We start from the raw sequence: 43,366 nt of genomic DNA on the forward strand, positions 1-43,366 counted from the left end.
CGGGCTCGAGAAGCTCATCGCCGCCGGCAAGGCCGACCCGAAAGTCATCAAGACGCTGAAGTGCAAGACGGTGGCCGAGGGTCGCTTCCGTCATGCGAACTACATCCGCAACCTTGCCCCCTACATCGTGGACGAGCCCCCGGGACTGCTCGGCGACGACACTGCGCCGAACCCGTCCGAGGCCTCCCTCGCTGCGTTGGGCTCCTGCCTCGCGGTGGGTCTGCACGCCAATGCGGTGCATCGCGGCTGGACCGTGCGCAAGCTGGAACTCCAGCTGGAAGGGGATCTCAACATCACCGCGGTGTGGGGCACGGGCGATGTCAGCGAGAAGCCGGTGGGCTTCACCGACGTGCGCGTGAAGGTCGAAATGGAGTGCGACGGCGTGCCGAAGGAAGACGTGGACGCCCTCATCTCCCACGTCACCAAGTGGTCGCCGGTGGCCAACACCTTCGTGCGCCCGGTCAACCTCGAGGTGGCGCTGGCCTGATCCGGCCTGCGCCATCTCCACGGCATGCCCGGTTGATCCGGGCGTGCCCCACCTTCCGCCTTCCGGGACCTGAGGATTGCCATGTCGCTGACCGCCGTGACCGCCTTGTCGCCGCATGATCTGTCCGCATCCGAGCTCGATCCGGGGGCGGCCCTCGCCGAGATCGGCAAGATCGCGGTGACCGACCTGTCCGCCTGGGTCCGCGCCATCGACGAGGGCACCTATCCGGCCACCCTGCTGCACCGCTTCGCCGATTCCGGTGCCTTCCGCCTGCATCTCGCCGAGGGGCATCAGCTCGGTGCGGCTATCGAGGGCATGAGCCGCATCTCCGAGGTGTGCACCTCTTCCGCCTTCATGGCGTGGTGCCAGAACACCCTGGTCTGGTACCTGATCAATTCAGAGAACACGGTCGCCAAGTCCAAGTATCTGGCCGCCGCCGCCACCGGCCATGTGCTGGGCGGCACGGCGCTGTCCAATCCCATGAAGTCCTTCTTCGGCATCGAGACGCTGAAGCTGAAGGGCACCCGCGTGGATGGCGGCTACAAGGTGAAGGGCATCCTGCCGTGGGTGTCGAACCTCGGCCCGGACCATTTCTTCGGCGCCATCTTCGCGCTGGAGGGCGGCGAGCCAGTGATGGCGCTCATCGATTGCGCCGATCCTGCGGTGACGCTGAAGCCCTGCGAGCCCTTCCTCTCCATGGATGGCACCGGCACCTACGGCGTGCAGGTCCGCGACCTGTTCGTGCCCGACGACATGGTGCTGGCGCACGAGGCCATGCCTTTCGTGAAGAAGATGCGCGCCGGCTTCATCCTGTTGCAGGCGGGCATGGCCATCGGCCTCATCCGCGACTGCATCGCCATGATGCGCGAGGTGGAAGGCCCGCTGGGCCACGTCAACCGCTTCCTCGACGTGCAGCCGGACGCCATGGCCGAGACCTTGGCCGCCATGGAGGCGGAGGTGAACGCGCTGGCGCAGACCCCCTTCGACGCCAGCCCGGACTATTGGCGGCGCGTGGTGGCGGCCCGTCTTCTCGCCGGCGAGAAGAGCGTGGAGGCGGCGCACAATGCGATGCTCCATTGCGGCGCTCGCGGCTATGTGCGGGCCAGCCGCTGCCAGCGCCGCCTGCGCGAGGCCTATTTCGTCGCCATCGTCACGCCGGCCACCAAGCAGTTGAAGCTGATGCTGGACCAGATGCCAGCCTAGCGCCTTCAGCACGTTAGTGCCCGCCGGCGCGATGAAAGACGCGGCGGCCGGTGCCAAGCCTCCATTTCAGAACACGCGAGGGGCGCAAAGCCTCCGACACCTTCCGGTTTTCTCGTCGTCCACCCTGCGAGAGGGGATCACCATGAGTGCCATTCTGATTTCGCCGTCCGACCTGTCCACGCTGATCCTGTCCGAGCCCACCGTCGTCATCGACACGCGCAACCCGGAGAGCTACGCGGCGGGGCACGTTCCCAGCGCGGTGAACCTCCACGAGATCTTCACCTTCCTCGCAACCTCGACCCCCGAGGGCTATGCGGAACTGCGCGCCAAGTTCGCCGACGCCTTCGGCAAGGCCGGCCTCTCCGGCAAGGAGACGGCGGTGCTTTACGAGCAGTCCATGAATTCGGGCTTCGGCCAGTCCTGCCGCGGCTATTTTCTGCTCACCTTCCTCGGCTATCCCAAGATCAAGGTGCTGCACGGCGGCTTTGCCGCCTGGGAGGCCGCCGGCCTGCCCGTCACCACCGCCGTGCCCGAGCCGAAGGCCGCCGCCTTCCCGGTGGATGAGGCGGCGGGCGAGGTGATCATCGACGCCGCCGCCATGCTCGCGGCGGTGGAGGACCCTGCCGTCGCGAAGCTCGACGTGCGCGACGTGGACGAGTGGATCGGCGAAAGCTCCTCGCCCTATGGCAAGGACTTCTGCCCGCGCAAGGGCCGCATCCCCGGCGCCAAGTGGATCGAGTGGTACCGCATGATGAAGCCCACGGCCGAAGGCCCGCGCTTCAAGTCCGCCCCCGAGATCCTCGCCGAGTGCGCCACGGTGGGCATTTCACCTGAAACCCCTGTCTATCTCTACTGCTTCAAAGGGGCGCGGGCGTCCAACACCTTCCTCGCGCTGAAAGAAGCGGGGGTGAAGGACGTGAAGATGTATTTTGGCTCCTGGAACGAGTGGTCGCGCGACCCGGCGCTCCCCATTGAGGAGGGGCATCCGGCGACGGCCACGGCCTGAACCGAAGGAGCTATGAGCGTGCCCGAGATCACCTGCTATTTCAGCCCTCAATCGGGCTATGCCTATCTGGGGCACCCCCGCCTCGTCGCCATCGCGCGCGAGCACGGCGCCAGCATTCTCTGGCGGCCCGTGGACATATTGAAAGTCTTCGCCGAGGGCGGCTCCACCGCCCCGGCCAAGCAATCTCCCGTGCGCAATGCCTACCGCAAGAAGGACATCGTGCGCTGGGCGAAGCTGCGCGGCATTCCCATCTCCACCGAGCCGGCGTTCTGGCCCACGGACACGCTGCCCGCCTGCCGGCTGATTGCCGCCGCGCAAGGCGAGGGGATCGACCCCGAAGCCCTCATCTTCGCCTGCCTCAGTGCGGTGTGGGCACGGGACATCCAGATTTCCGACCGCGCCAACCTGATCCGCCTCGCCGACGAGGTGGGGCTTGATGGCGCGCACCTCGTGGAACTGTCCGACAGCGTGGCCGCCGCCGAGCAGGTCCAGCGCAACACGGTGGCCGCCATCGAGGCCGGCGTGTTCGGCTCGCCCACCTATGTGGTGAATGGCGAACTCTTCTTCGGCCAGGACCGGCTGGATTTCGTCGCGGCAGCACTGGTGGCCGAAGCGTCGGGGGCGCCGCGATGAGCGCCCCCGTCGTCATCGTTGGGGCGGGGCAGGCGGCGGCGCAGGCCGTCACCTCCCTGAAGGCCGAGGGGTATGCCGGCGATATCATCGTGATCGGCGACGAGCCCTATCTGCCCTATCAGCGCCCGCCGCTCTCCAAGGCCTATCTCGGCGACGAGATGACCGAGGACCGGCTCGAATTGAAGGCGCCCAAGTTCTATGCGGATGCCGGCGTTGACCTGCGCCTCGGCACCCGCGTCCCCCGCCTGCTGCCGGCCGAGAAAACGGTGGAATTGGCGGACGGCTCCCGCCTTGCCTACAGCGCCCTTTTGATCGCCACCGGCACCCGCGCCCGCGCGCTGCCGGTGCCGGGGGCGGAGCTTTCCGGCGTCTTCTCCATCCGCTCCATTGATGACGTGAAGCACTTCCGCGCCGCCGCGGTGCCGGGGGCAAAGCTCGTCATCATCGGCGGCGGCTATATCGGCCTCGAGGTGGCGGCCAAGGCGAAAAAGCTCGGCCTCGACGTGACCGTGGTGGAAGGCCAGCCGCGCCTGCTCGCCCGCGTCGCCTGCGCCACCATCTCCGATTTCACCCGCACCCTGCACGAGGGCAACGGCGTCACCATCCTCACCGGCGTGGGCGTGGCCCGGCTGGTGGGCCCGGAGCGGGTGACGGGGGTGGAACTGGCCGACGGCCGGGTGCTGCCGGCCGATCTTGTGCTCGCCGCCGTGGGCGCGGTGCCAAATGCGGAACTGGCGGCCGAGGCCGGGCTGGTGCTGGAAAACGGCATCCGCGTGGACGAGGCGACGCGTACCAGCGTGCCGGACATCCATGCCGTCGGCGATGTCGCCTCTTTTCCGAGCAGGCTCTATGGCCGGCGGGTTCGCCTTGAATCCGTGCAGAATGCCATCGATCAGGCCAAGGCTGCCGCGAAAGCGATCACTGGTGGTGCTGTTGCATACGATCCAATCCCCTGGTTCTGGTCCGATCAATACGATGTGAAGCTCCAGATCGCCGGCCTCCTCGACGGCTTCGAGCGCACCGAAACCGAGGGCGACGTGGCCGCCGGACGCTTCTGCGTGCGGTATTTCGCGGGGGATCGTCTGCTGGCGGCCTGCTCGGTCAACGATCCCAAAAGCCACATGCTGGCGCGCAAGGCGCTGGCCATTCCGCCGCCGGTGCCCGTACCCGGCTAGGCCGTGGCACGGGCATTGCCATCACGAGGCGTCACCTACCCAGCGTCATCTGCCCGCCCAACCTTTGCAACCCGCCCTCCTGGAGAGCCCTGATGTCGATGTTCTCGAACCCGTTCTCGCTGAAGTCGAAGCTCGGCCGCTGCCTGTGCGGGCGCCATGCGACGCCGGAAGAGCACGCATCGGCGGAGCGGGCGGCGGGGCTCGGCGACGAGGCGCGCTATCGTGATGTGGTGGCCTCGGGCCTCATGCGCGCGCTGTTTCCCAACGACATGAAGCGCCGCGCCTTCCTGAAGGCGGTGGGCGCCTCCACCGCCGCGGCGGCGCTCGCCACCTTCTTCCCGCTGGACGCCGCGACCGAGGCGTTCGCCGCCACCGGCAAGCCGGAGAAGACCGACCTGAAGGTGGGCTTCATCCCCATCACCTGCGCCACCCCCATCATCATGGCGCACCCCATGGGCTTCTATACGAAGCACGGCCTGAACGTGGAGGTGGTGAAGACCGCCGGCTGGGCGGTGATCCGCGACAAGACCATCAACAAGGAATACGACGCCGCCCACATGCTGGCGCCCATGCCGCTGGCCATCTCCCAGGGCCTCGGCTCCAACCCGATCCCCTTCGTCACCGCCGCTATCGAAAACATCAATGGCCAATCCTTCACCCTTGGCATCAAGCACAAGGACAAGATGGACGTGAAGTCGTGGAAGGGGCTGAAGTTCGCCATTCCCTACGACTTCTCCATGCACAATTACCTGCTGCGCTACCTGCTGGCGGAGAACGGCATCGATCCCGACACCGATGTGCAACTGCGCGTGGTGCCGCCGCCGGAGATGGTGGCCAACCTGCGAGCCGAGAACATCGACGGCTTCCTTGCCCCCGACAATATCGCCCAGCGCGCGGTGTTCGACGGCGTGGGCTTCATCCACTCTTTGTCCAAGACCATGTGGGACGGCCACCCCTGCTGCGCCTTCGCGGCGAGCCGGGAATTCATCACCACCATGCCCAACACCTATGCGGCGCTGCTGCGGGCCATCATCGATGCCACCGGCTATGCCTCCAAGGCCGAGAACCGCAAGGCCATCGCCGAGGCCATCGCCCCGCCGGCCTATCTCAACGCGCCGGTGACGGTGTTGGAGCAGGTGCTGGTAGGCAAGTTCGCGGACGGCCTCGGCAACATCAAGGATGACCCCAGGCGCATCGATTTCGATCCGTTCCCGTGGGAGAGCTTCGCGGTGTGGATGCTGACCCAGATGAAGCGCTGGGGCCAGATCAAGGGCGAGGTGGACTACGCCTCCGTCGCCAACCAGGTGTTCCTCGCCACCGACGCCGCCAAGGTAATGACGGAGATGGGGCTGACCCCGCCGGCCACCACCTCCAAGTCGTTCTCGGTGATGGGCAAGGTGTTCGATCCGGCGAAGCCCGCCGAATACGTCGCCTCCTTCGCCATCAAGCGGAGCTGAGCGATGAAGAGCCTCGGCGTGCGCGCCGGCCTGCTTTCGGTGCTGCTGTTCGTCGCCTTCTGCGCGCTCTGGCAGATCGCCGTCACCCCGAGCGCGAGCACGGGGCCGGCGCTCGATCCGGAATATGCCAAGCTCATGGGCATCTCCACCGTAGGGGCGAAGTCGGCCATGCCGGGGCCGCTCGACGTGGCGGCCAAGCTCTGGGACAACCTGAAGCGGCCGTTCTACGACAACGGGCCGAATGACAAGGGACTGGGCCTCCAGCTTCTCTATTCCATTGGGCGCGTGTTCATCGGCTATGGCCTGGCGGTGCTGGTGGCGGTGCCGGTGGGCTTTCTCATCGGCATGTCGCCGCTCGCATACCGCGCGCTCGACCCCTTCATCCAGGTGCTGAAACCCATCTCGCCCCTCGCCTGGATGCCGCTTGCGCTCTACACCATCAAGGATTCCGCACTCTCGGCCATCTTCGTCATCTTCATCTGCTCGGTGTGGCCCATGCTGCTCAACACCGCCTTCGGGGTTGGGGCGGTGCGCAAGGAGTGGCTGAACGTCGCCCGCACGCTGGAGGTCGGCCCATGGCGGCGGGCCTTCACGGTGATCCTGCCGGCGGCGGCGCCCACCATTCTCACCGGCATGCGTATCTCCATCGGCATCGCCTGGCTCGTCATCGTGGCGGCGGAGATGCTCGTGGGCGGCACCGGCATCGGCTACTTCGTCTGGAACGAATGGAACAACCTTTCCATCGCCAATGTCATCGTGGGCATCCTGCTCATCGGCGTCGTGGGCATGGTGCTCGACCTGATCCTGGCGCGCTTGCAGAAGCGCGTGACCTTTCCGGAGTGAGCGTCATGACCAGGACATCAGCCGAGACGGTGAATGCCGATCGCTTCATCTCCATCGAGGGCATCGCCCGGCGCTATCCGGCGGCGGGAGGCGGCTCCACCACCATCTTCGAGGACCTTTGGCTGCAGGTGCCGCGGGGTGAGTTCGTCTGCATCATCGGTCATTCGGGATGCGGCAAGACCTCCGTGCTCAACATCCTCGCCGGGCTGGAGACCCCGTCCGACGGGGTGGTGGTGGTGGATGGGCAGGCCATCGACGGGCCGAGCCTCGACCGCGCCGTCATCTTCCAGGGCCATGCCCTGCTGCCGTGGCGCAGCGTGCTCGGCAATGTCGCCTATGCGGTCTCCTCGCGCTGGCGCAAGGCGGGACGGACCGAGGTGGAGGAGCGGGCGAAGCGCTTCATCGACCTCGTGGGCCTCAAGGGCAACGAGGCCAAGAAGCCGGCGGAGCTCTCCGGCGGCATGCGCCAGCGCGTGGGCATCGCCCGGGCGCTGTCCATCGAGCCCAAGATCATGCTGATGGATGAGCCGTTCTCGGCGCTGGACGCGCTCACCCGCGGCACGTTGCAGGACGAGGTGCGTCGCATCTGCAAGTCCACCGGCCAGACCGTGGTGATGATCACCCACGACGTGGACGAGGCCATCTACCTCGCCGACAAGATCGTGCTCATGACCAACGGCCCGGAGGCCATGGTGGCCGAGGTGGTGGAGAACCCGCTGCCGGCCGACCGCCGCCGCGACAGCATCCACCACGAGCCGGATTTCTACACGGTGCGCAACCACCTGGTGGATTTCTTGGTGTCCCGCAGCCGCACCTTCAGGGACGAGAAGCCGGCGGGCTACGACCCGCGCCATCCGCCCCTGGTGCGCCTGGGCGTGCCGCCGGAGCCGCCGCCCGCCAACACCATTCCCTTTCCCGCCGTTGCCAAGGCCCGCGACTGACCGCGCGGCGCCGGCCCGACAAAACCAAGAGTGGAGAGCAAGACCCATGAAGCGCGAGCAACTCACCGAGAAGATCCTCGACATCAAGCGCGAGAAGGGCTGGACCTGGAAATACATCTGCGAGGAAATCGGCGGCATGTCGCCTTTTCTCGTGGTTGGCGCGCTGCTGGGCCAGATGAAGCTGGTGAAGCCGCTGGCGAAGAAGGCAGCCGAGCTGTTCGGCCTCTCCGAGGTGGAAGAGCGCATGCTGAACGAGGTGCCCATGCGCGGCGCCGGCACGCCCATGCCCCCCACCGACCCCCTCATCTACCGCTTCTACGAGCTGGTGATGGTGAACGGTCCGGCCTGGAAGGCGCTCATCGAGGAGGAGTTCGGCGACGGCATCATGTCCGCCATCGACTTCAACATGGAGATGGTGCGCGAACCCAATCCCAAGGGCGACAGGGTGCAAATCACCATGTCCGGTAAGTTCCTGCCCTACAAATACTATGGCAACGAGCAGGGCATCCCCGACTACGGCTTCAAGGAAAGCTGAGGGGCGTTCGCGCGGCCATCGCCGGCGCCGTCAAGGTGCCGTCAAGGTACCGCGAGGGTGCCGCGAAGGTGCTTGGCCCAAAACGAAAAACCCCGCCGGGCGACCGGCGGGGTTTTGCATTCCAGGGCCGCTGCAACGGCAGTTTCAGTCGTTGAAGAGCGCGGGCTGCTCGGGGGCCGGGGCCTCGCCTGCCGCCTGCTCGGTGGCGCCCTCGGCGCGAGTGCGGAAGCGACGGCGACGGCCGCGGCGGGCATCCGTGCCCTCGGCGGCCTCTGCGGCGACTTCGGGGGCCTCGACCGCCGCCGGCTCGCGGGCCGGCTCCGATGCGGGCTCGGCGCGGACGGGTTCAGGGCGGGGCGGCTCGGCGCGGGCGACTTCGCGAGCGGGCTCCGCACGAGGAGCTTCCGCACGAGGAGCTTCGGCACGAAGAGCTTCGGCACGTGGAGCCTCTGCCCGGGGCGCCTCAGCGCGGGGTTCGGCGCGTTCCTTGGCTATGGCGGGGGAGCCGGTGATGAAGGAGGGCAAGCCAAGATCCTGCTCCTCCACGCGCGGGGCGCGGGGCGGACGAGGGGCCTCGGCCTCCTCGCTGCGGGGGACGCGGGCAGCACGTGGCGTGAAGCCTTCGCCGGTCTCGTCGCGGTTGCGGCGGCGGAACTCGCGTGGCGCGCGATCCTCCCGGGGGGCGCGCTCCTCGCGCGGGGCGCGCTCTTCGCGGGGTGCCCGGTCTTCACGGGGCTCGCGCTGCTCGCGGGAATCCCGCTGCTCAATGGGCGCGCGATCGTCGCGCGGTTCACGCTGCTCACGGAAGTCGCGCTGCTCGCGGGGGGCCCGCTGCTCACGCGGTTCGCGCTGGTCCCGCTGCTCGCGGGCCTCGCGCTGCTCGCGGGGCTGGTAGCTTTCGCCACCCTCTTCGTCCCGGTTGCGGCGGTAATTGCCCTGACGGTTATCGCGCTGGCCGCGATCATCCCCACGATTGTCGCGATTGTCGCCACGGGTGTCGCGGTTCTCCCGCGCCTCGCGGGGCTGATAGGGCTGCTCGCCGCGGTTGAAGGGCGGCTGCGGCGCGTCGAGCGCGCCCACATCGTCCATATCCTCGTCGTCCATCTCGTCGTCGCGACCGAAGCCGGGCGGCGGTGCGAACTGGCCCTGGAGCGAGGCGATGAGACGCAGATAATGCTCGGCGTGCTGGAAATAATTCTCAGCGGCTACGTGATCACCGGACGACTGGGCGTCGCGAGCCAGCTGCTGATATTTTTCCGCGATGTGGTGGGCTGTTCCGCGCACCTTCGTGTCCGGGCCGTTCGATTCGTAGACCCGTGTCAGAGGGTTCGAGCTGCGCCGGTTGCCGTTGTTGTTGTTGTTGTTCCGGCCGCGCATGCGCTGCTTCTGCTGACCATTTCTCATGTGGATCAATCTCTACTCGCTCGGCGTTCACGCCGCCGTCTGCGCCCGGTCGCCATGCGCCGGTGAACTTTCGCAACACGCCCGACATAGGTTCCGGGCGGCGCACGCCAGGATGCGCGCTGTTCCGCTTTCGCAGGCCATGAACGTCAGCTTCGCGAGCCGCCTGCGCCGGCATTCGCGCTGGTCTGAAAGTGCGATCGTTCGTTAAGTCCGGATCTGTCCGATCATCGAGCCCCGTCCCGTGCCCCCCAGCACGGCCGCCGTTACACGATACGCTGCCGAGCCATGAGGCCCGCGCGCGCTCAACACCGTGAAACGATCTCACCGCCGGATGCTGGAGTGTGCGCAGCATGCGCGCGCATCATCCCACCGCATCCATAGCGCCCGAAACATCTGCTTGAGATTTCGGAAGCCCGCATCAGCCCCTTGGGCCAACGCATCGGTTCGATTCCTGAAATAGACACTAGCCATTTCCCTCCAAGGTTCCAAGCGGTTTTTTCTCAGTTTGCGCGATGCCGACCTTGGAGTGCTGCCAAAGTACGAGCCCGGAAACTCAGTCCCCGCTACGGAACTTACCGGCGGATGGCGACGAGAGCCCTGGGGATGCCCGCAAGATCGCGCCGTGCGGGGCCTGCCACTTCAAGTCCCGCCGCCGCAACCCGTTCCGAAACCGCCTGCTCCTGCCCCGCGCCCAGTTCCAGCACAGCGATGCCGCCGGGACGCACGAGGCGCGGCAAATCGGCGGCGATGGCGCGGTAGGCGAGGAGGCCGTCAGCCCCGGCCTCCAGCGCCAGGTGCGGGTCATGCAGGCGGACCTCGTCGGGCAGTTCCAGCATGGCGGAGGAGGTGATGTAGGGCGGGTTCGAGACCACGAGGTCGAAGCCGCCGGCCAGCGCCGTTCCCCAGTCGCCCACCACCACATGGGCGCGCGCGGCGAGGCCGTTGAGCGCGAGGTTGGCGCGCGCGGTCAGGGCCGCGCCCTCGGAGCGGTCCACGGCGGTGCCGGTGGCGTTTGGACACTCCACCAGCAGGGCGGCGAGGATCGCGCCTGTGCCCGTGCCCAGATCGAGGATGGTGAGGGGCGCGTTTCGGTCGGGCAGCGCGGCAAGGGCCGCCTCTACCAGCGTCTCGGTGTCGGGGCGCGGCACCAGGGTTTCGGGGGAAAGGTGAAGGTCGAGGCTCCAGAACTCCCGCCGGCCGCGGATGCGCGCCACTGGCTCGCCGCCCGCCCGCCGTTCGGTAAAGGCGCGGGCCTTCGTCTCCGCCTCGGGCGGCACGGTTGCATCGGCGCGCAGGAGAAGATCGCTCGGCGCGCAGCCAAGCGCCTGCGCCAGCAGCAGGCGGGCGTCGAGGTCCGGCGTCTCCACGCCGGCTGCGGCGAGGGCCGCCGCCATCTGCCGGCGCAGGGCGCCGATGGTCAGGGCTTCAGCCACAAACGATGCCCCAAGCCCACGCCTCTCCTGCCCACGCCTCTCCTGCCCACGGCTCAGGCCTCCTCGGCGGCGGCGAGCAAAGCGGCCTGGTGCTCGGTGAGCAGCGGGTCGATGATCTCGTCCAGCGCCGTGCCGGCGATCACCTCGTCCAGCTTGTAGAGGGTGAGGTTGATGCGGTGGTCGGTGACGCGCCCCTGCGGGAAATTATAGGTGCGGATACGCTCCGAGCGGTCGCCGGAGCCCACCTGGCCCTTGCGCTCGGCAGCGCGGCCGGCCTCCTTCTTCTGGCGCTCGTCGTCGAGCAGGCGCGCGCGCAGGAGCGCCATGGCCCGGGCCTTGTTGCGGTGCTGGGAGCGCTCGTCCTGCACCGCCACCACTGTGTTGGTGGGCAGATGGGTGATGCGCACGGCGCTTTCCGTCTTGTTCACGTGCTGGCCACCGGCGCCCTGGGCGCGGTACACGTCGATGCGCAGGTCCGCCTCGTTGATGTCCACGTCCACGTCCTCCGCCTCAGGCAGCACCGCGACGGTGGCGGCGGAGGTGTGGATGCGTCCGCTGGTCTCGGTGGCCGGCACCCGCTGGACCCGGTGGACCCCGCTCTCGAACTTCAGGCGCGCATAGGCGCCGCGGCCGTGGAGAGCGGCGACGATTTCCTTATAGCCGCCCATGGTCCCCTCGCTCTCGGAGAGGATTTCCACGCTCCAGCCCTTCTCGGCGGCATAACGCGTGTACATCCGGTAGAGGTCGCCGGCGAACAAAGCGGCCTCGTCGCCGCCGGTGCCGGCGCGCACCTCAAGGATGATGCCGCGCTCGTCCATGGCGTCCTTGGGCAGGAGCGCGAGACGCACGGCGGTGGCTAGAGCCTCGATGCGGTCTTCAAGGCGCTCCACCTCCGCCTCGGCCATCTCCCGCATCTCAGGGTCGGCGGCGGATTCGGCCAGAAGCTCGCGCGCGCCCTCCAGGTCCCGCTCGGCGTCCTTCAGGGCACGCACCTGCTCCACCACGGGCGACAGGTCGGAAAACTCGCGGCCGAGGCGCACATATTCCTCACCCTCCGCGCCGCGGGAGAGGGCGGCCTCGATCTCGGCATGGCGCGCGACCAACTGGTCGAGCTTGGCGGTGGGCAGGGAGGTCATGGGTCTCAGGCGTTTTCCGCAAGGGTGAAGCCGGTTTGCGTCCAGAAAACGCAGTGGGGGCGGCCGTTTGGACGCGCCCTAAATGGGCAGCCCGCTCGCCTTGGCGAAAGCTGCGAGCGCGGCGCGCGGATCGGCCATGCCGCTCTTGTCCTCCAGCAGGGGCAGCAGCACCTTGCGGGCGGCGGAGACATCCAGCTCCAGCATCATGGCCTTCACCGGGCCGATGGAGGCCGGCGACACCGACAGTGCCCGGTAGCCCAGTGCGGCGAGGGCCACCGCCTCCAGCGGCCGCGATGCCAGCTCCCCGCACAGGGTCACCGGCTTGCCGTGGCGCTGGCCGGCCTCCGCCACCAGGCGGAAGGCCCGCAGGGCCGGTGGCGACAGCGGATCGAAGCGGTCCGCCACCCGCACATTGGAGCGGTCCGCCGCATAAAGGAACTGGACCAGATCGTTGGAGCCCACCGAAAGGAAGTCGGCGCGCGAAAGGATCTCGTCCAGCTGGAACAGCAGGGACGGCACCTCCACCATGGCGCCGATATAGACCTTCTCGGGCAGGCCGTGGCCGTGCTTGCGCAGATGGGTCAACTCGCGCTCGACGATGGCGCGGGCGCGGTCGAATTCCTCCACCGCCGCAACCATGGGGAACATGATGCGCAATTCGCGCCCCGCGCCGGCCCGCAGCAGGGCGCGCAACTGGCTGCGCAGCAGCCCCGGCCGGTCGAGCCCCAGGCGGATGGCGCGCCAGCCCAGCGCCGGGTTCTCTTCCTCGACAGTCCGCATATAGGGCAGCACCTTGTCGCCGCCGATGTCGAGGGTGCGGAAGGTGACGGGGCGCTCACCGGCGGCATCCAGCACCGCGCGATAGAGCTTCAACTGCTCCGAGATGCGCGGGAAGGCCGAGGCGATCATGAACTGAAGCTCGGTGCGGAACAGGCCGATGCCCGCCGCGCCGGTTTCCGTCACATGGGGCAGGTCCACCAACAGGCCGGCATTCAGGTGCAATTCGATATGCACCCCGTCCTTGGTGACCGAGGGGCGGGTGCGCAGCGCGGCATACTGGGCCTGGCGGCGGGCGCGGAAGCGCACCTTCTCCGCATAGGCTTCCTCGACATCGCCGGGCGGGCGCAGATGCACCTCGCCGGCCTGCCCGTCCACGATGACGGGGTCGCCGGGATCGGCAAGGCCGGCCGCATTCTCCACCTGGCCTACGGCGGCGATGCCGAGCGCACGGGCGACGATGGTGACGTGGCTGGTGGTGCCGCCTTCCTCCAGCACGAGGCCGCGGATGCGCGATCGGTCGTAGTCCAGCAGCGCCGCCGGGCTCATGTTGCGGGCGACGAGGATGGCGTTTTCCGGCAGCGCCTCGCGCTCCGAGCTGCGATTGCGGCCGGTCAGCTCGCGCAACAGGCGGTTGGCGAGGTCGTCGAGGTCGTGCAGGCGCTCGCGCAGATAGGGGTCGGAGGCGCGCATCATGCGGGCACGGGTATCCGATTGCACCCGCTCCACCGCGCCCTCGGCGGTGAGGCCGGAGAGCACGGCCTCGCGCATCTTGTGCATCCAGCCCCGGTCGTGGGCGAACATGCGGTAGGCTTCGAGAATGTCGCGGTGCTCGCCAGCCTTGGCGAGGCCGTCGTCCTCCAGCATCAGGTCGATGGAGTGCCTGAGCTTGCCGATGGCGGCGTCGAGGCGGGCGGTCTCCTTCACCACGTCGTCGGCGATGACGTTGGTGACCTTGATGCGCGGCTCGTGCAGCACCACGTGGCCGAGCCCGAGGCCATCCGCCAGCGCCACGCCCTTCAGATGCAGGGGCCGGCGCACCGCCGGCTCGGCACCGGGCTTGGCCAGCGCGGTCAGTTCCCCGGAGGCGATCATCTCCGCCAGCACCATGGCGGTGGTCTGGAGCGCCTCGATCTCCTCTTCCGTGTAGGTGCGGCGGGCGCGGTTCTGCACCACCAGCACACCCAGCGTGTTGCCGGCCCGCAGGATCGGCACGCCGAGGAAGGAGTTGTAGACCTCCTCGCCGGTTTCCGGGCGGTAGGAGAATTCCGGGTGGGCGTGGGCGTCCGACAGCGCGAGGGATTCCGCCTCGCGCGCCACATGGCCGACCAGGCCCTCGTCCACGCGCATGACGGTGAGGTGAACCGCGTCCCGGTTCAGGCCTTCGGTTGCGTAGAGTTCCAGCGTCTGGTCGACGCGGAGCACATAGACCGAGCAGACTTCTGCCACCATGTTGGCGGCAATCAGCACCACGATCTTGTCGAGACGGTCCTGCGCGCTGACCGGCTCCGCCATCACCTCACGGAGGCGGCGGAGCAATACGCGCGGACCGCCGAGCGCGCCACGCATCGGCCGCATCCTTAAATGTGGGCGGGTTTCAGGTGCCCGCGGGGCTCTGCGTTGAACGGCGTGCCCCCGCGGGTCCGTCCATCAGCTGTCCAGCCCGTATAGCGAATGGAGAGTCCGAACCGCAAGTTCGGTATAGGCCGCATCAATCAGGAAGGAGATCTTGATCTCCGAGGTGGTGATGGCCCGGATGTTGATTCCCTTGCCCGCCAGCGCCTGGAACGCCTGCGCCGCCACGCCCGCGTGAGAGCGCATGCCGATGCCGATGACCGACACCTTGGTGACGTCGGCGGCACCCTCCACCACCTGGTGGGCGATGGTGTCCCGCGCCTTCTCGATCACCGCCTTGGCGCGCTCGAAATCGGCGGTGGGGACGGTGAAGGTGATGTCGGTGAAGCCATCGGCCGACACGTTCTGCACGATCATGTCCACATTGATGTGGGCGTCGGCCAGCGGGCCGAACACGGCGGCGGCGATGCCCGGCTTGTCGGCGACCCGGCGGATGGAGACCTGGGCCTCGTCCTTGGAGAAGGCGATGCCGGTGACCACCTGCGATTCCATCTGGTTTGCCACGATCTCCTCCTCGTCGCAGATGAGCGTACCGGCCTTTTCCACGTTCGCCGTCTCGGGGGCGTCGGGATCCACAAGGCTTGAGCGCACGAAGGTGCGTACATTATGCACCATGGCAAGCTCCACCGAGCGCACCTGCAGCACCTTGGCCCCCAGCGAGGCCATTTCCAGCATCTCCTCGAAGGCGATGCGGTCGAGGCGCCGCGCCTTGGGCACCACGCGCGGGTCGGTGGTGTAGACCCCGTCCACGTCGGTGTAGATGTCGCAGCGCTCGGCCTTCAGCGCCGCGGCCACCGCCACCGCCGAGGTGTCCGAACCGCCGCGCCCCAGGGTGGTGAGACGGCCCGTGGGCAGGTGAATGCCCTGGAAACCGGCGATCACCGCCACCTCGCCGCCGTCGATGGCGGCGCCGAGCTTGTCGCTGTCGATGTCGAGGATACGGGCGGAGCCATGGGCGTCGTCGGTGGAGATAGGCAGCTGCCAGCCCTGCCAGGAGCGAGCGGAGAGGCCCATTTCCTGAAGCACGATGGCCAGCAGTCCGCTGGTGACCTGCTCGCCCGAGGCGACCACCGCGTCATATTCACGCGGGTCGTAGAGGGCGGAGGCATCCTTGCACCAGCCGACCAGTTCGTTGGTCTTGCCCGACATGGCGGAGACCACCACGGCCACCTGGTAGCCGGCCTCGACCTCGCGCTTCACATGGCGCGCCACATTGCGGATGCGCTCGATATTGGCGACCGAGGTGCCGCCGAACTTCATCACCAGCCGAGCCATCGCTCGTGCCTTTCTTCGCCTGGAAAACGGATGGGAGACGTCTCTGGGCGGCCCGCGATGCGGCGGGCCGGGGTCAGGGATGCGTCATTTTCGCAGGCACGCCATGCCGAGGCGCCGACGGGCGCGCGGGTCGAGGCGGATCAGATGGGCCGAGCGAAACATCCCGAAAGTCCTTCCGCGCGGGTTCGATCAAGGGCGCGCGGTGATTGCGCGCCTCCATAGCGGCAAGTGCGGGCGGGGGCAACCATCCCTGATCACGGCGCGGCCCGGTGACGCCGGCCGTCCCGGTGTCCGCGCGCATCGGTGGAAGGCTGGGACGGGGGCACAGGGTCTGCAACCTCCGGGAAGGGATTGGTGTCCGATGCGGCTAAAGGTCGAGCTTGTGCGGCTTCGCATCTCGCGTCATCAAGCCTGATCCCCAGGGAGCCGTTTCATGAGCCAGCACCACGCTTTTCGCCTCGATCCTCGCCTCGAGGCCGATGGACCGGCCGTTGGCGACCTTCCGCTGTGCCATGTTCGCCTTGTGGACGATGCGCGCTTCTTCTGGGTGGTGTTGGTTCCGCGCAGGGCCGAGATGGTGGAGATCATCGACCTGCCTTTCGCCGATCGGCTCCACCTCATGGAGGAGATCGCGGTCGTGTCGGCGGCGGTCAAGACAAGCTCCGACTGCGCCAAGTTGAACGTGGCGGCGCTCGGCAACGTGGTGCCGCAGCTTCATTTGCATGTGGTGGGCCGCAAACCGGGTGATGCCGCCTGGCCGGGACCCGTGTTCGGCGTCGGAGTCCGCGAGCCGCTTTCGGCGTCGGCGCGGGACGAACGTCTAGCGGCCCTGCGCACCAGCCTCGCCATCCTCTAGAATAGGTATGGCGCCGGCTCTGGGACGTCCGACCCTGACCTCTTCTTCGCGTGGGAGGTGCGACCTTGCCTCCGGGCCGCGTGCATGCGACGGTCGCCGCCGGCCGCACAGGCGGCTGTCCTGCCGGAAATCAGCGCCTTTCCATGTCCCTGCTCTCCCGTCCTGAACTCGGCGCCTGGCCGGACCTCGGCTATGTCGGAAGCGTGCTCGACCGGGCCGCGCACCTGCGCCCCGATGCCTGCGATCCGTCCGGGGATCTCCTGTCCGATCCTGCCGCAGGATTTTACCTCCTAGGCGGCGAGCTCGTGGCGCTCAAGGGCGACGGCCCGGTTTTCGATCCGTTTTTTTCCCGCACCGAGGCGCAGGCACGGGGGCGGGGCGATCCGATCTTCCTTGGCCTCGACGAGGGTGCGCCGCGTTTTGCCCTGTCGTTCGATCCCGGCCTGAGGGAAGCGATGGAAGGGCAGGGGCTGAAGGTCACGGACCTGCGCTCCATTGCGGTGGGCGGGTTGGTGCTGCCGCGCCACCTGCCTCCCATCGCCTGCGGCAAGGCGCTGTTCGGCTGGCACGGCCGGCACGGCTTCTGTGCCAATTGCGGCACCGCCTCGCGCATTCTGGATGGCGGCTGGCGACGCGATTGCCCATCCTGCGGGGCACAGCATTTCCCGCGTACCGATCCGGTGGTGATCATGCTGACGGCCGTGGGCGACAAGTGCCTCATGGGCCGCCAGCCGCATTTCGCGCCGGGCATGTGGTCGTGCCTCGCCGGCTTCGTGGAGCCGGGCGAGACCATTGAGGAGGCGGTGCGCCGCGAGACGCTGGAGGAGGCAGGCATTACCACCGGACGCGTCACCTATCGCGCGTGCCAGCCCTGGCCCTTCCCCATGTCGCTGATGATCGGGTGCGTCGCCGAAGCGACAAGCCGTGACATCGTCATCGACCGCAACGAGCTTGAGGCCGCCCGCTGGTTCGACCGGGACGAGGCGGCCCTGATGCTTACGCGCACCCATCCCGACGGCCTGTTCGTGCCGCCGCCCATCGCCATTGCCCATCACCTCATTCGAGCCTTTGTCGAAGGTGTCGATGCCTGAGGCAAAAGCGCGGTCGCGGTCGCCGCGGTCCCGTTTCCGGCGGGGGATCGAACGCCTCTTTCCCGATCCGCGGCACGGCGGTCGCATCTTGCGGCGCCCGGCCTCCCTCGTCTACGGGCTCGACGACAAGGTGCCGCCGGCCGCGCTGGTGCCGCTTGCCGCCCAGCACGCCATGCTGGCGGTGACCTTCCTGATCTATCCGGTGCTGGCGGCCACCGAGGCTCGGCTGCCGGCGGACCAGATGTCCGCCATGCTTTCGGCCTGCGCCATGAGCATTGGCGTGGCCACCATCATCCAGTGCATGCGTACGCGCTTCGGCTCGGGCTACCTCGCGGTTCACATCCCGGCGCCGGGGGCGATCCCCTTGGCCGCGCAGGCGCTGATGCTGGGCGGGCTCGGGCTCATGGCCATGACCACGCTGCTGGTGGGCATCTGCCAGCTGTTCATGGCGCGCCTGGTGCGCCCGTTGCGGGTGCTGCTGCCGCCGGAAGTGTGCGGCGTGGCGGTGAGCATGCTCGGCGTGTCGCTGGCCGGGCCGGCCCTGCGCCGGGCGCTGGGGCTCGACCACGGGCCGCTGGTGGCGCAGAACGCCACGTTCGCAAGCCTTGCCACCGTGGGCATCATCGTCGCCATCACCGTGTTTGCCCCGCGACGGCTGAAGCTGTTCGCGGTCTTTGCCGGCGCCAGCATCGGCTGGGTGCTGGCCCTCGTGCTCGGCGCTGGGCATCCGGAGGCGAATGCGGCCATTGCCGCGGCGCCCCTGGTCGCCTGGCCGACGCTGACGCTGCCGAGCCTCCAGTTTGCCCCGGCGCTGTTCCCGCTGATGGCGCTGCTGGTGATGATGAACCTCGTGGACGTGCTTTCGGTCACCGTCTCGCTGGAGAAGATGAACGACGCCGACTGGCGCCGCGCCGATATGCAGGCCGCCCAGAGAGCGGTAACTGCCTGCGGCTTCGGCAACATCCTCAACGGGCTGACCTCCGGCTTCCAGTCGGGGCTCTCCTCGTCTTCGGTGGGGCTGGCGTTCGCCACCCAGTCCACCGCGCGCATCATCGGCATTCTCGCCGGAGCCATGATCTTCGCCATCGCCTTCCTGCCGAAGGCCATCGTGGCGCTCACCCTCATTCCATCGCCGGTGATCGGCGGTATCCTGCTCTACACTTCGTCCTATCTGGTGGTGGCGGGGATGGATCTCGTCACTTCCCGCCGCTTGAGCGAGCGGCGGGTGTTTGTGGTGGGGCTGTCGGTGCTGGCGGGACTTTCAGTGGCCCTCCTGCCGCTACGAGAGCAGCTGCCGCTGGTGCTCCAGCCACTGTTCTCCACGCCGCTCACGGTGGGAGCGCTCAGCGCCATCCTGCTGAACCTCTTGTTCCGCATCGGCATCGCCCGCGAGACCGGGGAGATTGTGCCGGAGGGCGCGCACGCCTTCCCCTTCGCTCGCGACTTCCTGGAGCGGCAGGGCGATGTGTGGGGCGCGCGGCGGGATGTGATCGCCACCGCCATCCCCACGGTGGCGCAGGCGCTGGAACTGGTGATCGATTCGGGCATCGCCGAAGGACCCATCGAGTTGCGCGCGCGCTTCGACGAAACCCATCTCGACGTCTATCTCATCTATGACGGCGAGGTGGTGGAGGCGCCCAAGGAGCGGCCCTCGCCCGAGGCACTGCTGGGCGATGCGAAGGAACAGGCGTCCTTCGCCGCCTGGATGCTCAAGCGCCTGTCGGACCGGGTGCATTTCGGCCGCACCGGCGGCGGCAGGGCGCGCATCGCCCTGCGCTTCGATCACTGACGGAGCGGCGCTCCGTCAGTTCACGTCTCCTCAGAACGTCTCCTGCTCCGCCGCGAACTGCGCCCGGTAGGGATGGGCGGGATAGACGCCGAGAATGCGCATCTCGCGGGAGAAGAAGGCGAGTTCCTCCAGCGCCAGCTTCACCGGCCGGTCATCCGGGTGGCCGTCCACGTCGGCATAGAACTGGGTGGCGGTGAAGCGGCCGTCGAGCTGGTAGGATTCCAGCTTGGTCATGTTCACCCCGTTGGTGGCGAAGCCCCCCAGCGCCTTGTAGAGCGCCGCCGGCACGTTGCGCACCCGGAACACGAAGGTGGTGACCACCGGGCCGTTGCCGGCCGGCGCCCATTCCCCGCCGCGCGCAAGGATGATGAAGCGCGTGGTGTTGTGGGCCTCGTCCTCGATGTTCTCGGCCAGGATGTCGAGCCCGTAGATGTCGGCGGCAAGACGCGAGGCGATGGCGGCGCGGCTCACGTCGCCGGCTTCCGCGATCTCGCGGGCCGAGCCTGCGGTGTCGGCGCCGATGACTGCCGTGAGGTTGAGGGTGCGGATGGCCTTGCGGCACTGGCCCAGCGCCATCACGTGGCTCTGCACGCTCTTGAGGGTGGCGAGGCTTGCCCCCTTTACCGCCATGAGCTGGTGCGACAGCGGCAGGAAGTGTTCGCCGATGATGGAGAGGGACGACTGGGGCATCAGGTGGTGGATGTCCGCCACCCGTCCCGCCACCGAATTCTCGATGGGAATCATCGCGTAGGTGGCCGCGCCGCTCTCGACCCCGGCAAAGGCGTCCTCGAAGGTGGCGCAGGGCACCGCCTCGAAATCCGGAAACACCTCGCGGCAGGCGATGTGCGAATTGGCGCCCGGCTCGCCCTGGAAGGTGATGCGGCGGATCATGACGTCCTCACTTCTGTTCGGCCACTTCCCGGGCGAGAATCGCGCGGGCGCGGTCGAGATGGGCCTGTGTGTCCACCCCCAGCGGCACCGCGTCCACCACCGCCACGTCGATGCGCATGCCAGCTTCCAGCGCGCGGAGCTGCTCCAGCTTCTCGCGCTGCTCCAGCACCGAGGGGGCCAGCGCGACGAATCGGGCGAGCGCCGGCCGGCGATAGGCGTAGAGGCCGATGTGGTGGTAGAGAGGTCCGGCGCCATAAGGCGCGGTGGCGCGGGTGAAATAGAGCGCGCGCAGCAGGTTGTGGCCTAAAGGTGAGCCCACCACCTTGACCACGTTGGGGTCGGTGCGCTCTTCCTCCACCACGATCTCGGCGCACAGGGTGGCGATATCCACGGCCGGCTCGGCAAGCGGCGCCAGCGCCCGGCGGATGGTCTGCGGGGCGATGGTGGGCAGATCGCCCTGCACGTTCACCACCACGTCCACGGTGCCATCGGGATCGAGCGCGCCGAGCGCCTCGAAGATCCGGTCCGAGCCGGAGGGATGGTCGGCGCGGGTCAGCACCGCTGTGAAGCCGGAGGCCTGGACGGCGGCGGCGATCTCCTCGGAATCGGTGGCCACGGCCACCTGCCCGACGGCGGCTGCGGCCGCGCGCCGCGCCACCTCCACGATCATGGGGCGCCCGCCCACGTCGGCCAGCGGCTTGCCCGGCAGGCGGGTGGCGGCCATTCGCGCCGGGATCAGCACGAGCACGCGGGCGCTGGGAATGGCGCTGGACATGGCGGTCGGCGGCTCCCTTTGGGCCGCGTCCAATGCGGGCGCGGGGAGTGGCATTGGGGCGCGCCTTATACGGGTTGCCTCGCTCGGATCAAAGTGGTTAGTGTCGCCGACGGTGCGCGGGGTTCTTCGCGCGCCGCTCATCGACATGCTTGCACGCCCGGCCGGATCCCATTCCATGCGCCGCGGCAGCGAGGACAAAGGGCTCCGAGGGGCGAAGCGCCGATGGACTTTTTTGAATTGAACAAGATTGTAGGTGCGGTTCTGGGCACCTTGGCGCTGACCCTCGGGCTGGGGATCGTCTCGCAGATCCTGTTTGCGCCCGAAGCGCCGGCCAAGCCCGGCTTTGATATCGTCGTGCAGCAGGGCGCCTCTGGTGGCGCTGCTCCGGCCAAGGCCGCGGAAGTGCCCATCGAGCAGCTGTTTGCTACCGCCTCGGTCGAGAAGGGCGCCGCCGCTGCCAAGAAGTGCGCGGCCTGCCACAACTTCCAGGAAGGCGCCGGCGCCAAGGTCGGCCCGGACCTCTACGGCATCGTCGGCCGTCCGGTCGCGTCTGCCGCCGGCTTTGCCTATTCCGCCGCCATGAAGGCGAAGGGTGGCGACTGGACGGCTCTGGCTCTCAACACCTTCCTCACCAGCCCGAAGGCTGCGGTGCCCGGTACCGCCATGGCCTTCGCCGGCATCCCGAAGGAAGCCGAGCGGGCGGACCTCATCGCCTATCTCAACAGCCTGTCCCACGATCCCAAGCCGCTGCCGACGGCCGCGAAGTAGGATCGGGGCATGCGCCGACCCTGCGGCGGCGCGGGGCTCTGTTCCACGGGCGTTTCTTTCACGCCATTGTCATCCGGGCTGCCGGATGACGAAATCCAAGGCCGATCCCTCGCCGGGATCGGCCTTTTTCGTACCTGGGCTCTGGGAGGCGCTGTCGGCGAGTGGCACGCGGCATGGCACCGGTTGGGCCGCCGCCATGTTTCTGCCGTCGCTCCCGGTGTCATAATCGGTTATTGCCGAGATCACCGGAATCGCCCTGGAGACACTGATGCCCCTGCCGTCCGTTCGCCGCTTCGCCGTCCTCGCAGCCGTGGCGTGGGCCGCGGTCGCCCCGGCCGGCCTCGCGCAGGCGCAGGTGGCTCCGGCCGCCACGGACAGCGCCGCTCCGGCGGCCGCGCAGGTGTTCCGCCACGCCCTCTCCCTTATGGGCCAGCCGAAATATCCCGCCGGCTTTCCCCATTTCGATTATGTGAATCCGGCGGCACCCAAGGGCGGTCTGCTGCGGCTTGCCGAAGACGGCACCTTCGACACCTTCAACTTCGTGGTGCCGCGCGGCACGCCGGCGGCGGGCATCACCCTTATCTATGATACGCTCATGGCCGCCTCGTATGATGAGGTGTCGACCGAGTACGGCCTCATCGCCGAGGGCGTGAGCCATCCGGCGGATTTCTCCTTCGTCACCTACCGGTTGCGGGCCGATGCCAAATGGCATGACGGCACCCCCATCACCCCCGACGACGTGGTGTTCTCCTTCGAGGCGCTAACCAAGAACAATCCCAACCAGCGCTTCTACTACAGCCACGTGGTGAAGGCGGAGAAGACCGGCGAACGCGACGTGACCTTCACCTTCGACCAGGCCGGCAACCGCGAGTTGCCGCAGATCGTGGGCCAGCTCACCATCCTGCCCAAGCACTGGTGGACCGGCACCGACGCCGCCGGCAAGCCGCGCGATATCACCCAAGGCTCGCTGGAGGTGCCGCTGGGCTCCGGCGGCTACAGGATCAAGAGCTTCGTGCCCAGCCGCTCCATCACCTACGAGCGGGTGAAGGACTATTGGGCCAAAGACCTCAACGTGAATGTGGGCAAGGATAATTTCGACGAGATCCGCTACGAGTATTTCCGTGACGACACGGTGATGCTGGAGGCCTTCAAGGCCGACACCTATGATTTCCGGACCGAATCCTCCGCCAAGAACTGGGCCACGGCCTACGACTTCCCGGCGCGGGCGGACGGGCGGGTGGTGCTCGAAATGTTCGAGAACCGCGCCTCCGGCATCATGCAGGCCTTCATTCCCAACCTGCGGCGGGACAAGTTCAAGGACCCGCGGGTGCGCCGGGCGCTGAACTATGCGCTCGATTTCGAGGGCATGAACCACACCCTCTTCTTCGGCCAGTACAAGCGCATCAATTCCTATTTCTCCGGCACGGAGCTTGCCTCCTCCGGCCTGCCGCAGGGCCGCGAGCTGGACATCCTGAATAGCGTGAAGGACCTGGTGCCGCCCCAGGTGTTCACCACCGCCTACACCAATCCCGAGAGCGGAACGGAGGAGTCACGGCGCGCCAATTTGCGCGAGGCCTCCCGCCTGCTGAAGGACGCCGGCTACGAGATCAAGAGCCGCAAGCTGGTGGACGCCAAGGGCGAGCCCTTCACTCTGGAACTGCTCATCTCCAGCCCGGCCATGGAGCGGGTGGCGGTGTTCTACAAGCCGGCGCTGGAGCGTCTCGGTATCACCGTCACCATCCGCCTCGTGGATTCCTCCCAGTACATCAATCGGGTGCGGGCGCGGGACTTCGACATGATCGTCTCAGGCTGGGGCCAGTCGCTTTCGCCGGGCAATGAGCAGCGCGAATTCTGGGGGACGGAAGCTGCCGACCGGGAGGGCTCGCGCAACCTTGCCGGCATCCGCGACAAGGCGGTCGATACCCTGATCGAGAAGGTGATCTACGCCACCGACCGGGCGGACCTGGTGGCCGCCACCCACGCGCTCGACCGGGTGCTGCTGTGGAACGAATATGTCGTCCCCGCCTGGACGCTGAACTATACCCGCACCGCGCGATGGGACCGCTTCGCCCATCCGCCGACCCTGCCCACCTTCTCCTTCGCATTCCCCGACATCTGGTGGTTCGATCCGGCCAAGGCGGCCAAGGTGAATGCGGTCGGCCCGGCCAGCGGCGGGGCGAACAGCAGCGGGACCAGCAAATGAGGCTGTCGCGCCGCTCGCTGCTGTTGTCCGCCGCCTCCGCCGTCACCCTCCTGCCCGTCATGGCGCGCGGGCAGGCCGCGCCGCCGGACGCTGCGGCAAATGAGGGTGCGGCCTCCGCTGCGGCGGTGGAACGGCACGGCCTGTCCTTCTTCGGCGACCTGCGCTATCCGCCCGGCTTCACCCATTTCGAATATGTGGATCCGGACGCGCCCAAGGGCGGGCCGTTCTCCCAGATGGGCCGGGCGACCTTCTACAACCAGTCCCTCAACACCTTCGACACGCTGAACCCCTACAATCAGCGCGGCAACGGCGCCCAGGGCATCGAGCTGATTTACGACACGCTCATGACCGCCGCCGGCGACGAGAAGAGCGCCATGTACGGCCGCCTCGCCAGCTCGGTGGTGATCGCCGACGAGGGCCTCACCTACCGCTTCAAGCTGCGCCCGCAGGCGCGTTTCCATGACGGCACGCCGGTGACGGCGGCGGACGTGGTGGCCACCTTCGAGGCCTTCAAGGCCGACGCCTACGAGACCATCCGCATGGCCCTGCGCGACCTCACTGCCGTGGAGGCAGACGGGCCGAACGAAGTGGTGATGCGCTTTCGCCCCGGCCGGGCCCGCGACGTGCCGCTCACCGCCGCTGGCCTGCCGATCTTTTCCAAGGCGTTCCTTGCCAAGCACCCGTTCAACCAGTCCTCGCTAGAGGTGCCGCTGGGCTCGGGGCCGTATCGCGTCAAGAAGTTCGAGCAGGGCCGCTTCATTGAGTATGAACGCGTCGCCGACTATTGGGGCCGCGACCTGCCGGTGATGAAGGGCCGCTTCAACTTCGACACCGTGCGCTACGAATATTTCCGCGATCGGGTGGCTGGCCTGGAGGGCTTCAAGGCAAAGGCCTATCTGTTTCGCGAGGAGTTCACCGCCCGCGAATGGGCCACCGCCTATGATTTCCCCGCCGTGCGCGAGGGGCGGGTGAAGGTGGAGACCCTTCCGGACAATTCCTTCTCCGGCGTGCAGGGCTGGTTCTTCAACACCCGCCGCCCAAAATTCTTCGACCGGCGCGTGCGCGAGGCCATCGGGATCCTGTTCGATTTCGACTGGACCCGCAAAAACCTCATGTACGACAGCTACACCCGCACCGTCTCCTTCTTCCAGAATTCGGAGATGATGGCGCAGGGGCTGCCCTCTCCGGCCGAGCTGAAGCTGCTGGAGCCGTTCCGCGATCGCCTGCCGGAAGAGGTGTTCGGCGAGCCCTATGTGCCGCCCGTTTCCGACGGCACCGGCGAGGACCGCAACCTGCGCCGGCAGGCCCTGAACCTGCTGAAGGATGCCGGCTGGAGCGTGCAGCAGGGCAAGCTCGTGGACGCCAAGGGCGAGGCCTTCACCATCGAGTTCCTGGACGATGACGGCGGCATGGAGCGCCATACGGCGCGCTTCATCGGTCACCTGAAGAAGGTGGGTATCGACGCCACCTTCCGCATCGTGGACCCCGCCCAGTTCCAGCTGCGCCTGCAGGGCTTCGACTTCGACATGATCGTGCGGCGCTATTCCTTCGCGCCCTATCCGGGCGACGAGCTGCGCGCCTATTTCTCCACCGAGGCGGCGCGCACCCGCGGTTCCTACAATGTGGCGGGCATCGCCGATCCGGCGGTGGACGGGCTTATCAATGCGGCGCTGGCTGCCTCGGACGCCGCCGCCCTGGTCGTCGCCTGCCAGGCGCTGGACCGGGTGCTGCGCGCCGGGCGCTACTGGATCCCCCAGTGGTATTCCGGCCAGCATCGCATCGCCTACTGGAACCAGTTCGCCCGCCCCGCCACCAAGCCGCGCTATGATCTGGGCGCGCTCGACACCTGGTGGAGCACGGGCGCGGAGCCGGCGCGCGGGGGGTGAAGCCGACGCTTGAGGGTGGGCGGTTGACGGTGCGCCGGCTTGGCTGCACCGTCCGGCCGGATCGGGAGACGTGATGCTCGCTTATATCATCCGCCGCATAGCCCTGATGGTGCCGACCATTCTCGGCATCATGCTGGTGTCGTTCGTGGTCATCCAGTTTGCCCCCGGCGGCCCGGTGGAGCGGGTGATCGCCCAGCTCACCGGCGACGACGTCTCCGCCACCTCCCGCGTCTCCGGCGGAGGCGGCGACTTCTCCGGCGCCGGCGCCGCTGCCCAGGCGGGCGCTGCCATGGATGGGGCCGGCTCGAAATATCGCGGTGCGCAGGGGCTGGACCCGGCCTTCGTCAAGCAGCTCGAAAAGCAGTTCGGCTTCGACAAGCCGGCCCACGAGCGCTTTTGGAAGATGATCACGGATTACGCCACCTTCGATTTCGGCCGCTCCTATTTCCGCGACATCACCGTGTTGCAGCTGATCGGGGAGAAGATGCCCGTCTCCATCTCGCTCGGCCTGTGGATGACGTTGCTCACCTATCTCATCTCCATTCCGCTCGGCATCTCCAAGGCCATGCGCGATGGCTCGCGCTTCGACATGTGGACCTCGGCGGTGATCATCGTCGGCTATGCCATTCCCTCGTTCCTGTTCGCCATCCTGCTCATCATCCTGTTTGCCGGCGGCTCGTTCCTCGACCTGTTCCCGCTGCGCGGGCTCACCTCCGAGAACTTCTGGCAGATGAGCTGGCCGGAGCGCATCGTCGACTATGCCTGGCACCTGGTGCTGCCGCTCACTTCCATGGTGCTCGGCGCGTTCGCCACCATGACACTGCTCACCAAGAACTCGTTCCTGGAGGAGATCCGCAAGCAATATGTCACCACGGCGCGTATGAAGGGGCTGAGCGAGCGGCGCGTGCTCTACGGCCATGTGTTCAGGAATGCCATGCTGATCGTGATCGCGGGCTTTCCCAGCGCCTTCATCGCCGCCTTCTTCTCCGGCTCGCTGCTGATCGAGACCATCTTCTCCCTGGACGGCCTGGGCCTCCTGGGGTTCGAGAGCGTGCTCAACCGCGATTATCCGGTGGTGTTCGCCACCCTCTACATCTTCTCGCTGGCGGGGCTGATCGTCGGCTTGATCTCGGACCTCACCTACATGCTGGTCGATCCGCGCATCGACTTCGAGACGCGGGAGGTCTGAGAATGGACGCAGTCCCCGTGCTCCAGCCGGGCGAGCCCACCGACGTGCCCGCCGCCCGCGACGCACCCCACGGCCAGCTCCAGCCGCCGGGCGCGGCGAAGCCGCGTGGCCGCTTCGATCTCTCGCCGCTGAACCGGCGCCGCCTCGCCAATTTCCGCGCCAACCGGCGGGGCTACTGGTCGTTCGTGGTGTTCATGGTGCTGTTCGTCATCAGCCTCAGCGCCGAGTTCATCGCCAACGACAAGCCCATCCTCGTCTCCTATGACGGCGGCTATTATTTCCCCGTGGTGCGCGCCTATCCGGAGACCGCCTTCGGCGGCGACTTCGAGACCGACGCCGACTATCGCGATCCCTTCCTGCAGAAGCTGATCGCCGAAAAGGGCGGCTGGATGATCTGGCCGCCCATCCGCTTCTCCTATTCCACCCACAATCTGGATTTGCCCACTCCGGCGCCCTCGCCGCCCACCTGGATGCTCACCGAGGCCCAATGCAAGGCGGTGGCGGAGAAGAAAGGGGTGAGCGGCTGCTCGGGCCTTGAATACAATTGGCTCGGCACCGACGACCAGGGCCGCGACGTGGTGGCTCGCCTCATCTACGGCTTCCGCATCTCGGTGCTGTTCGGGCTTGCGCTCACCATCATCTCGTCGGTGATCGGCGTGGCGGCGGGCGCGGTGCAGGGCTATTTCGGCGGCTGGCTGGACCTGCTGTTCCAGCGCTTCATCGAGATCTGGACGGCGATCCCCTCCCTCTATTTGCTGCTCATCATCTCCTCGGTGCTGGTGCCGGGCTTCTGGGTGCTGCTGGGCATCCTGCTTTTGTTCTCTTGGGTGTCGCTGGTGGGGCTGGTGCGGGCGGAATTCCTGCGTGCGCGCAATTTCGAATATGTGCAGGCGGCCCGCGCGCTGGGGGTGGGCAACCTCACCATCATGACCCGGCACATGCTGCCCAACGCCATGGTGGCGACGCTGACCATGCTGCCCTTCATCCTCTCGTCCTCGGTGATGACGCTGACGGCGCTGGACTTCCTCGGCTTCGGCCTGCCCCCGGGGTCGGCCTCGCTGGGCGAGCTTCTGTCCCAGGGCAAGAACAACATCCAGGCGCCGTGGCTGGGCCTCACCGGCTTCTTCACCGTGGCGCTCATGCTAAGCCTGCTGATCTTCGTGGGCGAGGCGGTGCGCGACGCCTTCGACCCGCGCAAGACCTTCTCGTGAGGGACGGACCCATGACCCAGCCCCTCCTGTCCGTCGAAGACCTGTCCGTCGCCTTCCGCCGGGCCGATGATCCCAGCGGGACCGGGCAGGCGCTGGCGGTGAAGCATGTGTCGTTCGACCTCGCCAAGGGCGAGACGCTGGCGCTGGTGGGCGAATCCGGATCCGGCAAGTCGGTCACCGCGCTCTCCATCCTGAAGCTGCTGAACTATCCGGCAGCGAGCCACCCCTCCGGCCGCATCCTGTTCGAGGGGCGCGACCTGCTCACCGTCCCCGAGCGCGAGCTGCGGGCGGTGCGGGGCAACAAGATCACCATGGTGTTCCAGGAGCCCATGAGTTCCCTGAATCCGCTCCACACCATCGAGCAGCAGGTGGTGGAGATGCTCACCCTCCACCGCGGCATGGGCGCTGCCGCCGCGCGCGCCCGCACGCTGGAGCTTCTGGGCGAGGTGGGCATTCCCAAGCCGGAGGAGCGGCTTTCCGCCTATCCGCACCAATTGTCCGGCGGCCAGCGCCAGCGGGTGATGATCGCCATGGCGCTCGCCAACGAGCCGGACCTGCTCATCGCCGACGAGCCCACCACCGCCCTCGACGTGACCGTGCAGGCGCAGATCCTGAAGCTCCTGAAGGAGCTTCAGGGCCGCCTCGGCATGGCCATGCTGTTCATCACCCACGACCTCAACATCGTGCGCAAGATCGCCGATCGGGTGTGCGTGATGCAGCGGGGCGAGATCGTGGAGCAGGGCGGGGCGGAGCAGACCTTCCTCCATCCGCGCCACCCCTACACCCAGGCGCTGCTGAAGGCCGAGCCGAAGCCTGATCCTGCCCCCATCGTCCCCGATGCGCCCATCGTGGTGGAGACCACCGACCTCAAGGTTTACTTCCCCATCAAGCGCGGCATCCTGCGCAAGACCGTGGGCTACGTGAAGGCGGTGGACGGCGTCTCCGTCGCCATCCGCCGGGGCGAGACGCTGGGGGTGGTGGGGGAATCCGGCTCCGGCAAGACCACGCTGGGGCTTGCCATGCTGCGCCTCATCTCCAGCAAGGGGCCGGTGGCCTTCCTCGGCCAACGCATCGATGGCCTGTCCTTCAAGGCCATGAGGCCGCTGCGGTCCGACATGCAGATCGTGTTTCAGGACCCCTATGGGGCGCTCTCGCCGCGCATGTCGGTGAGCGACATCGTGGGGGAGGGGCTGCTGGTCCACCAGCGCGGCCTGTCCGCCGAGGCGCGGGAAGCGCGGGTGGTGGCGGCGCTGGAAGACGTGGGGCTCGATCCCGAAAGCCGGCACCGCTATCCCCACGAGTTCTCCGGCGGCCAGCGCCAGCGCATCTCCATCGCCCGCGCCATGGCGCTGGAGCCCTCCTTCGTGGTGCTGGACGAGCCCACCAGCGCCCTCGACATGATCGTGCAGGCGCAGATCGTGGACCTTTTGCGCGCGCTCCAGCGCAAGCGCGACCTTACCTTCATGTTTATTTCCCACGATTTGCGCGTGGTCTCGGCGCTGGCGAGCCGCATCTTGGTCATGCGCGACGGCAAGATGGTGGAGGAGGGCGAGGCACGCGCCGTGTTCGAGCAGCCGAAGGAAGCCTATACGCGGGCCCTGTTCGCCGCCGCCTTCAACCTGGAGATCGCCGGCCAGGGCGTGGTGCGCCAATGACAGGGCGAGAGCCGACCGTCATGGAGGACCGCCCCGCGCGGGTGGACGTGGAGGGTCCGGATCTGCTGGCCAAGGGCTTCCGGCCTTATGAGCGCTACCGGCTGGTGCTGCATCACGACGACGGCACGTCCGACACCCAGGTGCGCGACATCGTCCGCGGTGGCCGCGTGGTGGGGGTGCTCGGTTATGATCCCGGGCGGGAGCTGGTGGTGCTGATCCGCCAGTTCCGCCTCACCGCCCATCTCCTCCCCCAGGGGCGGGGCGAGATGGTGGAGATCGTGGCCGGGCTGGTGGAACCGGGCGAGGACCCGGAAGCGGCGGCGGTGCGTGAATGCATCGAGGAGACGGGCGTGGAACCGCGCCTCGTCCTGCCCATGCTCACCTTCACGCCGACGCCGGGCGTCACCGACGAATTCGCCCTGATGTATCTCGGCATCCTCGATGCCGGGGCGCTGCCCCCGCGGGCCGGCGCGCGGGACGAGACGGAGATGACGCAGCCGTTCGCCGTGCCGGTGGACGAGGCGCTGGCCGCCGTTGCGCAGGGGCGCTGCATCAACGGATTCCTCATCCTCGCCCTGCAATGGCTGGCGCTGAACCGCGCGCGCCTGCCGGAGCTGATCGCGGCGGCGGAGATCGAGGCGCGGTCTTGAGCCCGCGCGGCGTCTGAGCGAAACCCTCTCGGTCTCGGTCGAAGGCCGAGGCCGTCGGTATCAAACGTGGTGGTCGAAGCGCTCCAGGTCGAAATTCGACACGTCCCTCAATAACTCGATGAAGGCCCGCGTGCCGAATTCAGCCGCCGCCTCACCCTTGAGGGCGGTGGCGCCGCGCGCGTCGCCCATGGCGCCATCGCCGGAGAGATCCTCGGCGAGCCAGCCGAAGCCCACCGGATGGTTGGCCCGCAGCCGCGCGAATTCGCTTTCCATGGCCACGCTGTAGGGGGTGAATTCCCCCGCATGGGTCAGGTCCACCAATTCGGGGCGGAAGGCGAGCATGAGCGAGGTCTCGATCTCGCCGCCATGGATGCCGTGGGCGCGCTCATGATCCGTGAACAGGCCCACCGGATAGCCGAAGCGGTGCATGGAACAGGTGACGGCCAGCATGCGGTGCTTCACGCGCAGGGTGCGGGCCACAAGGTCGATGACCGGCACGTTGCCGCCATGGGTGTTCATGAGCACCAGCCGCCGCACCCCGGCGCGGGCAAGACAGTCACCCAGCTCGACCCAGGCGGCGAGCGCGGTGGCGGGCGACAGGGTGAGGGTGCCGGCGAAGGTGATGTGTTCATCGGACTTGCCCACCGCCTGCGCCGGCAGGAACACGGCGTCCAGGTCGCGGGGAACCTGGAAGGCGATGCGCTCGATATAGCCTTCAGCGATGAACAGGTCGGTTCCAAGGGGCAGGTGCGGGCCATGCTGCTCCACCGCGGCCACGGGCAGCACGGCGACGAGGCGCGTCTTGTCGAGGGCAGCAATGGCCGGGGACGAAAGTTCTGCCCACTTGAGAAACACCAGTCGCCTCCTGAGGTGCCGCCGCTTACCCGCGGCATTTTCATGGGGCTGAAAAGGCGCATAAAGTCAAGGGGCTGACGGCAGGGGAGCCGCCGCCTTCGCGTTTCGCAGCGGCAGGGCAGGGGGCGCCTCGCCGGCCCCCTCGTCGGGGGAGGAACAAAAGGGACTTTTCCACAGGCTGTGATTCGCGCGCCTTTCGTTTCTCTTTTGTTCTTGGCAGCCACGCCGGTTGTCCCGATGTGGGACAAGGGCGCGCCGGCTGCCACGGTCGGGAGGAGGGGAACGGAACGGGGCATGAACGGACGGCCAGGCGGTGATTCGCGCCTGTTCCGTTCGCAAAATGTTCACGCCCCCCCTTTCGCCATGGTGCCCCTGTCCCGATATGCTACAGAACCCCCACACGTGAGCGGACCTGATTTCAGCCGATGGATGACGTCACCCAATGGGCCGTTCTGCCGCGCAGCGTGAGGGCGCGGGGGGTGAGCGCGGTCCTCGGCCCCACCAATACGGGCAAGACCCATCTCGCCATCGAGCGCATGCTCGGACACGAGAGCGGCATCATCGGCCTGCCGCTGCGACTGCTCGCGCGCGAGGTGTACCAGCGTATCGTCGAGCGGGTGGGAGCGGACAAGGTCGCCCTCGTCACCGGCGAGGAGAAGATCAAGCCCAAGAACCCGCGCTATTGGGTCTCCACCGTGGAGGCCATGCCGCGCGACCTGGACGTGTCCTTCGTCGCCATCGACGAGATCCAGCTCGCCACAGACCTTGATCGCGGCCATGTCTTCACGGACCGGATGCTCAACCGGCGCGGCCGGCACGAGACGCTGCTGCTCGGCTCCGCCACCATGCGCCCGTTGATCGAGAAGCTGTTGCCGGGTGTGAGCATCGTGGTGCGTCCGCGCCTGTCCACCCTCAGCTTCGCGGGCGAGAAGAAGATTTCCCGCCTGCCCCGGCGCTCGGCCATCGTCGCCTTCTCGGCGGAGGAGGTCTATTCCATCGCCGAGTTCATCCGCCGCCAGCGCGGCGGGGCGGCGGTGGTGATGGGATCGCTCTCGCCCCGCACCCGCAATGCCCAGGTGGAGCTCTACCAGTCGGGCGACGTGGATTATCTCGTCGCCACCGATGCCATCGGCATGGGCCTCAATCTCGATGTGGACCATGTGGCCTTCGCCTCGGACCGCAAGTTCGACGGCTGGCAGTTCCGCAAGCTCAATGCCTCCGAGATGGCGCAGATCGCCGGGCGTGCCGGCCGCGCGACGCGGGACGGCACCTTCGGCACCACCGGCCGCTGCCCGCCTTTCGATGAGGAATTGGTGGGCCGGCTGGAAGAGCATGTGTTCGACACCGCGAAGGTGTTGCAATGGCGCAACGCCGTCCCCGATTTCCGCTCCGCCGCCGCCCTTCTCGCCAGCCTGTCCCAGCTTCCCAGGGAGGAGGGGCTGACCCGCGCGCCGGTCGCCGACGACGTGGCCGTGCTCGAAATCATGAGCCGGGACACGGAGGTGACAGCCCGCCTTGCCTCGCCCTCCGATGTGGAAAGGTTGTGGGACGCCTGTCAGGTGCCGGATTATCGCAAGGTGTCTCCGGGGGCCCATGCGGAGCTCGTGGCAACGCTTTTCGGGCATCTTTCGGGGGGCGGATTTATCCCCGATGCGTGGTTCGCGCGTCAAATCGCCTTGACCGATCGCCCAGAAGGCGACATCGACACGTTGTCGAACCGGATCGCGCAGGTGAGAACCCTTACCTTCGTGGCCAACCGGCCCGACTGGCTCAAGGATCCGGGGCACTGGCAAGGCGTCACGAGAGGGGTCGAAGACAAGCTGTCGGACGCACTGCACGAAAGGCTGGCCCAGCGTTTCGTGGACCGGCGAACCAGCGTGCTCATGCGGCGCCTGCGAGAGAACACGATGCTCGAAACTGAAATCAGCAAGACCGGTGACGTTACCGTTGAAGGCCATGTCATCGGCCACCTCCATGGCTTCCAGTTCGCCCCGGATCCGGCGGCGGGCGGGGAGGAGGCCAAGGCCCTGCGCGCCGCTGCCCAAAAGGCGCTGGCGGGTGAGATCGAGCAACGCGCCACCCGCGTCGCCCAGGCCGTGGACGAGGCCTTCGTGCTCACGTTCGACGGCACCGTCCGCTGGACGGGGGAAGCGGTGGCCAAGCTCATCCCCGGCGACGAGGTGCTGAAGCCGCGCTTCAAGATCATCGCCGACGAGCACCTCACCGGCCCGGTCCGGGACCAGGTGGAGGCCCGTATCGCCCTGTGGCTGTCGGCCCATATCGAGAAGCTGCTCGGCGCGCTTACCAAGCTCGGCACGGCGGAAGACATCACCGGCATCGCCCGTGGCATCGCCTTCCAGATCGTCGAGAGCCTCGGCGTGCTGGAGCGCGCCCGCGTGGCCGAGGAGGTGAAGGGGCTCGACCAGGCCGCCCGCGCCACCCTGCGTGGCTATGGCGTGCGCTTCGGCGCCCATCACATCTATCTTCCCGCGCTGCTGAAGCCCGCCCCGCGGTCGCTGGCGGCCGAGCTTTATGCGCTGAAGCACGGCGGCCTCGCCCAGAAGGGCCTTGACGAGCTGCCGCATCTGGCAGCCTCCGGGCGCACCTCCATCCCGGTGGATCACGAGATCCAGAAGGGCCTGTACCGCGCCGTGGGCTTCCGCGTGTGCGGCGAGCGCGCCGTGCGCGTGGACATCCTGGAGCGGCTCGCTGACCTCATCCGCCCGGCGCTGGCCTGGCGGCCGGGCTCCGCCGGCCCCAAGCCTGCGGGCGCGGTGGATGGGCGCGGTTTCACCGTGACCGTGGGCATGACGTCGCTCGCCGGCTGCTCGGGGGAGGATTTCGCCTCCATCCTCAAGTCGCTGGGCTATCGCATGGAGCGCCGCCCGCCGCCCCCGCCCGAGGCCGAGGCTCCCGCCGCGGTGCCTGCGCCGGCGCCGGCGGAATTCGCCCCGTTGCCGGAAGGCGCTATCGAGGCCGACCTGTTGTTCGACGCGCCGCCCGCCGAGGCTGCGCCTGTGGAGGGGGCCGAGGCTGCTGCGGTCGACGCCGCTGAGGTCGAGGCTTCCGATGCCACAGCCGTTGAGGCCGTGGCCGAGACGCCCGAGCCCGAGGTTGCCGAAGCTGAGCCCGCCGCTGAGGCGGAAGAGGCGGACGCCGTCATCGCCGACGAGATCGAGGCGGAAGCAACGGTCGAGGCGGTTGACGAAAGCGGCGATCCCACCGCCGCCGAGGTGGCCGCTGAAGTGAGTGCTCCGGCGGCGCCCGGTGGCCCCGAGGCCGTGGAAGGTGCGCCTGCCGAGCCCGAGATGATCGAGGTGTGGCGTCCTGGCCGTCCGCCGGGTGCGCCCCGCCGCGAGCGTCCGCAGGGCGAGGGCCGCCGTTTCGGCGGTGAGCGCAAGGATGGCGAGCGCCGTGAGGGCGGCAGGGACAACGAGCGTCGCGGTGAGCGTCGTGACGGTCGTCCCCCCCATCGCCGTCCCGCCGAGGCGCCAGCCGCCGAAGCCGGAGCGCCCGGCACCGAGGGCGAGCGCGCGCCGCGTCCGCCCCGGGGCGATCGTCCCTTCCGCGGACCGCGCGAGGGCGAGGGCAATCGTGGCCCGCGTCCGGAGCATCGCGCGGACCAGCGGGCCGAGCATCGGCCGCCGCAGCAGGAGCGCCGGCGCGACAAGCCGGCGGACCCGGACAGCCCGTTCGCCGCCCTCGCCGCGCTGAAGGCGCGCCTGGAGGCGGAGAAGAAGGGCAAGTGAGGTGACGGGTGCGGTGGCGGATCCGGCGGAGCGGCAGAGGCTCGACCGCTGGATCTGGCATGCCCGCGTGGTGCGCACCCGGGAGGCAGCGGCGGATCTGGTGCGTGCCGGCCATGTCCGTATCGACGGCGCGCGGGTGACGAGCCCGTCGCAATCGGTGCGGGCGGGGCAGGTGCTCACCATTGCCCTCGACCGGAACGTGCGCGTGTTGCGAATCGTTAGCTTTTCGCAGCGGCGAGGAGATGCTACATCGGCACGCGCGCTTTTCGACGAAATAACAGAAGTGTGACGGGTAATGGTGGCTGCGGCCTTGCGTGCGCTTGAACGGCGCGCCGGGCTGCGCTAACCGAGGCCCGCGAAAGGGATTTTCCATGACTTACGTCGTCACCGAGAACTGCATCCGCTGCAAGTACATGGATTGCGTGTCCGTGTGCCCGGTGGACTGTTTCTACGAGGGCGAGAACATGCTCGTCATCCACCCCGACGAGTGCATCGACTGCGGGGTCTGCGAGCCGGAATGCCCGGCCGAGGCCATCAAGCCGGATGCCGAGCCGGGGCTCGAGAAGTGGCTCGCGCTCAACGCCGAATATGCCAAGGCGTGGCCCAACATCACGCTCAAGCGCGACCCGCCGGCCGACGCCAAGGAGTGGGACGGCAAGCCCGGTAAGGAAGAGCTGTTCTCGCCGGAACCCGGCCAGGGCGACTGATCCGGCGCCGGGCCCGCGCTGGCCGGATCCGGCTTGGTGAGGCGCAGCACTGCCCGCTCAGTTCACCTTGATCTGATCGGGCTGGCGCGCCCCGGAAGCGGCACGGTGACGCTTGTACGGTGACGCTCGTTCGCGTGAAGGCACGCCGAAACAAGACTTTCGAACGATGGATGTCGGCCGGGCGAACGGCCGCAGCGTATCATGTGAGATCCGGACAAGAATCGATCTGCTCGGCGAATCGCCTCTTTATTCAAAAATGGAATGCGTGATCCGAACAGCCCGTGACGCGAACTGTTCGGCGCCTGCCATGGATACACGTCTGGCAGGTGGGTACTCCAGATTGCCGCTTTTGATGGTGTCTTATTGACGCCAACTTGATCTATGTTTAACAATAAAAGGCTGTTTTCTGTCTGTAAAGTAATGGCTTGCAGGCATATGGCAGTCTGTCCAGAAGACACATTCCGTCTATCCAGCTTTTTGAACATCCAGTCACAGAGATATTGGCAGGTGACTCATGGAAAGTGCGAGGTATCGCGCGCTTGATGGTCTGCGGGGCCTGGCTGCTTTGCTTGTTGTCTTCTATCATATGGTAATTTCGAGTATTTTTAAATATGTTCCTTTCGTTTACAATGGCGATATTGCCGTAGATGTTTTTTTCATCTTGTCTGGATTTGTGATTTCGTCAGCCTACGCGGATCGCATCGATGACTCGCATGCGATGAGGCGTTTCCTCGCCTTGCGATTCTTCCGGATCTATCCGCTGCATTTCTGCGTGCTGATGGTGTTTCTGGCCCAGGAGTTTCTTAAGCTCTATTTCTGGCACAAAGGCGTCAGGCTCAACAATGGCCCGCCGTTCACCGGAGACCAGTCGCCGGGGCTGTTCGTCGCCACCTTGTTTCTGGTGCAGGCCTGGGGCGTGTTCGACAAGAATTTCTGGAATGGCCCGAGCTGGAGCATCAGTTGCGAGGTCTTCGCCTATTTGGCCTTCGCCCTGACGGCGCCGCTGCGCCTGCTGCGCCGGCGCTTTGCGCCGCTCGGCATCCTCCTCTTCGCCACCTGTTCCTACATCTATGCCGCCACGCTCCATGACGGCCTCGCCCAGGCCTTCTACGGGCCGGCAGCCATACTGCGTGGCCTCTCCGGCTTCTTCCTCGGCGCCCTGTGCTACGAGGCGGTGAGCTCGGGCCGGCTGAAGGAGCTGCTCTCTGCGGCCTCCGACCGTGCCCTGAACCTCTGGCAGGGCGGTACCGTGCTGGTCATCCTCCTGCTCCTGACGGTGTGCCAGGGGGCCACTATCATTGCCGCTCTGGTGCCGCTGACGGTGCTTGTACTGCTGCTGCATACCGACCGGGGCTTCGCCTGCGACTTTCTGAATACGCGTCCGCTCCAGGCACTGGGGAGGATCTCCTATTCGATCTACATGGTCCATTTCTTCATCCTGGTGTCGGCGGACACCGTGCTGAAGCGGATCGTCGGCGAGCAGCCGGACGGCGCGCCCTGGTCGCAGATGCCTCTCCTGCAGGGCACGCTGCTGTCCCTCGCACTGGCGCTGGTGGTGGTCGTGGTCGCCAGCCTCACCTGGCGCTTCATCGAGGAGCCTGGACGCGCGTTCGGCCGGCGCCTGGTGGGCGGGGGTCCCGACCCTCGCGCCGGCGGAACCGCGGCGGGGACGGGCATGCCGGCGCTGGACACGGCCAGCAAAGCCTCCCTCGAGGCCGTACCGGGCGGCACGGACTAGGGCCGGATCAAGCTCCCCAGCCTGGCGGCGGCCTGTCGCACGGGGGCGCGCCCCGCCGCCACCTATGCCGCAGGCCGAGCGGAGAGCGTCCCAAGATGGGTGCCCAGTCCCGCGCCCTTCGGCAGTCCGGCTACCTCCTCGACCTGAAGCGAGCCGTCCGCCAGGGCGCGGATAATGGCCGCGAGATGGTCGAAGCGGCGGTCGGAGCGATCGATCAGATCGAGCCAGAGCTGGTCGAACTGGTCGAGCAGCTCGGCCAGCGGCACCACCGGCAGCTGGATGCCGGAATAGCGCGGATGCTTGTTGGTGAGCTTCTTCCAATCGTCCTTCAGCGCATCCCGCAACACGGGATCGTTGGTCAGCCGGTTGTCTCGGCCGCCGCGCTCGAAGGCGGCCTTGGTCTCCAGCAGATGCGTGAGGTGCGCGATGGCGCGGCTGCGCATCAGCGGCCGGATCTGGTTCTTGAAATAGCCGCGCAGCGTGTCGGTGTAGACTGTGTCCTCATAGCCGATGTCGCGAGCCACCCCGCCGCCCACCTGCGCCGCTGCCTTTTCGAACAGGCCCTGCGGCCAGTTTTCGGGGGGCCGTGAGGTGAGGAGCAGGACCACGCCCGGCGGCAGTGCGGCGGCAGAGGGCAGCACCGCGAGGGCGCTTTCGTCGCCGATCTGCTCCAGCCCGTCGATGGCTACCAACAGCCGCTTGGCCCCGGCGGTTGTCAGCTGGTCCCGCGCCGCGCCAAGCAGGGCGAGCACATCCGCCTGCGTCGGCTCCACGCCGGATGCCTCCACCGGCGCGACGCCGAATTCCGCCGTTACGGCCTCCTTCAGTGCCGCCACCAGTGCGTGAGGGGTCATGGGCCCGTGCAGATGGATGCCGATGGCCCGGATGTCGCTGGAAATGGTGCTGTCGATGCCTTCGAGGACGGCGGGGTCGCGCCCCGGCCTCCTGGCGATGATGCCGCGCACGAACAGGGTCTTGCCGATGCCGGCCGGCGTCCGAAGCCAATAAAGCCCGCGATCGGTGGTCAGCAGGAATTCCCGCAGCGGCGTCCGCAGGTAGGTGGGCGACACATAGGCCGCATCCAGCGCGGCAAAATCGTGGAGTGCGGGCTCGGGCGTCGGGTCGCAGCGGACCTCCGGGGCAGGAGAGGTCATGTCGTGTTCCTCCGGGCGTTGTGGCCTTTGTGGCGCCACAGAGGACGGATCGCTGGTCTTCGGTCTCCCGCCCCGGCAGGACTGCCGTGCTGTTGGCGGGTTTCCACCCAAGGGTCCTCACACCCCCTCCCCAAGCACAAAGCATGCCCCTGGTACGAGGCGAGTCTTCAGGGGGCGGTGAGCTGCTCGTACTGGGACAGCACCACCTGGCCCGCCGCATCGAGGTAGGCGCGGCCGAAGCGCGACTTTGCCAGCGTATCCACCGGCTGCCAGATGGTGCCGCCGAGGGGTGGGGAGGCGCCGGGCCCGGCGCAGGGCACGGTGATGCTCACCGCCTGTCCCGGCTTGTAGGCGGTGCCCCGCTCCACCCGGGCGACGGTGCCGGCGACCGTGCAGGCTCCGAAGCTTTCGCGCGGCGGCGTCACCTTCTGCACCGCGATGACGATGACGCTGGCCGCATCGCGCCGCGCGGCCTCATAGACGTAAGGCGGCATCAGCGCCGCCGCCGGCCCGCTCCAGGCGGCCAGCAGTGCCGCGACCAGCAATCCGGCGCCCCCCAGAGGTGGCCGCCGGGCTCCGGGACCGCCATTGGCGCCATTGTTTCCGATCGATCTGCCAATCATCGCGAACTCCCGCCATGCCGGTTTGTCGAAATCCGGTTTCGCCTTATATAGCCCCGATGCTCGACGAGACCCATTCCACGGCGGCGGCGCCTCTGCCGGACTTCGCCCGCCGGCGTACCTTCGCCATCATCTCCCATCCGGACGCCGGTAAAACGACGCTGACGGAAAAGCTCCTGCTTGCCTCTGGCGCCATCCGCATGGCCGGCCACGTGAAGGCGCGCGGCGAGCGCCGGCGCACCCGCTCCGACTGGATGGAGATCGAGCAGCAGCGCGGCATCTCGGTCACCTCCTCGGTGATGACCTTCGAGCGCGACGGCATCGTCTTCAACCTGCTCGACACCCCCGGCCACTCGGACTTTTCCGAGGACACCTACCGCACCCTCTCGGCGGTGGACGCGGCGGTGATGGTGATCGACGCCGCCAAGGGCATCGAGAGCCAGACCCGCAAGCTGTTCGAGGTCTGCCGCCTGCGCGACATCCCCATCTTCACCTTCGTCAACAAGGTGGACCGCGAGAGCCTCGACCCCATCGCCCTGATGGACGAGGTGTCCTCCACCCTCGCCCTCGACCTCACCCCGCTCACCTGGCCCATCGGCATGGGCGTGGATTTCCGTGGCCTCATCGACATCGCCAACAAGAAGGCCCTGCTCGCCACCGAGCGCGGCGGGCCGCTGGTGCGCGAGGTGCCGTTCGAGACGCCGGAGGACCTCATCGACCTTGAAGGGGTGGAGGAGCGCATCATCAACGAGGCAGTGGAGAGCCTGACGCTGGCGCTCGGCGTGCTGCCGCCGTTCGAGTTGGCCTCGTTCCGCGAGGGCCACCTCTCCCCGGTCTATTTCGGTAGCGCGCTGAAGGAGGCCGGCGTCGCCGAGCTGCTGTTCGGCCTTGGCGACGTGGGGCCGAGCCCGCTGCCGCGCTCCGCCCGGGGTCGCACCGTGGAGCCGGCGGAGGATCTGGTCTCCGGCTTCGTCTTCAAGGTGCAGGCCAACATGGACCCCAACCACCGGGACCGCGTGGCCTTTGTGCGCCTGTGCTCGGGCCGCTTCAAGCGCGGCATGAAGCTGTTCAATCCGCGCGAGAAGCGCCAGATGGCCATCGCCAACCCCATCTTCTTCTTCGCCCAGGAGCGCGAGACGGTGGACGAGGCGGTGGCCGGCGACATCATCGGCATTCCCAACCACGGCATGTTGCGGGTGGGCGACACCCTCTCCGAGGGCGAGACCATCCGCTTCGAGGGCCTGCCGGACTTCGCGCCGGAAATCCTGCGCCGGGTGCTGCTCTCCGACCCCATGAAGGCCAAGCAGCTGCAGAAGGCGCTGCAGGACATGGCGGAAGAGGGCGTGGTGCAGGTCATCAAGCCGGTGTCCGATCCCGCCCCCATCGTGGGCGTGGTGGGCACCCTGCAACTCGACGTGCTCGCCGCCCGGCTGGAGAAGGAATACGGCGTTCCCATCCGCTACGAGGCGGTGTCCTTCGTCACCGCCCGCTGGATCGTGGGCGAGCGGACCGAGGTGGAGCGCTTCATGGAGGCGAACCGCTCCTCCACCGCTCGCGACCGCGACGAGGCGCCGGTCTATCTCGCCCGCAGCCAGTGGGTGCTGGACCGCGCCATCGAGGAATGGCCCAAGCTCAAGTTCGTCGCCGTGAAGGAACGCGGCTGACCTTTCATCCCGCCCTGAATTGACTCGCCCTGAATTGACTTGCCCGGCCGCGCGGGGGCGCGGCCGATCTGGAGGACCCCCATGGCCGACGCCGCCCGCCTTGCCGATCTTTCCCGCATCATCGACGACGCCTTCGAGAAGCGCGCCGAGATCGGCTTTTCCACCACCGGCGAGGTGCGTCTCGCCGTCGACGAGGCGCTCTCCCTCCTCGACAGTGGCGCCGCCCGCGTGGCCGAAAAGGCCGCCGAGGGCAATTGGCAGGTGAACCAGTGGCTGAAGAAGGCGGTTCTGCTCTCCTTCCGCCTGAACGACATGGAGCCCATCGCCGGCGGCCCTGGCGGTGCCCACTGGTGGGACAAGGTGCCCTCCAAGTTCGCCGCCTGGGGCGAGAAGGACTTCCGCTCCGCCGGCTTCCGCGCCGTGCCCGGCGCCATCGTGCGCCGCTCGGCCTTCATCGCGCCCAACGTGGTGCTGATGCCGTCCTTCGTGAATCTCGGCGCCCATGTGGGCGAGGGCACCATGGTGGACACCTGGGCCACGGTGGGCTCCTGTGCCCAGATCGGCAAGAACGTGCACCTGTCCGGCGGCGTGGGCATCGGCGGCGTGCTGGAGCCGCTGCAGGCCGGCCCCGTGATCATTGAGGACGACTGCTTCATCGGTGCCCGCTCCGAAGTAGTGGAGGGCGTGGTGGTGCGCACCGGCTCGGTGCTCTCCATGGGCGTCTTCATCAGCGCCTCCACCAAGATCGTCGACCGCGAGACCGGCGAGGTCTTCGTGGGCGAAGTGCCGGCCTATTCGGTGGTGGTGCCCGGTTCGCTGCCCGGCAAGCCCCTGCCCAACGGCCAGCCCGGCCCCTCGCTTTATTGCGCGGTGATCGTGAAGCGGGTGGACGCGCAGACCCGCTCCAAGACCTCCATTAACGACTTGCTGCGCGATTGATAACCCCCTGATCGCCTTGCGCGGACCTCGTCAGGCGGGTGCGTGCGCCGCGCCTGCCTGGCAAGCGCCGCCACTGGGCGCCTCCCGGCGTGAAGGTTTGCGATTGGCGAAGGTCTTCGACCGAAGCCGCTTGGGAATCACGCGGGCCTGACGGGATCTGGCCCTGCCGACGTGCGGATCTCAATGGCTTGGCCTGGACGTGAGGAGGAATGTCCTGGCCTCAGGTTCACTCGGGGGATTTCGCAGGCCCCTTTATCTTGCGGGACGGTGATCCTCAGGCTCGACGATCTGCCCGGCGGCGGAGCTTGGCGCGGACTTCGGGCGCAAGGCGGTGGCCCGCAGTGGCGTCGGGACGGTCACTGAGGTCGGCTGTCGCGCCGTATCGGCGTGGTGCCGCGGGTGCGGCGGTCTGGCCTGTGGGTAGCCGTGCGATAACGTCTTGCCAGACGACGACAAGCCGCTATATTCCGCCGCCTCGCCGGTATGCAGCGCTGCATAAGGGCTGCCGGTCTTCGAGTTCCCCTGGAAAGCGATGACGTAAGGTACGGCGTCCGGGTTCCCTCCCGGTACGGAGAAGTGGCCGATGAGTGGGCGCAACGCGTCTGCCTTCAGCGGTTGTCTTTTCCGAAGGGGTCTGCGCGCATCTCGGTGTGCGCGGCTGGAGAGGTGGCCGAGTGGTTGAAGGCGCACGCCTGGAACGCGTGTATACGGGAAACCGTATCGAGGGTTCGAATCCCTCTCTCTCCGCCATTTCAGTCCCTGAGTGGGCACTGCGTTTACGCCATCACCCGATACCAGAGCCTGAAGCAGCCGTGACTTCAATCCCATGATCCGAACCTCGCCCTCGGCAACCTCGACGCGCTGGGCAAGCGCGCGGAGATGGTCGCGGCGATAGCCACCGCCTTCTAGCACTACTTTGGCAGAATCAGATTGGCGGTCTCCAGATGGCCCTTCGGCAGTGGGGGCAAGTTGGCGGTAGTGATGCGGAGGAGAGTGCCTTGAGGACGGCTCTGCGGACCTGAGGCAAGGTCGGCCG

Annotated in this window: 35 protein-coding genes and 1 tRNA gene (1 of these 36 cut by a window edge); 26 read left to right on the plus strand and 10 right to left on the minus strand. The window is 67.6% G+C overall.

The annotated features are described in order from the left end of the window. The 9 genes from FBQ73_RS20335 to cynS form a co-directional block, all read left to right on the plus strand. A protein-coding gene (locus FBQ73_RS20335; protein WP_210236844.1) for an OsmC family protein crosses the window boundary here: on the plus strand, positions 1 to 487 show its 3' portion. The gene continues 80 nt to the left of window position 1, outside the view; only the last 487 of its 567 coding nucleotides appear in the window; the start codon falls outside the window, past its left edge; its stop codon occupies positions 485 to 487. Positions 488 to 568: 81 nt separating this feature from the next. Further along, a complete protein-coding gene (locus FBQ73_RS20340) occupies positions 569 to 1,690 on the plus strand; it encodes an acyl-CoA dehydrogenase family protein (RefSeq protein ID WP_138401311.1) in 1,122 nt (373 codons plus the stop codon). A 142-nt stretch (positions 1,691 to 1,832) separates the two neighbouring features. Beyond that, on the plus strand, positions 1,833 to 2,696 hold the full coding sequence (locus tag FBQ73_RS20345; RefSeq protein WP_138401312.1) for a sulfurtransferase: 864 nt from the start codon (positions 1,833 to 1,835) through the stop codon (positions 2,694 to 2,696). Between the two features lie 12 nt (positions 2,697 to 2,708). Then, positions 2,709 to 3,329, plus strand: coding sequence for a 2-hydroxychromene-2-carboxylate isomerase (locus FBQ73_RS20350; protein ID WP_138401313.1), 621 nt, complete (start codon positions 2,709 to 2,711; stop codon positions 3,327 to 3,329). Continuing rightward, a complete protein-coding gene (locus FBQ73_RS20355; RefSeq protein ID WP_138401314.1) occupies positions 3,326 to 4,504 on the plus strand; it encodes an NAD(P)/FAD-dependent oxidoreductase in 1,179 nt (392 codons plus the stop codon). The genes FBQ73_RS20350 and FBQ73_RS20355 overlap by 4 nt, the downstream gene beginning before the upstream one ends. Positions 4,505 to 4,596: 92 nt before the next feature. Continuing rightward, entirely contained in the window at positions 4,597 to 5,961 is a 1,365-nt protein-coding gene (locus tag FBQ73_RS20360; RefSeq protein WP_138401315.1) for a CmpA/NrtA family ABC transporter substrate-binding protein, read from the plus strand. 3 nt (positions 5,962 to 5,964) lie between these two features. Next, positions 5,965 to 6,804, plus strand: coding sequence for a nitrate ABC transporter permease (ntrB, locus tag FBQ73_RS20365; protein WP_138401316.1), 840 nt, complete (start codon positions 5,965 to 5,967; stop codon positions 6,802 to 6,804). Positions 6,805 to 6,809: 5 nt separating this feature from the next. Next, on the plus strand, positions 6,810 to 7,745 hold the full coding sequence (locus FBQ73_RS20370) for an ABC transporter ATP-binding protein (protein WP_138401317.1): 936 nt from the start codon (positions 6,810 to 6,812) through the stop codon (positions 7,743 to 7,745). A 46-nt stretch (positions 7,746 to 7,791) separates the two neighbouring features. Then, positions 7,792 to 8,280 carry a cyanase gene (gene cynS / locus FBQ73_RS20375; RefSeq protein WP_138401318.1) on the plus strand — a complete coding sequence of 163 codons (489 nt, stop codon included), beginning with the start codon at positions 7,792 to 7,794 and terminating at the stop codon, positions 8,278 to 8,280. Between the two features lie 144 nt (positions 8,281 to 8,424). Here cynS and FBQ73_RS20380 read toward each other — a convergent pair whose 3' ends face one another. The 5 genes from FBQ73_RS20380 to FBQ73_RS20400 all read right to left on the minus strand — a co-directional run bounded on the left by FBQ73_RS20380 (position 8,425) and on the right by FBQ73_RS20400 (position 15,940). After that, complete coding sequence (locus tag FBQ73_RS20380) at positions 8,425 to 9,684, minus strand: DUF4167 domain-containing protein (protein WP_138401319.1); 1,260 nt, start codon at positions 9,682 to 9,684, stop codon at positions 8,425 to 8,427. A 572-nt stretch (positions 9,685 to 10,256) separates the two neighbouring features. Continuing rightward, complete coding sequence (prmC, locus tag FBQ73_RS20385) at positions 10,257 to 11,117, minus strand: peptide chain release factor N(5)-glutamine methyltransferase (RefSeq protein ID WP_210236845.1); 861 nt, start codon at positions 11,115 to 11,117, stop codon at positions 10,257 to 10,259. A 53-nt stretch (positions 11,118 to 11,170) separates the two neighbouring features. Beyond that, on the minus strand, positions 11,171 to 12,253 hold the full coding sequence (gene prfA / locus FBQ73_RS20390) for a peptide chain release factor 1 (RefSeq protein ID WP_138401320.1): 1,083 nt from the start codon (positions 12,251 to 12,253) through the stop codon (positions 11,171 to 11,173). A gap of 78 nt (positions 12,254 to 12,331) precedes the next feature. Then, positions 12,332 to 14,599 carry a phosphoenolpyruvate--protein phosphotransferase gene (gene ptsP / locus FBQ73_RS20395; RefSeq protein ID WP_138401321.1) on the minus strand — a complete coding sequence of 756 codons (2,268 nt, stop codon included), beginning with the start codon at positions 14,597 to 14,599 and terminating at the stop codon, positions 12,332 to 12,334. An 81-nt stretch (positions 14,600 to 14,680) separates the two neighbouring features. Further along, on the minus strand, positions 14,681 to 15,940 hold the full coding sequence (locus FBQ73_RS20400; RefSeq protein ID WP_138401322.1) for an aspartate kinase: 1,260 nt from the start codon (positions 15,938 to 15,940) through the stop codon (positions 14,681 to 14,683). A gap of 433 nt (positions 15,941 to 16,373) precedes the next feature. Between FBQ73_RS20400 and FBQ73_RS20405 the strand changes: the two genes are divergently transcribed. The 3 genes from FBQ73_RS20405 (at position 16,374) to FBQ73_RS20415 (ending at position 19,676) form a co-directional block, all read left to right on the plus strand. Then, complete coding sequence (locus tag FBQ73_RS20405; RefSeq protein ID WP_138401323.1) at positions 16,374 to 16,796, plus strand: HIT domain-containing protein; 423 nt, start codon at positions 16,374 to 16,376, stop codon at positions 16,794 to 16,796. Between the two features lie 143 nt (positions 16,797 to 16,939). Further along, positions 16,940 to 17,887: an NAD(+) diphosphatase gene (gene nudC, locus FBQ73_RS20410; RefSeq protein ID WP_138401324.1), complete on the plus strand. Its 948-nt coding sequence runs from the start codon at positions 16,940 to 16,942 to the stop codon at positions 17,885 to 17,887. Positions 17,888 to 17,975: 88 nt separating this feature from the next. Then, complete coding sequence (locus tag FBQ73_RS20415; RefSeq protein WP_170218987.1) at positions 17,976 to 19,676, plus strand: solute carrier family 23 protein; 1,701 nt, start codon at positions 17,976 to 17,978, stop codon at positions 19,674 to 19,676. Positions 19,677 to 19,706: 30 nt separating this feature from the next. Here FBQ73_RS20415 and FBQ73_RS20420 read toward each other — a convergent pair whose 3' ends face one another. After that, positions 19,707 to 20,567 (minus strand): prephenate dehydratase, encoded by an 861-nt coding sequence (locus FBQ73_RS20420; protein WP_138401326.1) that lies wholly within the window; start codon positions 20,565 to 20,567, stop codon positions 19,707 to 19,709. Positions 20,568 to 20,574: 7 nt separating this feature from the next. Beyond that, the gene (locus tag FBQ73_RS20425; RefSeq protein WP_138401327.1) at positions 20,575 to 21,342 is read right to left on the minus strand and encodes a 3-deoxy-manno-octulosonate cytidylyltransferase; all 768 of its coding nucleotides are present in this window, start codon (positions 21,340 to 21,342) and stop codon (positions 20,575 to 20,577) included. 222 nt (positions 21,343 to 21,564) lie between these two features. Between FBQ73_RS20425 and FBQ73_RS20430 the strand changes: the two genes are divergently transcribed. The 7 genes from FBQ73_RS20430 (at position 21,565) to FBQ73_RS20460 (ending at position 30,904) form a co-directional block, all read left to right on the plus strand. After that, on the plus strand, positions 21,565 to 22,110 hold the full coding sequence (locus tag FBQ73_RS20430; protein WP_138401328.1) for a c-type cytochrome: 546 nt from the start codon (positions 21,565 to 21,567) through the stop codon (positions 22,108 to 22,110). A 268-nt stretch (positions 22,111 to 22,378) separates the two neighbouring features. Then, positions 22,379 to 24,313 (plus strand): extracellular solute-binding protein, encoded by a 1,935-nt coding sequence (locus FBQ73_RS20435; protein WP_138401329.1) that lies wholly within the window; start codon positions 22,379 to 22,381, stop codon positions 24,311 to 24,313. Beyond that, positions 24,310 to 26,199 (plus strand): extracellular solute-binding protein, encoded by a 1,890-nt coding sequence (locus tag FBQ73_RS20440; protein WP_138401330.1) that lies wholly within the window; start codon positions 24,310 to 24,312, stop codon positions 26,197 to 26,199. Before FBQ73_RS20435 ends, FBQ73_RS20440 begins: the two co-directional genes overlap by 4 nt. 73 nt (positions 26,200 to 26,272) lie before the next feature. Continuing rightward, positions 26,273 to 27,388, plus strand: a complete 1,116-nt coding sequence (locus FBQ73_RS20445; protein WP_138401331.1) for a microcin C ABC transporter permease YejB — start codon at positions 26,273 to 26,275, stop codon at positions 27,386 to 27,388. 2 nt (positions 27,389 to 27,390) lie between these two features. After that, on the plus strand, positions 27,391 to 28,599 hold the full coding sequence (locus FBQ73_RS20450) for an ABC transporter permease (RefSeq protein WP_138401332.1): 1,209 nt from the start codon (positions 27,391 to 27,393) through the stop codon (positions 28,597 to 28,599). Between the two features lie 11 nt (positions 28,600 to 28,610). Then, the gene (locus FBQ73_RS20455) at positions 28,611 to 30,254 is read left to right on the plus strand and encodes an ABC transporter ATP-binding protein (RefSeq protein ID WP_138401333.1); all 1,644 of its coding nucleotides are present in this window, start codon (positions 28,611 to 28,613) and stop codon (positions 30,252 to 30,254) included. Between the two features lie 20 nt (positions 30,255 to 30,274). Beyond that, complete coding sequence (locus FBQ73_RS20460) at positions 30,275 to 30,904, plus strand: NUDIX domain-containing protein (RefSeq protein WP_246089797.1); 630 nt, start codon at positions 30,275 to 30,277, stop codon at positions 30,902 to 30,904. A 60-nt stretch (positions 30,905 to 30,964) separates the two neighbouring features. Here FBQ73_RS20460 and FBQ73_RS20465 read toward each other — a convergent pair whose 3' ends face one another. Then, entirely contained in the window at positions 30,965 to 31,759 is a 795-nt protein-coding gene (locus FBQ73_RS20465) for a creatininase family protein (protein ID WP_246089798.1), read from the minus strand. A 425-nt stretch (positions 31,760 to 32,184) separates the two neighbouring features. Here FBQ73_RS20465 and FBQ73_RS20470 point away from each other — a divergent pair, with 425 nt between their 5' ends. The 4 genes from FBQ73_RS20470 (at position 32,185) to FBQ73_RS20485 (ending at position 37,953) form a co-directional block, all read left to right on the plus strand. Further along, a complete protein-coding gene (locus FBQ73_RS20470) occupies positions 32,185 to 35,508 on the plus strand; it encodes a helicase-related protein (RefSeq protein ID WP_138401336.1) in 3,324 nt (1,107 codons plus the stop codon). A 1-nt stretch (position 35,509) separates the two neighbouring features. Beyond that, a complete protein-coding gene (locus tag FBQ73_RS20475) occupies positions 35,510 to 35,797 on the plus strand; it encodes an RNA-binding S4 domain-containing protein (protein ID WP_138401337.1) in 288 nt (95 codons plus the stop codon). Between the two features lie 82 nt (positions 35,798 to 35,879). Continuing rightward, positions 35,880 to 36,215 (plus strand): ferredoxin FdxA, encoded by a 336-nt coding sequence (gene fdxA / locus FBQ73_RS20480; protein ID WP_138401338.1) that lies wholly within the window; start codon positions 35,880 to 35,882, stop codon positions 36,213 to 36,215. A 514-nt stretch (positions 36,216 to 36,729) separates the two neighbouring features. Continuing rightward, entirely contained in the window at positions 36,730 to 37,953 is a 1,224-nt protein-coding gene (locus tag FBQ73_RS20485) for an acyltransferase family protein (protein WP_138401339.1), read from the plus strand. A 62-nt stretch (positions 37,954 to 38,015) separates the two neighbouring features. Here the strand turns inward: FBQ73_RS20485 and FBQ73_RS20490 are convergent, their stop codons facing one another. Together FBQ73_RS20490 and FBQ73_RS20495 are read right to left on the minus strand one after the other, a co-directional pair. After that, positions 38,016 to 39,107, minus strand: coding sequence for a hypothetical protein (locus FBQ73_RS20490; RefSeq protein WP_138401340.1), 1,092 nt, complete (start codon positions 39,105 to 39,107; stop codon positions 38,016 to 38,018). A 167-nt stretch (positions 39,108 to 39,274) separates the two neighbouring features. Next, positions 39,275 to 39,652: a hypothetical protein gene (locus tag FBQ73_RS20495; protein WP_138401341.1), complete on the minus strand. Its 378-nt coding sequence runs from the start codon at positions 39,650 to 39,652 to the stop codon at positions 39,275 to 39,277. A gap of 134 nt (positions 39,653 to 39,786) precedes the next feature. On the opposite strand from FBQ73_RS20495, the gene FBQ73_RS20500 reads away from it, so the two are divergent. The 3 genes from FBQ73_RS20500 (at position 39,787) to FBQ73_RS20510 (ending at position 43,080) form a co-directional block, all read left to right on the plus strand. Then, positions 39,787 to 41,391 carry a peptide chain release factor 3 gene (locus FBQ73_RS20500; protein WP_138401342.1) on the plus strand — a complete coding sequence of 535 codons (1,605 nt, stop codon included), beginning with the start codon at positions 39,787 to 39,789 and terminating at the stop codon, positions 41,389 to 41,391. An 81-nt stretch (positions 41,392 to 41,472) separates the two neighbouring features. Then, positions 41,473 to 42,330 (plus strand): 2,3,4,5-tetrahydropyridine-2,6-dicarboxylate N-succinyltransferase, encoded by an 858-nt coding sequence (gene dapD / locus FBQ73_RS20505; protein ID WP_138401343.1) that lies wholly within the window; start codon positions 41,473 to 41,475, stop codon positions 42,328 to 42,330. 660 nt (positions 42,331 to 42,990) lie between these two features. Continuing rightward, positions 42,991 to 43,080, plus strand: a tRNA-Ser gene (locus FBQ73_RS20510). The last annotated feature ends 286 nt before the right edge of the window (positions 43,081 to 43,366 follow it).

The sequence above is a fragment of the Xanthobacter autotrophicus genome (genome assembly GCF_005871085.1).
Taxonomy (GTDB): Bacteria; Pseudomonadota; Alphaproteobacteria; order Rhizobiales; family Xanthobacteraceae; genus Xanthobacter; species Xanthobacter autotrophicus.

What these genes read in the sequence shown, in the direction of transcription:
- FBQ73_RS20370 (WP_138401317.1), top strand. Translation starts at nt 6,810, where the DNA reads ATGACCAGGACATCAGCCGAGACGGTGAATGCCGATCGCTTCATCTCC.
- FBQ73_RS20470 (WP_138401336.1), top strand. Translation starts at nt 32,185, where the DNA reads ATGGATGACGTCACCCAATGGGCCGTTCTGCCGCGCAGCGTGAGGGCG.
- FBQ73_RS20355 (WP_138401314.1), top strand. Translation starts at nt 3,326, where the DNA reads ATGAGCGCCCCCGTCGTCATCGTTGGGGCGGGGCAGGCGGCGGCGCAG.
- FBQ73_RS20445 (WP_138401331.1), top strand. Translation starts at nt 26,273, where the DNA reads ATGCTCGCTTATATCATCCGCCGCATAGCCCTGATGGTGCCGACCATT.
- cynS (WP_138401318.1), top strand. Translation starts at nt 7,792, where the DNA reads ATGAAGCGCGAGCAACTCACCGAGAAGATCCTCGACATCAAGCGCGAG.
- FBQ73_RS20500 (WP_138401342.1), top strand. Translation starts at nt 39,787, where the DNA reads ATGCTCGACGAGACCCATTCCACGGCGGCGGCGCCTCTGCCGGACTTC.
- FBQ73_RS20340 (WP_138401311.1), top strand. Translation starts at nt 569, where the DNA reads ATGTCGCTGACCGCCGTGACCGCCTTGTCGCCGCATGATCTGTCCGCA.
- FBQ73_RS20405 (WP_138401323.1), top strand. Translation starts at nt 16,374, where the DNA reads ATGAGCCAGCACCACGCTTTTCGCCTCGATCCTCGCCTCGAGGCCGAT.
- fdxA (WP_138401338.1), top strand. Translation starts at nt 35,880, where the DNA reads ATGACTTACGTCGTCACCGAGAACTGCATCCGCTGCAAGTACATGGAT.
- FBQ73_RS20420 (WP_138401326.1), bottom strand. Translation starts at nt 20,567, where the DNA reads ATGATCCGCCGCATCACCTTCCAGGGCGAGCCGGGCGCCAATTCGCAC.
- FBQ73_RS20440 (WP_138401330.1), top strand. Translation starts at nt 24,310, where the DNA reads ATGAGGCTGTCGCGCCGCTCGCTGCTGTTGTCCGCCGCCTCCGCCGTC.
- FBQ73_RS20400 (WP_138401322.1), bottom strand. Translation starts at nt 15,940, where the DNA reads ATGGCTCGGCTGGTGATGAAGTTCGGCGGCACCTCGGTCGCCAATATC.
- FBQ73_RS20345 (WP_138401312.1), top strand. Translation starts at nt 1,833, where the DNA reads ATGAGTGCCATTCTGATTTCGCCGTCCGACCTGTCCACGCTGATCCTG.
- FBQ73_RS20425 (WP_138401327.1), bottom strand. Translation starts at nt 21,342, where the DNA reads ATGTCCAGCGCCATTCCCAGCGCCCGCGTGCTCGTGCTGATCCCGGCG.
- prfA (WP_138401320.1), bottom strand. Translation starts at nt 12,253, where the DNA reads ATGACCTCCCTGCCCACCGCCAAGCTCGACCAGTTGGTCGCGCGCCAT.
- ptsP (WP_138401321.1), bottom strand. Translation starts at nt 14,599, where the DNA reads ATGCGTGGCGCGCTCGGCGGTCCGCGCGTATTGCTCCGCCGCCTCCGT.
- FBQ73_RS20485 (WP_138401339.1), top strand. Translation starts at nt 36,730, where the DNA reads ATGGAAAGTGCGAGGTATCGCGCGCTTGATGGTCTGCGGGGCCTGGCT.
- nudC (WP_138401324.1), top strand. Translation starts at nt 16,940, where the DNA reads ATGTCCCTGCTCTCCCGTCCTGAACTCGGCGCCTGGCCGGACCTCGGC.
- FBQ73_RS20430 (WP_138401328.1), top strand. Translation starts at nt 21,565, where the DNA reads ATGGACTTTTTTGAATTGAACAAGATTGTAGGTGCGGTTCTGGGCACC.
- FBQ73_RS20350 (WP_138401313.1), top strand. Translation starts at nt 2,709, where the DNA reads ATGAGCGTGCCCGAGATCACCTGCTATTTCAGCCCTCAATCGGGCTAT.
- dapD (WP_138401343.1), top strand. Translation starts at nt 41,473, where the DNA reads ATGGCCGACGCCGCCCGCCTTGCCGATCTTTCCCGCATCATCGACGAC.
- FBQ73_RS20490 (WP_138401340.1), bottom strand. Translation starts at nt 39,107, where the DNA reads ATGACCTCTCCTGCCCCGGAGGTCCGCTGCGACCCGACGCCCGAGCCC.
- FBQ73_RS20455 (WP_138401333.1), top strand. Translation starts at nt 28,611, where the DNA reads ATGACCCAGCCCCTCCTGTCCGTCGAAGACCTGTCCGTCGCCTTCCGC.
- FBQ73_RS20380 (WP_138401319.1), bottom strand. Translation starts at nt 9,684, where the DNA reads ATGAGAAATGGTCAGCAGAAGCAGCGCATGCGCGGCCGGAACAACAAC.
- FBQ73_RS20460 (WP_246089797.1), top strand. Translation starts at nt 30,275, where the DNA reads ATGGAGGACCGCCCCGCGCGGGTGGACGTGGAGGGTCCGGATCTGCTG.
- FBQ73_RS20360 (WP_138401315.1), top strand. Translation starts at nt 4,597, where the DNA reads ATGTCGATGTTCTCGAACCCGTTCTCGCTGAAGTCGAAGCTCGGCCGC.
- FBQ73_RS20450 (WP_138401332.1), top strand. Translation starts at nt 27,391, where the DNA reads ATGGACGCAGTCCCCGTGCTCCAGCCGGGCGAGCCCACCGACGTGCCC.
- FBQ73_RS20435 (WP_138401329.1), top strand. Translation starts at nt 22,379, where the DNA reads ATGCCCCTGCCGTCCGTTCGCCGCTTCGCCGTCCTCGCAGCCGTGGCG.
- ntrB (WP_138401316.1), top strand. Translation starts at nt 5,965, where the DNA reads ATGAAGAGCCTCGGCGTGCGCGCCGGCCTGCTTTCGGTGCTGCTGTTC.